49 protein-coding genes and 3 pseudogenes (1 of these 52 running past the window's edge) are annotated in these 57671 nt (G+C 63.4%); 26 read left to right on the forward strand and 26 right to left on the reverse strand.

Features of this window, described 5'->3' with window-relative positions; genetic code table 11:
• The 3 genes from F0Q45_RS01085 to F0Q45_RS01095 form a co-directional block, all read left to right on the forward strand.
• The coding region (locus F0Q45_RS01085; RefSeq protein WP_149652144.1) for an SDR family NAD(P)-dependent oxidoreductase at nt 1-2697 on the forward strand (2697 nt) is incomplete at its 5' end.
• Between the two features lie 42 nt (nt 2698-2739).
• Nucleotides 2740-3999 carry a glycosyltransferase gene (locus tag F0Q45_RS01090; RefSeq protein WP_149652145.1) on the forward strand — a complete coding sequence of 420 codons (1260 nt, stop codon included), beginning with the start codon at nt 2740-2742 and terminating at the stop codon, nt 3997-3999.
• Between the two features lie 115 nt (nt 4000-4114).
• The gene (locus F0Q45_RS01095; RefSeq protein WP_149652146.1) at nt 4115-7642 is read left to right on the forward strand and encodes an MMPL/RND family transporter; all 3528 of its coding nucleotides are present in this window, start codon (nt 4115-4117) and stop codon (nt 7640-7642) included.
• A gap of 99 nt (nt 7643-7741) precedes the next feature.
• Here the strand turns inward: F0Q45_RS01095 and F0Q45_RS01100 are convergent, their stop codons facing one another.
• Nucleotides 7742-9496, reverse strand: coding sequence for an AMP-binding protein (locus tag F0Q45_RS01100; protein WP_149652147.1), 1755 nt, complete (start codon nt 9494-9496; stop codon nt 7742-7744).
• A 421-nt stretch (nt 9497-9917) separates the two neighbouring features.
• The gene (locus F0Q45_RS01105; RefSeq protein ID WP_149652148.1) at nt 9918-10694 is read right to left on the reverse strand and encodes a GAP family protein; all 777 of its coding nucleotides are present in this window, start codon (nt 10692-10694) and stop codon (nt 9918-9920) included.
• A gap of 333 nt (nt 10695-11027) precedes the next feature.
• Between F0Q45_RS01105 and F0Q45_RS01110 the strand changes: the two genes are divergently transcribed.
• Nucleotides 11028-11990, forward strand: a complete 963-nt coding sequence (locus tag F0Q45_RS01110) for a glycosyltransferase family 2 protein (protein WP_149652149.1) — start codon at nt 11028-11030, stop codon at nt 11988-11990.
• Nucleotides 11991-12007: 17 nt separating this feature from the next.
• Here the strand turns inward: F0Q45_RS01110 and F0Q45_RS01115 are convergent, their stop codons facing one another.
• The 3 genes from F0Q45_RS01115 to F0Q45_RS01125 are packed head-to-tail and all read right to left on the reverse strand — an operon-like array spanning nt 12008 to nt 14963.
• Complete coding sequence (locus F0Q45_RS01115) at nt 12008-13066, reverse strand: rhamnan synthesis F family protein (protein ID WP_188112738.1); 1059 nt, start codon at nt 13064-13066, stop codon at nt 12008-12010.
• Between the two features lie 48 nt (nt 13067-13114).
• Entirely contained in the window at nt 13115-14128 is a 1014-nt protein-coding gene (locus tag F0Q45_RS01120) for a rhamnan synthesis F family protein (RefSeq protein WP_188112739.1), read from the reverse strand.
• A 25-nt stretch (nt 14129-14153) separates the two neighbouring features.
• Complete coding sequence (locus F0Q45_RS01125) at nt 14154-14963, reverse strand: methyltransferase domain-containing protein (RefSeq protein ID WP_149652152.1); 810 nt, start codon at nt 14961-14963, stop codon at nt 14154-14156.
• Nucleotides 14964-15564: 601 nt separating this feature from the next.
• On the opposite strand from F0Q45_RS01125, the gene F0Q45_RS01130 reads away from it, so the two are divergent.
• From F0Q45_RS01130 to F0Q45_RS01190, 14 genes are all read left to right on the forward strand, one after another.
• Nucleotides 15565-16368 (forward strand): TylF/MycF/NovP-related O-methyltransferase, encoded by an 804-nt coding sequence (locus F0Q45_RS01130; RefSeq protein ID WP_149652153.1) that lies wholly within the window; start codon nt 15565-15567, stop codon nt 16366-16368.
• A 115-nt stretch (nt 16369-16483) separates the two neighbouring features.
• A complete protein-coding gene (locus tag F0Q45_RS01135; RefSeq protein WP_149652154.1) occupies nt 16484-17446 on the forward strand; it encodes a hypothetical protein in 963 nt (320 codons plus the stop codon).
• Nucleotides 17447-17675: 229 nt separating this feature from the next.
• A complete protein-coding gene (locus F0Q45_RS01140) occupies nt 17676-19187 on the forward strand; it encodes a glycosyltransferase family 87 protein (protein WP_149652155.1) in 1512 nt (503 codons plus the stop codon).
• 302 nt (nt 19188-19489) lie between these two features.
• Entirely contained in the window at nt 19490-20431 is a 942-nt protein-coding gene (locus tag F0Q45_RS01145) for a glycosyltransferase family 2 protein (RefSeq protein ID WP_223163858.1), read from the forward strand.
• Between the two features lie 42 nt (nt 20432-20473).
• A complete protein-coding gene (locus F0Q45_RS01150; protein WP_149652157.1) occupies nt 20474-21355 on the forward strand; it encodes an NAD-dependent epimerase/dehydratase family protein in 882 nt (293 codons plus the stop codon).
• The gene (locus F0Q45_RS01155) at nt 21352-22302 is read left to right on the forward strand and encodes an ATP-grasp domain-containing protein (RefSeq protein ID WP_149652158.1); all 951 of its coding nucleotides are present in this window, start codon (nt 21352-21354) and stop codon (nt 22300-22302) included. Before F0Q45_RS01150 ends, F0Q45_RS01155 begins: the two co-directional genes overlap by 4 nt.
• Nucleotides 22296-23018 carry an HAD family hydrolase gene (locus tag F0Q45_RS01160; protein WP_149652159.1) on the forward strand — a complete coding sequence of 241 codons (723 nt, stop codon included), beginning with the start codon at nt 22296-22298 and terminating at the stop codon, nt 23016-23018. The genes F0Q45_RS01155 and F0Q45_RS01160 overlap by 7 nt, the downstream gene beginning before the upstream one ends.
• A 5-nt stretch (nt 23019-23023) precedes the next feature.
• Nucleotides 23024-23941, forward strand: coding sequence for a methyltransferase domain-containing protein (locus F0Q45_RS01165; RefSeq protein WP_188112740.1), 918 nt, complete (start codon nt 23024-23026; stop codon nt 23939-23941).
• Nucleotides 23938-25107 (forward strand): dTDP-4-amino-4,6-dideoxygalactose transaminase, encoded by a 1170-nt coding sequence (rffA, locus tag F0Q45_RS01170; RefSeq protein WP_223163859.1) that lies wholly within the window; start codon nt 23938-23940, stop codon nt 25105-25107. The genes F0Q45_RS01165 and rffA overlap by 4 nt, the downstream gene beginning before the upstream one ends.
• Nucleotides 25104-25934 (forward strand): class I SAM-dependent methyltransferase, encoded by an 831-nt coding sequence (locus F0Q45_RS01175; protein ID WP_149652161.1) that lies wholly within the window; start codon nt 25104-25106, stop codon nt 25932-25934. Before rffA ends, F0Q45_RS01175 begins: the two co-directional genes overlap by 4 nt.
• A gap of 3 nt (nt 25935-25937) precedes the next feature.
• Complete coding sequence (locus tag F0Q45_RS01180; protein ID WP_149652162.1) at nt 25938-26552, forward strand: class I SAM-dependent methyltransferase; 615 nt, start codon at nt 25938-25940, stop codon at nt 26550-26552.
• A gap of 68 nt (nt 26553-26620) precedes the next feature.
• Complete coding sequence (locus F0Q45_RS28920) at nt 26621-26908, forward strand: GDP-mannose 4,6-dehydratase (protein ID WP_262490821.1); 288 nt, start codon at nt 26621-26623, stop codon at nt 26906-26908.
• Nucleotides 26909-26925: 17 nt separating this feature from the next.
• Nucleotides 26926-27180 carry a hypothetical protein gene (locus F0Q45_RS28925; protein WP_262490822.1) on the forward strand — a complete coding sequence of 85 codons (255 nt, stop codon included), beginning with the start codon at nt 26926-26928 and terminating at the stop codon, nt 27178-27180.
• 170 nt (nt 27181-27350) lie between these two features.
• A complete protein-coding gene (locus tag F0Q45_RS01190) occupies nt 27351-27560 on the forward strand; it encodes a dodecin (protein WP_149652163.1) in 210 nt (69 codons plus the stop codon).
• On the opposite strand, the gene F0Q45_RS01195 is transcribed toward F0Q45_RS01190, so the two are convergent.
• From F0Q45_RS01195 to mutA, 7 genes and pseudogenes are all read right to left on the reverse strand, one after another.
• The gene (locus tag F0Q45_RS01195; RefSeq protein WP_149652164.1) at nt 27557-28141 is read right to left on the reverse strand and encodes a class I SAM-dependent methyltransferase; all 585 of its coding nucleotides are present in this window, start codon (nt 28139-28141) and stop codon (nt 27557-27559) included. The genes F0Q45_RS01190 and F0Q45_RS01195 overlap by 4 nt on opposite strands.
• 252 nt (nt 28142-28393) lie before the next feature.
• Nucleotides 28394-28696 carry a hypothetical protein gene (locus F0Q45_RS01200; protein ID WP_149652165.1) on the reverse strand — a complete coding sequence of 101 codons (303 nt, stop codon included), beginning with the start codon at nt 28694-28696 and terminating at the stop codon, nt 28394-28396.
• Between the two features lie 156 nt (nt 28697-28852).
• Entirely contained in the window at nt 28853-28945 is a 93-nt protein-coding gene (locus F0Q45_RS30065; protein ID WP_188112741.1) for a nucleotidyltransferase domain-containing protein, read from the reverse strand.
• A gap of 13 nt (nt 28946-28958) precedes the next feature.
• Nucleotides 28959-30245: a serine hydrolase domain-containing protein gene (locus F0Q45_RS01210; RefSeq protein ID WP_149652166.1), complete on the reverse strand. Its 1287-nt coding sequence runs from the start codon at nt 30243-30245 to the stop codon at nt 28959-28961.
• A 52-nt stretch (nt 30246-30297) separates the two neighbouring features.
• Nucleotides 30298-31280 (reverse strand): annotated as a pseudogene (meaB, locus tag F0Q45_RS01215) (methylmalonyl Co-A mutase-associated GTPase MeaB).
• Between the two features lie 100 nt (nt 31281-31380).
• Nucleotides 31381-33642 carry a methylmalonyl-CoA mutase gene (gene scpA, locus F0Q45_RS01220; RefSeq protein ID WP_149652168.1) on the reverse strand — a complete coding sequence of 754 codons (2262 nt, stop codon included), beginning with the start codon at nt 33640-33642 and terminating at the stop codon, nt 31381-31383.
• Nucleotides 33643-33647: 5 nt separating this feature from the next.
• A complete protein-coding gene (gene mutA / locus F0Q45_RS01225; protein WP_149652169.1) occupies nt 33648-35501 on the reverse strand; it encodes a methylmalonyl-CoA mutase small subunit in 1854 nt (617 codons plus the stop codon).
• A gap of 181 nt (nt 35502-35682) precedes the next feature.
• On the opposite strand from mutA, the gene F0Q45_RS01230 reads away from it, so the two are divergent.
• A complete protein-coding gene (locus F0Q45_RS01230; RefSeq protein ID WP_149652170.1) occupies nt 35683-36447 on the forward strand; it encodes a TVP38/TMEM64 family protein in 765 nt (254 codons plus the stop codon).
• Nucleotides 36448-36730: 283 nt separating this feature from the next.
• Nucleotides 36731-38158 (forward strand): PE family protein, encoded by a 1428-nt coding sequence (locus F0Q45_RS01235; RefSeq protein ID WP_149652171.1) that lies wholly within the window; start codon nt 36731-36733, stop codon nt 38156-38158.
• Nucleotides 38159-38520: 362 nt separating this feature from the next.
• Here the strand turns inward: F0Q45_RS01235 and F0Q45_RS01240 are convergent, their stop codons facing one another.
• Nucleotides 38521-38880, reverse strand: a complete 360-nt coding sequence (locus F0Q45_RS01240; protein WP_149652172.1) for an Rv2640c family ArsR-like transcriptional regulator — start codon at nt 38878-38880, stop codon at nt 38521-38523.
• A gap of 99 nt (nt 38881-38979) precedes the next feature.
• Between F0Q45_RS01240 and F0Q45_RS01245 the strand changes: the two genes are divergently transcribed.
• From F0Q45_RS01245 to arsB, 3 genes and pseudogenes are all read left to right on the forward strand, one after another.
• Nucleotides 38980-39450 carry an ArsI/CadI family heavy metal resistance metalloenzyme gene (locus F0Q45_RS01245; protein ID WP_149652173.1) on the forward strand — a complete coding sequence of 157 codons (471 nt, stop codon included), beginning with the start codon at nt 38980-38982 and terminating at the stop codon, nt 39448-39450.
• Between the two features lie 92 nt (nt 39451-39542).
• Nucleotides 39543-39932 carry an ArsR/SmtB family transcription factor gene (locus F0Q45_RS01250; RefSeq protein ID WP_149652174.1) on the forward strand — a complete coding sequence of 130 codons (390 nt, stop codon included), beginning with the start codon at nt 39543-39545 and terminating at the stop codon, nt 39930-39932.
• Nucleotides 39929-41436, forward strand: a pseudogene (gene arsB / locus F0Q45_RS01255) (ACR3 family arsenite efflux transporter). The gene F0Q45_RS01250 and the pseudogene arsB overlap by 4 nt, the downstream one beginning before the upstream one ends.
• A gap of 79 nt (nt 41437-41515) precedes the next feature.
• Here arsB and F0Q45_RS01265 read toward each other — a convergent pair.
• The 4 genes and pseudogenes from F0Q45_RS01265 to F0Q45_RS01280 all read right to left on the reverse strand — a co-directional run.
• Nucleotides 41516-42064 (reverse strand): annotated as a pseudogene (locus F0Q45_RS01265) (sensor histidine kinase); the annotation flags it as partial.
• A gap of 150 nt (nt 42065-42214) precedes the next feature.
• Nucleotides 42215-42571, reverse strand: a complete 357-nt coding sequence (locus tag F0Q45_RS01270) for a DoxX family protein (RefSeq protein WP_149652177.1) — start codon at nt 42569-42571, stop codon at nt 42215-42217.
• Nucleotides 42572-42579: 8 nt separating this feature from the next.
• Entirely contained in the window at nt 42580-43725 is a 1146-nt protein-coding gene (locus F0Q45_RS01275; RefSeq protein WP_149652178.1) for an SPFH domain-containing protein, read from the reverse strand.
• Nucleotides 43726-43746: 21 nt separating this feature from the next.
• Nucleotides 43747-44181: an NfeD family protein gene (locus F0Q45_RS01280; RefSeq protein WP_149652179.1), complete on the reverse strand. Its 435-nt coding sequence runs from the start codon at nt 44179-44181 to the stop codon at nt 43747-43749.
• 57 nt (nt 44182-44238) lie between these two features.
• Between F0Q45_RS01280 and F0Q45_RS01285 the strand changes: the two genes are divergently transcribed.
• Nucleotides 44239-45171, forward strand: a complete 933-nt coding sequence (locus F0Q45_RS01285; protein ID WP_149652180.1) for a hypothetical protein — start codon at nt 44239-44241, stop codon at nt 45169-45171.
• Here the strand turns inward: F0Q45_RS01285 and F0Q45_RS01290 are convergent.
• The 3 genes from F0Q45_RS01290 to fabG1 are packed head-to-tail and all read right to left on the reverse strand — an operon-like array spanning nt 45137 to nt 47762.
• Nucleotides 45137-46162: a ferrochelatase gene (locus F0Q45_RS01290; RefSeq protein WP_149652181.1), complete on the reverse strand. Its 1026-nt coding sequence runs from the start codon at nt 46160-46162 to the stop codon at nt 45137-45139. The genes F0Q45_RS01285 and F0Q45_RS01290 overlap by 35 nt on opposite strands.
• Nucleotides 46163-46168: 6 nt before the next feature.
• The gene (gene inhA, locus F0Q45_RS01295) at nt 46169-46978 is read right to left on the reverse strand and encodes an NADH-dependent enoyl-ACP reductase InhA (protein WP_149652182.1); all 810 of its coding nucleotides are present in this window, start codon (nt 46976-46978) and stop codon (nt 46169-46171) included.
• A 16-nt stretch (nt 46979-46994) separates the two neighbouring features.
• A complete protein-coding gene (gene fabG1 / locus F0Q45_RS01300) occupies nt 46995-47762 on the reverse strand; it encodes a 3-oxoacyl-ACP reductase FabG1 (protein WP_149652183.1) in 768 nt (255 codons plus the stop codon).
• A 141-nt stretch (nt 47763-47903) separates the two neighbouring features.
• On the opposite strand from fabG1, the gene F0Q45_RS01305 reads away from it, so the two are divergent.
• Nucleotides 47904-48746 carry a hypothetical protein gene (locus tag F0Q45_RS01305; protein ID WP_149652184.1) on the forward strand — a complete coding sequence of 281 codons (843 nt, stop codon included), beginning with the start codon at nt 47904-47906 and terminating at the stop codon, nt 48744-48746.
• Nucleotides 48747-48802: 56 nt separating this feature from the next.
• On the opposite strand, the gene F0Q45_RS01310 is transcribed toward F0Q45_RS01305, so the two are convergent.
• The 6 genes from F0Q45_RS01310 to F0Q45_RS01335 form a co-directional block, all read right to left on the reverse strand.
• Nucleotides 48803-49810, reverse strand: a complete 1008-nt coding sequence (locus tag F0Q45_RS01310; RefSeq protein WP_149652185.1) for a VWA domain-containing protein — start codon at nt 49808-49810, stop codon at nt 48803-48805.
• Between the two features lies 1 nt (nt 49811).
• The gene (locus F0Q45_RS01315) at nt 49812-50765 is read right to left on the reverse strand and encodes a DUF58 domain-containing protein (protein WP_149652186.1); all 954 of its coding nucleotides are present in this window, start codon (nt 50763-50765) and stop codon (nt 49812-49814) included.
• On the reverse strand, nt 50762-51877 hold the full coding sequence (moxR1, locus tag F0Q45_RS01320) for a chaperone MoxR1 (RefSeq protein ID WP_149652187.1): 1116 nt from the start codon (nt 51875-51877) through the stop codon (nt 50762-50764). Before moxR1 ends, F0Q45_RS01315 begins: the two co-directional genes overlap by 4 nt.
• Before the next feature lie 125 nt (nt 51878-52002).
• Nucleotides 52003-52725 carry an NlpC/P60 family peptidoglycan endopeptidase RipB gene (gene ripB, locus F0Q45_RS01325; protein WP_149652188.1) on the reverse strand — a complete coding sequence of 241 codons (723 nt, stop codon included), beginning with the start codon at nt 52723-52725 and terminating at the stop codon, nt 52003-52005.
• 9 nt (nt 52726-52734) lie between these two features.
• Nucleotides 52735-54153, reverse strand: a complete 1419-nt coding sequence (gene ripA / locus F0Q45_RS01330; protein ID WP_149652189.1) for an NlpC/P60 family peptidoglycan endopeptidase RipA — start codon at nt 54151-54153, stop codon at nt 52735-52737.
• 249 nt (nt 54154-54402) lie between these two features.
• Nucleotides 54403-54957 (reverse strand): Rv1476 family membrane protein, encoded by a 555-nt coding sequence (locus F0Q45_RS01335; protein ID WP_149652190.1) that lies wholly within the window; start codon nt 54955-54957, stop codon nt 54403-54405.
• A gap of 284 nt (nt 54958-55241) precedes the next feature.
• Between F0Q45_RS01335 and acnA the strand changes: the two genes are divergently transcribed.
• Nucleotides 55242-57671: the 5' portion of an aconitate hydratase AcnA gene (gene acnA / locus F0Q45_RS01340; protein ID WP_149652191.1), read on the forward strand. The gene runs 387 nt beyond the window's last position; the window shows 2430 of its 2817 coding nt (coding positions 1-2430); its start codon is at nt 55242-55244; its stop codon lies off the right edge, out of view.

Genomic DNA, 57671 nt, shown 5'->3' on the forward strand with positions numbered 1-57671 from the left:
GCCGACCTCGTGGCAACGAAGCTGACCGACGCGCTGAAGCTGCACGATGCGCAATGCACGACCACGTCTTGGTCCCAGCATGCCGACCACGTGGCCCAAGCCGAACGGCTGCTCGGTCAGCTTGAGGCCGACGGGTTCACCGGTTTGGTGGTGCTCACCGCGCCCCAGAACGGCAACCCCGACGACGAGTCCCCCGTCCGTGGCGCTGAATACGTCAAGCATGTGGCTCGCATCACCCGCGTGCTCCCGGAGTCCCTGGGGCAGATACCCCGACTGTATGTCGTGACCATAAACGCCCAAACAGTGCTGGCCGACGACCGCGCTAATCTCGAGCAGGGCGGATTGCGCGGCCTGCTGCGGGTGATCAGCGCCGAGCACCCGCCGCTGAAAGTCACACACATCGACGTCGACGAACAGACCGGCGCGGAGCAGCTGGCGCGCCAAATGTTGGTGGCTACCGAAGAAGACGAGACCGCCTGGCGCAACGATAACTGGTACACCGCGCGACTGAGCCTCACTCCGCTGCGCCCCGAAGAGCGCCAAACCACCGTAGTCGACCACCAACACCATGGAATGCGGCTGCAGATCCGTACGCCCGGTGACCTGCAAACCTTAGAATTCACGGCGTTCGACCGAGTCCCCCCGGGGCCGGGACAAATCGAGGTTGCCGTCAACGCATCCAGCGTCAACTTCGCCGATGTCCTCGTCGCGTTCGGCCGATACCCCAGCATCGATGGGGAGATGCCAAACATCGGTATGGATTTCGCCGGCGTGGTAACCGCGGTCGGACCCGGGGTCACCGCTCATCGAGTAGGTGACCATGTAGGTGGCTTTTCCAAGAATGGTTGTTGGGCCACTTTCGTCACCTGTGATGACCGCGTGGCGGTAACACTACCGCCGGGCTTAACTGACGACCAGGCGGCCGCGATAAGCACCGCCCACGCCGCCGCCTGGTATGGCCTGCATGACCAAGCCAGGATCACCGCCGGTGACCGGGTGTTGATCCACTCCGCCACCGGCGGCGTCGGACAGGCGGCGATCGCAATCGCCCGCGCCGGCGGAGCCGAGATCTTCGCCACGGCGGGCAGCGAGGAACGTCGACAATTGTTACGCGACATGGGCATTGAGCATGTCTATGACTCGCGTAGCGTCGAGTTCGCCGAGCAGATCCGTCGCGACACCGACGGCTACGGGGTCGACATCGTACTCAACTCTCTGACCGGTGCCGCACAGCGCGCCGGGCTAGAGCTGCTGGCCATCGGCGGACGCTTCGTCGAGCTTGGCAAGCAGGACGTCTACGCGAACGCCCGGCTGAGGCTGCTCCCGTTCCGGCGCAACCTCACGTTCCACTATGCCGACCTGGCGCTAATGGCAGAAAGCCACCCGCAGCGGATCGCCAACCTACTGGGCACGGTGTATCGGCTCGTCGCAGACGGTGAGTTGCCGCTACCGGTAACTACTCATTACCCGCTTCGCGATGCGGCCACAGCTATCCGCATGATGAGCGCAGCAGAGCACACGGGCAAACTCGTGCTCGACGTGGCGCACGAAGGGCAGAGCAATGTGGTGGTACCGCCCCACCTGGCCAACGCTTTCCGGAGCGACGGCTCCTACATCATCACCGGCGGCCTCGGCGGCCTGGGACTCTTCATTGCCGAAAAGATGGCCAGCGCCGGTGCCGGCCGCATCGTGCTCACCTCCCGCTCTCGGCCCAATGCAAAGACGCTGCAGACGATCGAGCTCATCCGGGCGATGGGTGCCGACATCGCAGTGGCGTGCGGCGACATCGCGCACGCCAGCACTGCGGAGCGTTTGGTGGCGGTGGCCACCACCACCGGGCTTCCATTGCGAGGCGTGGTGCACGCCGCTGCAGTGTTCGAGAACGCCATGCTGACTAACCTGACCGACCATATCCTCGAGCACAACTGGACTCCAAAGGTCTACGGTGCGTGGAACTTACACCAAGCCGCGGCCACTCAGCCGTTGGATTGGTTCTGCTCGTTCTCATCGGCGGTCGCCCTGCTGGGCTCACCCGGGCAGGCCGCCTACGCCGCGGCTAACAGCTGGCTCGACGCGTTCACCCATTGGCGCCGCGCCCAGGGCCTGCCCGCAACCTCGATTGCTTGGGCATTGTGGGCCGACGTCGGCCGCGCCGCCGCGATCCGGGCCGAGATCGGCCAGGACATGGCTCTTCAAGAAGCCGGCGAAGGCACCGCCTTCGCTCACTGGCGCGACACCGCTATCACTGCCGACGAGGGCGACTACGCGTTCCAGGCGCTGCTGCGCCACGACCGCGCATACGCTGGCTACGCCCCGATGAACCCATCACCGTGGTTGACTGCCTTTGCACAACGGAGCCCATTCGCGGAGAGGTTCCAATCCCTGAGTCAAAGCCGTTCGGACACAAGCAAGTTCCTCGCTGAGCTAAACCAGCTGCCACAACAAGAATGGCCAGCCCGGCTCCGGCGGCTGCTCTCCGAAGCAATCGGCCTGATTCTGCGCCGCACCATCGATGCCGATCGTCTGCTGACCGAGTATGGCCTTGACTCGCTGAGCAGCCAGGAACTGCGCGCCCGCATCGAAGCCGAAACCGGGATACGCATCACCGCCACCGACATCAACACCACCGTGCGGGGCCTGGCGGATCTGATGTACGAAAAGTTGGCCCCCCCAGGGGATGCGCCGGCACCCGTCTAACGTCAAAGTGTCTGCTGTACTCCTGGAGGCTCGGTTCCGCTAATGAAATTTGTCTTCGCAGTCCATGGAACTCGCGGTGACGTCGAACCCTGCGCCGCAGTAGGTATGGAGTTGCAGCGGCGGGGGCACGAAGTGCAGATGGCGGTCCCGCCCAACCTGATCGGATTTGTCGGGTCCGCGGGACTGACTGGGGTCGCCTACGGGCCGGATTCCGAGGAACAGATAAACGCGGTCGCGACTGTCGTTCATAGCCTCAGCAAGGCGCAGAATCCCCTCAACCTGGCCCGCGCCGGCAAGGAGCTGTTCATCGGGGGCTGGGTGGAAATGGGAAGGACGCTGGCTGCGCTGGCCGACGGGGCCGACCTGTTGATGACCGGCCAGACGTACCACGGCGTCGTCGCCAATGTCGCAGAGTATTACGACATCCCGGTGGCAGCGCTGCATCACTTCCCGATGCAGGTCAACGGTCAGCTCAGGGTTCCGTTGATACCGACGCCCCTGATGCGCCCCGCGGTGGTGCGGTCGACGATGAAGGCGATGTTTCGGCTGTACACCTACGTCAGCAAGGAGGTCGAACGCGCGCAGCGCCATGAACTGGGCCTACCACCGGCGGCTGGCCCGGCGGCGCGACGCATTGCCGAACGCGGAGCCCCAGAAATTCAGGCATACGACCCGGTCTTGTTTCCCGGACTTGCCGAAGAGTGGAACGGCCAGCGGCCCTTCGTCGGCGCCCTGACGATGCAGTTGCATGCCGAACCCAACGAGGAACTCGAATCGTGGATCGCCTCCGGTACACCGCCGATCTACTTTGGCTTCGGCAGCACACCAGTCCAATCCCCCACCGAGACGCTCGCCATGATCTCAGATGCCTGCGCGGAGCTGGGCGAACGAGCCCTGATCTACTCCCCCGCGCACGGCTCTGGCGACACCCCGCCTGCTGAGCACGTGAAACTTGTTGGCTTGATCGACTATTCGGTCATCCTTCCAACCTGCCGCGCGGTCGTCCACCACGGTGGTGCCGGCACCACCGCCGCGGGCCTGCGCGCCGGAATGCCCACGTTGATTCTCTGGGATGTGGCCGATCAGCCGCTGTGGGCGGGCGCGGTCCAGCGGCTGAAAGTGGGCTCCGCCAAACGCTTCACTAGCATCACCCGCAAGTCGCTGCTCAAGCAGCTGCGCACCATTCTTGCACCGGAGTACGCGCAGCGGGCCCGCAACATCTCCACTCAGATGAGACAACCGGGCCCCGCGGTCGCCGCGGCCGCCGATCTGTTGGAGGAATCAGTGCGGGTGCGCACCTGAGCTGTGTTCGCCCCGACCAGATCAGCACGCCCGTCCAAGGTTGTGGTCGTCGAGTTACCGGTTTGGATGGCGGCCCGGGCCACGCTTTAGATGCCCAAGAAAGCGCCTGAACTGCATGTTTGCTGCGGCGCGTATCGTTCGCAGCCGACGTAACGACCACATCACGGTTAATGAGGAATTTGTCATTCCCCCGCGCGAACTGTGGTCCGCTTGTACGGTTGTTGAGGTGTCGGGGCAGGCAAGATCACATGACGACGCCAAACCCGGGGGGATCTTCGACCGGGTAGGCGACTTTGTCGTCAAGTTCCCCTTGTTGGTTATCGGATCGTGGATCGCGGTTGTCGCAGTCCTGGTGCTGGGCTTTCCTCCCCTGCAGGCCCAGGCCGCCAAGCGCGAGCAGAAGCCACTGCCGGACGAAGCGCCGACCATGATCGCACAGCGAGACCTCAATAACGCGTTCCATGACAAGGGTGGCGGCTCCCTGCTGATGGTCATCCTGATCAACCCGAAGGGGTTGACCGCCGCCGACGAGGACACCTACCACAAGCTGATCGAAAACCTCAAGGCCGACACCGCAGACAAGATGTCGGTCCAGGACTTCCTGGGCACCAAGGAACTTCGCGAGATCTTCGAGAGCAAGGACCATAAGGCCTGGAACCTCGCGATCAACTTCCCCGGTGACGCACCGGCGCCCGAGACGCAAGCGGCGCTCAGAAACGTTAGCGCGATCGTCAAGAAGACGGTCGCGGGAACCTCGCTGACCGCCCACCTGAGCGGGCCGGTGGCCACCGTCTCCGACCTGCAGAAGCTCGGCGAGGAAGACGTGCGGATCATCGAGATCGGCACCATCGTCAGCGTGCTGCTCATCCTGATCATCGTTTACCGCAACCTGGTCACGATGATGATCCCGCTGGCCACCATCGGTGTGTCCATCGTGGGCGCGCAGGGCCTGCTCTCGGCGCTGACCGAGTTGGGCTTGGTCGTCAACATCCAGAGCATCGTCTTCATGACCGCGGTGATGATCGGTGCCGGGGTGGACTATGCCGTCTTCCTGATCAGCCGCTACCACGACTACGTGCGGCAAGGCGAAACGTCTGATGTTGCGGTCAAAAAGGCGTTGATGTCGATCGGAAAGGTCATTACCGCATCCGCGGCCACCGTGGCAGTCACGTTTCTCGCAATGATCTTCACCAAGCTGGAAGTGTTCTCTGCGGTAGGCCCGGCAATCACCTTCTCGATCATCGTGACGCTGCTGGCCGCGACGACCTTTTTGCCCGCGATCCTGGTGCTCATCGGACGACGCGGCTGGATCAAGCCGCGCCGGGACCTGACCACCCGCTTCTGGCGGATCACAGGTACCCGCATTGTGCGTCGCCCAGTAATCCACCTGATCGGCAGCCTGATCGTGCTGGCGATCCTGGCCAGCAGCGCGAGCCTGATCAGGTTCAACTATGACGACCTCAAGACCGTCCCGCAGGACGTGGACAGCGTGCAGGGCTATAACGCGCTGAACCGGCACTTCCCGATGAACTCGATGACGCCGATGGCCCTCTTCATCCAGTCACCGCGCGACCTACGGGAACCGGCCGCCCTGGCCGACCTCGAGATGATGTCGCGCCGTATTGCCGATCTGCCCGACATCGTGATGGTGCGCGGCCTCACCCGGCCCAACGGGGAACCGCTGAAAGAGACCAAGGTGTCGTTCCAGGCAGGCGAGGTCGGCGGCAAACTCGGTGAGGCGTCCAACGCGATAACCGAGCATGGCAGCGACCTGGACAACCTCGCCGGCGGCTCCCGCCAACTGGCGCAGGCTTTGGCCGAAGTGCGATCGCAAGTCAACGACGCCGTGACCAGCTCAGCCGGGCTTGTCCAAATGCTGCAAAACATGCTCAACCTGATGGGCGGCGACAAAACTATCCAACAGCTCGACAACGCGTCCCAGTACGTCGGGCGCATGCGGGCGCTCGGGAACAATCTGAGCGGGACCGTCCAGGATGCCGAACGAACCGCGGTCTGGGCCAGCCCGATGGTGACAGCCCTCAATTCCAGCCCGACGTGCAACGCCGACCCTGCCTGCGTGCGGTCTCGCTCGCAGCTGGCCGCGATCGTCGAATCCGGAAACAACGGACTACTGCGGTCGATCGCAGCGTTTGCGGTAACCCTCCAGCAGACAGAAGGGTTCCAGACGCTGGCACAAACAGTGGGCAAACTGGATGCGCAACTGAAGCAGATCGTCGCCACTCTCAAGGCGGTGAAAGGTCTCCCCAGCACGTTGTCGAACATGCAGGCGGGTGCCGGTGCTCTCGCTGATGGCAGTGCGGCCGTCGCCGATGGCGTGCAGGCACTGGTCGAACAGGTCAAGAAGATGGGCGGCGGACTCGACGAGGCCTCCGATTTCCTGCTGGGGATGAAGCGCGACGCGGAACGGCCGAACATGGCTGGCTTCAACATTCCGCCGCAAGTTCTGACGCGCGACGACTTCAAAAAGGGCGCGCTGCTGTTCCTCTCGCCCGATGGGCATGCGGCGCGCTACCTGGTGCAAAGCGCTCTCAGCGGGTTCAGCACCGAAGGCATGGATCAGGTCAACAAGATCCTGGAAACGGCCCGGTCGGCGCAACCAAATACGGAGTTGGCGGATGCCAAGGTGAGCTTGTTGGGCGTTCCGACCGGGCTGCGTGACACCCGCGACTACTACAACAACGACATCCTGTTCATCGTCATCGCGACCATCATCATTGTGTTCTTGATTCTGGTCGCGCTGCTGCGAGCCATCATCGCACCGCTCTACCTGATCGGCTCGGTACTGGTCTCCTTCTTGTCGGCGCTTGGCCTGGGCGTCATCGTTTTCCAATTGATCCTGGGTCAGGAAATCCACTGGAGCCTGCCCGGATTGTCGTTCATTCTGTTGGTCGCGGTCGGCGCCGACTACAACATGCTGTTGATCTCCCGAATACGAGACGAGTCCCCGCATGGTGTGCGGGTAGGCGTCATCCGCACGGTGGGCTCGACCGGTGGCGTGATCACCTCTGCCGGTCTGATCTTCGCCGCGTCGATGTTCGGTCTGATCGGTGCCAGCATCAATACGATGGCCCAGGCCGGTTTCACCATCGGCATCGGGATCGTGATCGACACCTTCCTGGTGCGTACGGTCACGGTTCCCGCCATGGCCGCCTTGATCGGCCAGAAGAACTGGTGGCCGTCCAAGCTGGGTCGGCAAGACGGAAAAGGCAAGCAGCGCAAGAAGTCCAAGTGGGAAGCGCAGACCGACGTGTGGCTCACCCGGGCCAAACACGTTGCCAGCGCCAAGGCGCCTGCTCCGGCGGCCCCGCCACCCAAACCGAAGGCTGTCCGCAAAGCGCCGGCGTTGTCCGCTGCCAGCACCATCGAGCTACTCCCCGGACACGCGCTGCCGCTGTTCGGTCGCACCACCATGCCGGCCTACGACCTGCCGAAGTGCGCGTCAAAAAACAAGCGCAAGTGCAACGACGCCGGCATCGGCAAAGAACCGGTTGACCGTCTCCTCAACCACTCGCTACCGCTCTTCGGACTCGCCGGTCTGCCGGGCTACCAGCAGTTGGAACGAGGGTCAAACGGGGACATCGACGCGCTGCGGCCGAAGCACGACACGCCGGTGATCACCTGACGCTACGGGGGCCGCCGCGGAAGCGCACCGCCACACTGACACCAGGCAGGCGACACGCCCACGCAGGGGTACGTGACTTCAATTTCGATGCAGTATTAGCTAGGCATCCAAACGGGCGAACTTGGCCTGGCGGTACAGTTCGACACACTGCGCACGCCGTACCTTGCCGCTGGTGGTCACCGGTATCGAACCTTGCGGCACCAACACAAGGTCCGCGACGCTCAGCCCGTGCGACTTCGAGATGGCCGACGTCACTTTACGTTTGACATAGCCGAGCCGTTCAGCCGCTTCCTCGGCGGATTCGTTTTTCTGCCTGAATTCGATAATGGTGACCAGCTTTTCGATTCCGTCCATGGGAACCGCAATCGCCGCACACCGGTCCGGACTGATCGCCTGGATCGTCGCTTCGATGTCGTCAGGCGAATGATTCTTCCCGTAGACGATCAACAAGTCTTTGAGGCGACCGACGATGTAAAGCTCACCGTCGGAGAGGAATCCAGAATCTCCCGTCCGCAGCCAGGGACTTTCTGGTGTGCCGTCCGAAGGATTGGCAATCGCTGCGCCAAACGTGCGCGCCGACACATCCGGCTTCTCCCAGTACCCTAGGGCGACGTTCTGGCCGTGCACCCATATTTCGCCTACGGTTCCCTCCGGGCACTGGATGCGGGTGTCGGGATCGACAATGCGAACTAGCTGTGTATCCACGGTGCCGTAGCTGACCAACGGTGCGGTGCAGTCATTTTCGGCTTCGACCGGTACCGCTTGCCCCTCGGGCAACCGCTGGGCATCGAAGTCGACAATCTTGGGCGGTTCGCCCGCTTTGCGGGTCGCCACAAACACCGTCGCCTCTGCCATTCCGTACGCTGGACGGATCACCTTCGGATCGAGACCGAACGGGACGAACCGATCGATGAAGCGCCTGACAGAGACCGGTTGAACCCGCTCGGCCCCGCTGACGATGCCGTGGATATCGCCAAGATCCAGACCCGCCAAATCTTCATCGTTGGTCTTGCGGGACGCCAAATCGTAGGCGAAATTCGGCGCGGCACTGAAGGCGAGCGGGTTACTGCCCAGCAGTTGCATCCATCGGGCAGGCCGCTGCAGGAAATGGATCGGGCTGGTCAGCTTGGCTGGAATACCACCCAGAATGGGAAGAATGATGCCAAGGATGAAGCCCAAGTCGTGATAGAACGGCAACCACGACACGACGGTCGATCCCACCGGGGCGACCTTCCCGTACTGCCCGTAGAAGCCGCTCATAATCTGCTCGAAATTGGCGAACATGTTCTCATTCGAGACCATGACGCCGGCCGGCGTACGGGTGGAGCCAGATGTGTACTGCAGATAGAGCGGGTTGGCTTGTTCATATTTGGCGCGAGCGGCCGGCCCCGGCCGTCCATCCAAGTCCAGCGTGTCGACTTGGATAATCGCGGTGGGGTCCTGCCCGGGCCGTGGTACGACATATTCCCTGACGTTGTCGACCACCGACGACGCCGTGAGGACGACCGCCGGCGACGTGTCGGCCATCACCGAAGTCGTGCGCTCATCGTGGGCGCCACCCTGCGGAACCGAAAGCGGTACAGCGACAAGACCGGCGTGCAGCGACGCGAGAAACCCGACGACGTAGTCGAGGCTCTGCGGTGCCAAGATCAAAGCCCGGTCCCCGGTCGATCCATGCTGCGCGAGCTGCGCGGCGAGATTGAGCATACGGCGGTACAACTGCGACCACGTCAGCGTAATTTCAACGCCGTCCGAGGATTGTTCGTAGTCGATAAATGTGAGCGCAATGTCGTTGGGCTGCAGACTTGCACGCTCGCGCACCACATTAGGAAGTGATGATTCAACCACGGCCATCAGACTACCTTCATAAAGGATATTGCATTCCAAGTACCGGAACTTGCCGATCGCCCGTAAGCAGGCGGACGTGCGCCTTCCCACCGCCAACTGAGCTCGCTGCTCGGCCTTCCCCCGACCCGAGCCCGATGACGGCTCAACCCCAGGAAGGTGTCATTCCGAGCGGGTGCTCCAACCTCGGTCAGCTGGATCCGGCCGTCAATCGCACGGACGGCAACGAGGCCGGCTCTCTAACGTACGGGCGAGTGACCGGGCCCGGCATCAGTAAGCGCAAGCGGTCTCCCGGGAAGGTTTTCGTCACCATCGTGGCATGCCGGCCGGGCAGCACAACTCCACAGCTGAGCTGTGGGAACTGGTGTCCAGTACGTACGCGGAGTCCGGCCTGAAGGCAAAAATCGACTGCGAGTCAGCTGGGGGCTGCTCAGAGACGGGTTATGCCCTGGTACAGGAATGTGACTCCGGTTATCAGCAGCATGGTGAGGATGATCTGACGGTGGTAGGTGGTCAACCACGCGTTGAGTCGATGCAGCAAAGCTTCGGTCTGACGGGGCTTCACCAGTAGAGCGACCAGTGGCACCTCGATAACCGTCAGCACCAACAGTATGAACACTACGAACGCGCTGACCTGCGTGCCAAGAGCCGCCCCCGACCCCATGATGACGGTCATCGCGGTCACGGTCTCGACCGGAGGGGCCGAGGAGGTAAGACCGACGACAAAAGCCGGCCAAACAAAGCCGGGGCGCGTGAGCATGTTCTGGCTCACTTCACCCAATCGGTAGATCATGCTCGCAATTCGGCCGTGTTGCACGGGCTCGAGGGCGGCCACACCGCCTGGAGCATCACCGCCGCCGACACCGGCCAGTACCCGTGCGCCGGCCCGCTGACGAGCCGCCATGTGGATCGCCCCCCCCAGCGCAATCAGGCCAAGTACTACCTGAAGACGGGGCCCTTCCAGGATGACGACCGCCGACCTGGCCTCATTGATCGCGGCAAGTGACCCGTTGATGGCCACCAGCGCGATATCGCGCAACACCACCAGTACCACGAAGGCAAGACCGAAGGCCGCTACCATGCCACCCAGCCAAAAGGCGAACAGGTTCAGCAGCGGGCGGCGCCGTGTAACACAGACGAGGGCGAGGCCAAGCCGAATGGGGTCGGTCGCCATGACCAAGCCGATGAATATGACTGTGTTCCACATCAAGGGGGACGTTACTGGGCTGGGCTGTATCTCGTGGCGTTACTGGCGAATTGGCTCAAATTCGCCCTCGGCACCGGATCGGCAACCGGTCACCCCCTCATTGCAGAACAGATCGCCCCGATCCCGCGACATGTGACCGGCATCACCGCCGCCCAGCGCCCTGAGCAGGCGGCCACACCCGCGCGGCCTCAGCAGCTACCAGTTTGTCGCGCGCAGGCACACCATGGGCCCTGGGCACTGGCGGCCATCCGGAGTTGCCGCAGGCCGCTATGCTGGGGCGGCTTTGCCTGATAGGCCGGCTGTGCTGCACGTCGACGAAGGGGCTCGCACGCCATGCGTTCCAATGATGTTGACGATTCGCCCGCGCCCCCCAGGGTGTCGGTGTGCGTACCGATGTACAACAACAGCGTGTCAATCGCGCGTTGTCTGCAGAGCATCGTGGATCAGCAGGGAATCGAGTTCGAGATCGTAGTCGTCGACGACGCTTCCCCAGACGGGTGTGCCGCCATCGCCGCGACGATGCTCAGAAGCGGCGACCGCCTGGTAAGTAACGGAACTCGGCTCGGGCTTAACGGCAACCACAACAAGTGCATCGAGCTCGCGCACGGCGATCTCATCCAATTCGTACACGGCGACGACTGGTTGCTGCCCGGGGCACTACAGACACTCGCGGCATGTTTCGACGACCCCGGCGTCGGGCTTGCTTTCGCACCCCGACGTGTGTTGAACGCCGACATCCCATGGTGGCTACGGACGCTCAGCAAGCCACACGTTTTCTTTGTGAAGTTACGCGCATACAATCGGGGAACCTCGTTAGTCACTCAGATGATGCTGATGGGTGCGGGCAGCAACTGGATCGGCGAACCGACCTCGGTGATGTTCCGGCGCCAGCTGGCGCTGGATGTGGGATGTCTTCGCGACGACATCTATCAGCTCGTCGACCTGGATTTCTGGCTACGCCTGATGCTGCGATCGGCAGTCTGTTTTGTGCCGCAACAACTGTCGGTGCGCAACCAATCGGCAGCCACGGAATCTGCACGTAACACCAGGACCCAGCGCAGCTGGCTTGATCAGCTTCGCATCCTCACCTGGCTGATCGTGGATCCCGCGTCCACCAATGCGATTCGGATCAGCGCTACGGGGTGGTGGGCAGTCATCTGGCTGCTGCAGTTCCTGATGATCGCCGTGTTCGGACCGGATCGCGGCCTACGCCTTAGAAGCCTTACCCGGGCACCGGTTCAAGAGTTCGCGCGCGCCCGGCGGCTACGCGACCGTGTATCGAGTTTGCCGACCTGAGGTCAGGGCGCTTGCAGTCAGCGCGAACGGCGGCGCAGGTCTTCCTTGAAGTTCAGGATTTCATCGATGATCTTGTCCTGCAGAACGGTCTTGCGCGAAGGCGTTACCCAGGCCGGCTCGCCACAGCCGAGCCGGTCGACGTTCGACTCGATGAGTTCGTAGGGATAGTCGGTGTGCTGCTCGATGAAATCTTGCAGATATGGCATGGAGTGATGCCAGGGCGTGTTGTAGCGCGGCAGGATCGTCTTGAGAAACGGAAACCGCAAGTGCTCGATCAAGCCGTCCCAGAAGTAGATGGTGTTGTTCAGGGGTGGGCCGGTGAACCTGATCGCCCATTGGTGCTCGGGCGCAAGCCCGTAAGTCTGTTTGATGGTGGCGGCCGAGACGTATGGCTTGAGCCGCAGCCCGGCATTGCGGGCGCGCCTGGATATGCCAATCTCGTAACGCAAGATCAGGATCCGCTTGTCGACGACATATTGGAAGCGACTCCAGAAATCGTTCAAAAAGGGGCGGGTGCGCGCATTGAGATCCCATGCCAGGAAAAATGACTGCAGGTGGGAGCCCAGCTGCTCCTTGCTTTCGATGGCGCCGTACATGTCGGCGCCGTGAAACGTGTTCCACATCTCTTCGAGGGGAAACAATGGACCATACACGCTGTCGTTGGCGACGACGAAACGGTCGAATTGGTCGAGCGACCAGCCGTACTCTCGCATGATGCACCATGCCAGGTGCCACGAGCCGAAGTCCAGGGACAATGTCTCCCGGGTATAGATGCCGGTACAGAATTGGCGGACCGGAGCCAGCGAATCCGTTGTGAGGCTGGGTGACCCGGAAACGAAAATTATCGTTGCACCCAGGTCATACAGCGCTTCCAAGTAGTAGCTGACGTAGGGGTCGACGATTCCCTGAGGATCAAAGTGCGCGAACAGGATCAGCGTGCGCCGACCGGACGGTGGCTGCGCGGGAAGTTCTTGGTGGGTTTCACAGATGAAGCCCAATGCGCCGCCATTCCGACGGTAGCGCCGCGCGGCTCTCGCGCGCGCGGAGTGAGAGCTCAGCGCGTCGACGAGTTTCACAAATTCTCCACGGTATTGCCCTCGGGACCGAGTCCGACGCTGCAATCATCACACGCTGTGGGCCTCAAGCCATGACCGGATTCGTAATATGGTGTCGCTCGGCCTGACCCAGCTCGCGGCTCCGAGGCCGAGCCTGTCGACGTTCGATTGAATGAGGCCGTACGGGTAGTCAGTGTGCTGCTCGATGAAATCACGCAATTCCGCTATCGAGTCCTGCCAGGGCGTGTTGTGCCGGGGCAGGCTGGCTTTGAGAAAAGGGAAGCGCAGGTGCTCGATCAAGCCATCCCAGTAGTAGATGGTGTTGTTGATGCCACGCTTGCGGGAGAGGATCTTGGACCGTGGATGCCCTTGTCGCGCATAGGTTTCCTTGACCGCAGCGGCAGAGGCAAAGGGCTTGAGGCTGAGGCCGGAGTCGCGGGCGCGAGCGGAAATACCGACCTCGTACTGCCGAATAAGCAATAGCTTGTCGACGACGTACTGGAAATCATCCCAGAAGTCGTTGAGGAAGGGGCGGGTGCGCCGGTTGAGGTCCCAGGCCAAGAAGTAGGACTGCAGGTGCGGCTGCTGTTGGGTACTTTCGCTGGCACCGTACATGTCGGCACCACGAAAGGTACCCCACATCTCTCCCAGGGGGAACAGCGGACCGAACACGCTGTCGTTGGCGATGACGAAACGGTCGAACTGATTAAGCGACCAGCCGTGCTGCCGCATGATGCACCACGCGAGGTGCCATGACCCGAAGTCAAGTGACAAGGTCTCACGTGTATAGATGCCGGCACAGTAGTCGCGGATCGCATCGACCGAGCCGGGAGTGAGGTTGGGTGCACCGGACACGAACACGATCGTGGCGCCCAGGCCGTGCAACGCCTTCAAGTAGTAGACAACGTACGGGTCGACAATTCCCTGTGCATCGAAGTGTGCGAACAGAATCAGGGTTCGCGGCCCCGACGGAGGCTGTGCGGGAAGCTCCAGGTGGGTTTCGCAGATGAAGCCGATCGCGTCGCCGTCTTCGCGGTACCGCTCGGCAATCCGATAGGCGGCGCGCTCGGTTTCGTTGCGCATCCGGTTGAGGAATGCTCGAGTGATTTCAGACGCGTGGTGCGTCATCATTCGCAAGCGATGCCGTTCTCGGGATTTTTTTGGCAAGCGCGAAGAAATCCGTCTTAGTGGTCGTGATATCCACGATCTCAAACCTAAGGTGGTCCAGCATCCGCTCGATCAACGGGACATCAAACACATGGTGATGAAGGGTCCGGTTTTCAAAGTTCTTCAGGCTTCGTTGCCTAAAATGCTCCAAGTTACCGGCAGGCGGGTCCATTGATAAGTCGTGAAGTGCCAAAATCTCCTCTAAATGGGTGAGATCGTCCTCTCCGACGTCGTGATTGAAGTCATCCAACAAATGCTCGAACTTGGTTACCGGCCGACGATGATCGAAGTTACTTTCTTTCTTGGGAAGAACGAGTATAAGTGCTCCACCGGGCTTGATCACCCTCTTCCACTCGGTGAGGGCTTTGATGCCGTTGGCCACGTGTTCCAGGCAGTTCGACGACAACAGAAAATCGTAACGGTTGGTGGGGATCTCGCTCAGGTTGACGGCTTCGGAGATGAACTGGCGACCAGACTTTCCGGCGTAATAGTTGAAATCATTGCCGGCGCTGATGCTGCCTTCCCACACTGTGTCGGTAGCAAAGTTGACCCCGTCCAGTCCCCCAATGAACGGATATAGCGGCAGTATTGTGCTGAACAGCGCGCTCGGACCACCGATCTCGATCCCGTATTTGCTCTCCACAAATGGCACGTATTTCTGACGAACCGGCAACTGCCATCTCGCGTATTTCAAAACATAGTAGAGGTCTGCCGGTGATCTCGGTGCGAATTCTTTGACTGCTCGCCGCATCTTCTTCCTTTTCGATCACAAAGATCTGATCAGAGCGCTTGATTCGGATATCGCCACGAGGCCGTGCGATGCATGCCGACGCCGGGCGGCGTGGTCGCAACTCGTAGCACATTGAGCGCTAGTTTCATCAACATACTCCCCCAATTCTCGACGACAGGGCGCCGAACCCTCTGCCCCCAACGTCTTCCCGTCGCAGGAAGTTTCGCAGATTTACCGGTCGTTGTGGCGAGAATTCCGCGATTAGCCGGTTGACCACGGTATCCGCGCCGGTGCCGCATCACCCGGCAGGCAACGAGCCGGCGGAGCCACACGCTGCGCCGGTGGTTCGGGAGGCACGAGCAGCGCCACGCAGGATTGCTCATAGCCAAGTCTCAGGGAACCGGGGAAGTCGAAGTGAGCCAGACTGCAACCGTCTAGCATGACCGTAACCTCACCGGGGAGGCAGATGAACATAACTGTTTGGCATTCCATAGGGAGAACAAATGTTGCTCGGTGACATTCCTGTTCGCGGGCGATGCGAGGATTCACTCCACGTATGCGCAGATACTGTTTCATGGCTTGCCATGAAACAGAGCCGGCTTGGCGTACATCAAGTAGCGTCATGAATTTTCGTGAAGTCCAGCAAGCGATCGGCTGGAAACGCGCGAAACTTAGGCTCGGATTGCATGCGGTGTTGTCGCGAACTTACGCACAAGACGGTCTGGTCAGCGTGCATACGCACGCATTTATGCAGGACCCGGCGTTCGTTAGGGCTTACGCTCGGGGGGTCAAGGCGATCGGAGGCACCGACGACTATCGGATCCATTGGCGTGCCCATATCGCGCTGTGGGTCGCCTCGATAGCGTCGCGACTGGACGGCGATTTTGTCGAATGCGGTGTCAACAAAGGGTTTATGAGCAGCGCTATCATGGAATATTTGGATTGGAATGCGCTCGACCGTGACTTTTACTTGTTAGACACCTTTGCTGGGATGGATGAGCGATTCGTGGCCGCCGACGAACGTGACGTTGCGCTGCAACACAATACGGACAACCTGGAAACCGGTTTCTACGTCAAGGGAGCAGATTCGGTGCGGGCGAATTTTGCGGAATGGCCTCGCGCGCACATCGTGGAGGGTGTCGTTCCGGAAACCCTTGCACAAGTACCGTCGCGCCACGTCGCCTATCTGCACCTCGACATGAACTGCGCTCCCCCGGAGATCGCGGCGCTCGAGTACTTCTGGGACCGCCTTGTCCCGGGCGCAACGGTCCTGCTCGACGACTATGCCTACCGCGGCTATGAGCCCCAAGGGGTCGCAACCGACGAGTTCGCCCGGGCGCATAACGTGACAGTGTGCGCACTACCCACCGGCCAGGGTTTGCTCATCAAACCGCCCTCGCGGGTGCACTCCCCCGGCCAGCCGTAAGATCGCCCGCCATCGGCGTGCCGCATCATGCCAATGCGGACGTGTGCCGCCTGGGCAGGGTCTGTGATAATCGGCGCAGGACTTGTGGCGGGCCAACGAGAGGGGAGGTCGTCTTTTGGATATTATCCCCAGCTACCCGTTTCGGATTCTTGTCGCGATTACGTTCCATTTTCGTGAATCGCGACTTCCAAATCTCTTTCAGATCATTCGGGCGCTGTCGGAATTTCCGGTGAAAGATCTCGATATTGTCGTGACCAGCAATGTGGATGACCAGGATTCCCTCGGTAAGGTGAACAGCCTCGCCGAACCACTGCTCAAGGATTATCCCTTAAGGTCCGGATCGCGGAAGACGTTGTCAATCGCCAGCTTTACCGATCTCGCCGATCCCTGGCTACTACCATGGACTCACAAAGGGCTTATTGCGGACAGATTTCTCGCCAAGGGGTCCGACTACACTCACTTCATTTATCTCGAAGAAGATATCCTGTTCTCATTCGATAATTTCTGCTATTTTGTGCATTATCGCGAAAAACTCAGGGCGGCGAGGCTGATCCCATCCTTCCAACGCATCGAGTACAATGACCAGGATAATCATCTTTATCTGTTGGACCAGGTTGGTCTCAGCGATTTCGATGCTCGTAAGCATGTCGACGTCGACGGCTACTCTTTCGTGAATTTGGACTACCCCTACGATGCGATGTTCGTCTTGGATCGTGAACTCGCCGAGGAGTACGTGCAGACACGATCTTTTGATATCAAGGGCAGCAAAGAGGTCAGCCCGGAATGGGGTGTTGCCGAGCGGGCCGCGATGGGTTTGTGCTTTGAAAGCCCTCCGCAAGGCTTCTCGGTTCGTTATGCGTCACCGGTCGATCCCGTCACCCGCACGACGCCACGCTGGTCCTGGGTCTACCACGTCGCGAACAACTACGCGACGGATCGACTGCTGCCATTCGCAAAGACGCGAACCGAGAACTTGTTTGCGGTCGGCGAAGACATCGCCGTTTGGCAGCCATCGTGGCGAACCTACTGGCGCGACTTGCGGAGACGCAGAAAACAGTCGAATCAACTACGCCTATGAATTTATGCGTCAGCTGCATGCAATCGCCCCCGTTGGCGTCATGAAGGAAATCGGTGCCGTCGCCGACCCGCTGTGGTTGGATCAAACGCTATGCTGCCCGCGGACGCCGGTCGTCGTACTGACCGCCTCATGCGCCGCGCATCCTAGGGGGCTCGGCCATGATCATCCCGGTGGCTGAGCCGGGTCTCCTGCTCCGTAACCCCATCGCGCAGAACCGAGGAGGATGCAGATGACCCGATCCTTCGAGGGGATTAGGGGTGAGCGCGAGGCGATCCGGAAGCGCCCCCGGGCGGTCACTTCGCAATCCGAGCGCACCATCCTGCTCGGCGCCATTCTGCTCGCGTCAGCGGTCTCGGCGGCGACAGCCTACGCACTTACCCAGTGCAACTCGGTCGACGTGCTTTCCTCTCTGCTCTATCCTCCCCAGGACTGCTGGCTCGATTGGGGCATGAATGTCGGTCGGCACTGCTTCAGTGACTACGCCATGGTCGTGTCCGCTGGGTTGCAACCCAACCCATGGGACTATCCGATCGCCCTGCCACCCAGTTATCAGCCGATAACGGTCGGGTACCCGGCGGCCGGGTGGTTACCGCACTTGTCGTTCGCGCTCCCCGCGCATTGGCTGGGCGTCCCGCGCCTGGGGCTGATCGGTTATCTGATCGCACTGACCTTCGCGGTCCTATCTCCCGCCGTCTGGGCGGCCCGGGGGACGCATGGTCTTGAGCGGGTGGTGGTCTTTGTGGCGCTGGGCGCCGCGGCCATTCCGGTGTGGGCGGTCGTTGACCGGGGGAATTCGGCGGGGTTCGTGGCTCCAATCGCGCTGGTTTTCTTCGTGGCGTTGCGCCGACAGCGGTGGGGCCTCGTCGCGGTCATGGTGGTTCTGGCCGCACTGGTGAAGCCACAGTTTGCCGTCCTCGCGCTCGTGTTCTTTGCGGCACGACAATGGCGGTGGGGCGGCCTGGCCATTGGCGGCATCGCGATTTCGAACGTTGCCGCCTTTTTGTTGTGGCCTCGGGACTTTCCACAGACCGTCACCCAGTCGATGCACAACATCATCAAGTTCAGCAGTTCGTTCGGTGGGCTGGCCGACACGCGCAACGTGTCGTTCGGCAGGGCGCTCCTGCTGATCCCGGACAGCATCAAGAGCGCCCAGACGGGCAAAATCCCAGAGGGCTTCCTCGCCATGCCACGATCGTTGCTCGGGTATGTCGTCCTGCTCCTCGTCGTTTGCTCCGTGCTGGCCCTGGGACGACGCATCCCGCCCGTGATGGCGGGCATCGTGTTGCTCGCCACCGCAGCCCTCTTTCCCTCCTATACCAGCTTCTACTACCTCGTGTTCGTTTTGCCGGTCGCTGCGCTTGTTGTCCGAGACCCCGACGGGCCGCCCGGTGCGGGGATATTCGACCAGCTAGCGGCCCACGGGGACCGCCGTCGTGCGGTCGGTGTATGTGTGGGTTTGGCCGCGGCGGTCAGCATTGCCCAGATCGCCCTTCCGGGCCCGCCGGTCCCCGTATCGATCTTTGGACAGATGGGAGCCAGGGGCGAAATCGGTAGCACGTCGGTTGTTGCCACCACGGTGACTTACGCGCCGGTGTTCTGGCTGATCGCGTGCGCGGTGATCATCGCCTCCTACGCACGGAGACCGGCCAACTCACCCGGCGGTGAACCAGAACCGACCGAGACGGGAGAGCAGGTCGTGCAGTCATCAGCACAAGCGCCTGTGTCATCTGCTGAAACTTGATGGTATACCGGGGTTTTCGTCGCCAGACCCGCTTCGATCGTGGAATCGCCGCACAAGCAGCCGAATTCGGGACGTATCGGTGGGCGCGTTTCGCTACAGCCCCCAGTCGGTCCGAGACTACCTGCCGGTTCGCCCGCACTGGTCTGGGGTTGACGGCTGAGCGCAGGGCGTCCGCATAGGGCCAGGCATTGCCAGAGCTCGGCACCTTTCCGGCCCTTTACCCGACATGCACCCGTTCTTCCGATATGCAGGCATCTGCTGTGGGAGCTATGACAGACTGCAAGCTGCGATCGGGAGGCGCCGTGCACACATTGAGTGTTGTCATACCTGTTTATCGCGCAGCACCGACGTTGCGCGAGTTGTACGGCCAGTTGACCATCGCGATGCAGAAAATCGCTCCGACGTTCGAAATCATCTTCGTGGAGGATTGCGGCGACGACGAGTCATGGTCCATCATCGCGGAACTGGCTGCAGCGGACGAGCGCGTACACGGTGTCAGAATGAGCCGCAATTACGGCCAGCACAATGCCTTGCTCTGCGGCATTCGCGCCGCCCGCCATGACGTCATAGTCACGATGGATGACGACCTGCAGCATCCGGTGAGTGAGATCGCGCCGTTGCTTGCCGCACTTGGGCCGGATGTCGATGTCGTCTACGGCGCTCCGCAAACTGAGCAGCATGGGCTGTTGCGCAACGCCGCCTCGCGCCTGACGAAGTTGGCGTTGGCTAGCGCCATGGGCGCTGAGACAGCGCGCAACGTGAGCGCCTTCCGCGCATTCCGGACCCGGTTGCGGGACGGCTTCTGCGACTATCGCAGCCCAACCGTGTCAATCGATGTGCTGCTTACCTGGACGACGACTCGATTCACCGCCATCAAGGTGCGGCACGCGCCGCGCGCGGCTGGCGTCAGCGGGTACAAGGTCACCCGTCTCATCCGCTACGCGATTGACTTGATGACTGGGTTCAGTACGCTGCCGCTCCAGATCTCCAGCTTAATCGGGTTCGCGCTGGTCTTATTCGGCGTCGCTATCTTCGTCTGGGTCGGCGCCAATTACCTAATCAACGGCAGTGAGGTTCCCGGTTTCGCGTTCCTAGCCTCGATCATCGCGATCTTCTCTGGGGCGCAGCTTTTCGCGCTCGGAATCATCGGCGAGTACCTCGCTCGTATGCACTTTCGCAGCATGGACCGGCCCACCTACGTGGTGAGAGAGACCGTGACGCACGATAGCGCTGACGGCCGGTGACGGCAGCATGATTCAGAGCACAGGGCTTAACCGTTGTCTCGCATGTCCGGCATGATCGAGTCGATCCTGGTGACGGGCGCTGCCGGTCTGGTCGGAAGGCACGTGACAGAGCGGCTTCGGTCCCGTGGCGTGCATGTTGTGGCGCATGCGCGGCGCGCGGGGCCAGGCATTGATTGGGCCGTCGATCTGACCGATCCGCGAGCGCTTCACGATCCGATGCGCTTTGACGTTGCTGCGGTAGTCCACTGCGCGGCGGCAATTCCGGCACGCTCCGACAACTTTGATCGCGACAACACTATCGCCAGTGCAACGCTTGCCGCGGCGCTATCCGCGGCCAAGTCGCTGCGGCGGATCGTCCATCTTTCGAGCGTTTCCGTTTACCAGCAGCCAGCCACCGATCGATGGTTGATCGATGAAGACGCCCCCACCGTGGACGGCGATGTGAGCGACGGCTCATACGCAGCCAGCAAGCGGGCCGCCGAACGCAGCCTCGATTTCGTCAGACAAGACAAGCCGGACGTCGCGGTGACGCACCTGCGCGCCTCCTCGATCTACGGCCCCGGAATGGTGGGAACGACCCTTCTTCCCATCTTGGTCGCGAGGGCACAACGAAACGAGCCGTTGGTGATGCGGGGGCCGCGACCCTACCGTCAGAACTTCATTCACGTGGCCGATGTCGCAGAACTGGCGGTGGCATTGGTGCAAGAGAACCGCAGTCCCGCTGTCGTCAACGCCTTTTCGGACGATACACACGAGATCGCAGCGCTCGCGGAGCTTGTTCGCACTAGATTGGGCAGTTGCAGCCGGATAGTCGATGAGAGCTATGCCGGACGGGGACCCGAGCCGGTGTTCGTAAACCGGATCGCCAAGCGGCTACATCCATTTTTTCGCAGCCTGGCCGACCACCTGTCTGACGCGTCATGACACTGCGGGTGGCGATTACCGGAGTCAGCGGCGATGTCGGGCGTGGCGCCATCCGTGGCCTGCGCTGCAATCCACCTGGCGCCGAGCCCATCTGGATTCTCGGACTCGATGCCGGCGCATCTCCGGAACCTGACCCGGACGACCGCATGCGGCTTCCGCTGGTCAGGGAGCCCGCGTACCCGGAAGCCTTGAAAGCCGCACTGAGCCGCCACGAAATCGAAGTCCTGCTGCCATGCATCGACTCGGAGACCGCTGTCCTGTCGGACGCCCGTGAGATGCTCGCCCAAACCGGCTGCAAGGTGGTGCTGGCACCGCCCGAATTGGTCGAAGCGGCCGAGGACAAGCTGTTGACTTCCCAGTTTCTGTCAGACCACGGCATAGCCGCACCAAGCACATTCGGGACGGCCACGGTCGGCGAGCTGGTATTCCCAGTCCTGGCCAAACCACGAAATGGTCACGCCAGCCAAGGCATCAAGATTCTGTCGGATCGCGCTGCAGCGAAGGAATTCATCGCGGCGTCGCCGCGGAACTACTGCTTTCAGCGATATGTCGAGGGTCCCGAGTTCACTGTCGGGTTCCTCTACGATGCGCACGGTGTGATGCAGGATGCGATCTCCATGGAGCGATCGCTCGAGGAAGGCCGTACCGTGCGTGCCCGCGTTGTCGACAATCCTGACATGCAGCAATTCATCTCGGCGTTCGGCGAGCGCGTTCCCGGCATCGGGGCCATCAACGCACAACTTCGTTGGCATGACGACGACGGACCACTGGTGTTCGAAATCAATGCGCGCTTATCCGGATCGACCGAGATGCGCATCGCCATCGGTGTCAATGATCCGCTTCGGCTGGTGCGGCACTTTGGCCGCGGCGACGCGATCGCCCCCGCCTGCCCACAGCTGGCCACTGTCTACCGGCAAGGCAGCGAACTGCAGGTAGATCCGTGCTGACCGCGGCTGCCACCATCGCCAATTGCCGTGCCGTAGTATTCGATTGCGCGGGCACACTATTGCGTCTGGACCCGTCACCTGAGCAGATCTTTCAAGATGCGGCCGGCGAACTGGGACTCGACATCGCCTTGCTGGAAATCACCCGCGCCTATGAGGTCGTCAATTTCGCCATGCAGATGAAGAGTAGTGAACTGACCAGCAAAGCCAAGAAGGACGCGTATTACGCAGCGTTCAATCGGGCATTGTGCACAGTGCTGGGAATAGACAGATCGTTCGACCGCCTGCATCCTCTGCTGCTGTCGCGATTTACGGCACGACGCCGGTGGGTAGCCTTCGACGATGCCGCCCCTGCTCTGACCGCAGTCGGAGCGCATGTCGACGTGCATGCCTTGGCCAACTGGGACAAGCACCTCGAGGATGTGCTGGTGCGCGCGGGGCTGCGCCATCTGGTCGGCGACGCCGCCTCCTCGGAGCTGCTCGGCGCGGAAAAGCCGGCGCGGGCCTGTTTCGACGCATTTCTCGACCGCAATGGGCTCGATGCCGATCAGGTCGTGTACGTGGGTAACGAGTATGTCGCCGACGTGGTCGGTGCCAGAGAGGCCGGGCTGAAGCCGATTCTGGTCGATCGCGACGATCGGTTGCCGTACGCTGACTGTCTGCGAGTGCAAAACTTGCTGGATCTCACGCCGCCAGACGACGCCCGGCTGCGAGGATGAACTCTATGGTCCAAGCGACAGGGTTTCATCGCGGCAAGCGGCTCGGCGCCCCAGGCGTCGAAGACGCAACTGAAATGTGCCCTGTCTGCCACTCGTCGCGCCCCCGCCGCCCGATATTTCGCGTGCAAAGCGATCCGGACATCGACATGCTGGAATGTGCCACCTGCGGGGCGGCCTCCGCCTCCCACATGCCGAAACCCGACGTTCTGGAAAGCTACTACGCCGAGTATTACTCTCACGGCCCCTTGCGGCATACGCTTCACAATCCGGGGCGCTTCGCACGCCACGTGTTGCGTGCGATGCCGAACCTGAGACGATCGGCGCCGCTACGCATTCTCGATTACGGCGGGGGTGACGGTTCGCTCTCTATCGCAATCGCAAAAGTGCTGCATCGTGATCGAAAATCGGCGCCGATCACGATCGATGTTGTGGACTTCAGCGAACCACGGGATCCAGAAGACCCTGACGTCAGCATGGATGCGCATCGCGACCTGACAACTGTGGAAGCCGGGCACGACCTGATCCTCGCCAGTGCGATCTTCGAACATATACCCGACGCTTACACCGCGATTAATCAGGTCATCGCCTGTGCAGGCAGCGGCACCTACATGTATGCGCGCACGCCGTTCGTGCTGCCCTTGGCGCGAATCATCCGGTCGATCGACATCACCTATCCGGGTCATGTCCACGACATGGGGAGCGTCTTCTGGGGCAAGTTCATCAAGACTTTCGGGATCAACGGCGGGCTGCTCTCGTCGCGGCCGTCGCTGGTGGAGACGACGTTCGCACACGCCCCAGCGCGCACTGTCCTGGCCCACACCCTTAAGGCGCCGGCCGTGCTGGAACAGGCCTTACGCCGTCACAACCGTCCGCCCCGCTGGAATCTTGTCGGCGGATGGGAGGCCGTCATGCGGTTCGAATGACGACTATCCGCATCCCGTTTAACAAACCGGCCGTCGTCGGGTCCGAGCTAACCTATGTCAGCGAAGCGGTCGCGGGTGGGCACGCTAGTGGCGACGGTCCCTTTACCAAGCGCGCCCAGGCCATGCTGGAAAACTGCTTCAACGCCAGCCGAGTGTTGTTGACGACATCCTGCACTTCCGCGCTGGAACTGGCCGCCCTACTATGCGATCTGCGGCCCGGTGACGAGGTGATCGTCCCGTCGTATACCTTCGTCTCTACGGCGAACGCATTCGTGCTCCGCGGCGCCAGGCCGGTGTTCGTGGACATCAGGCCAGATACGCTCAACATCGATGAGCAACTGATCGAGCGGGCAATCACGCCGCGAACACGGGCGATCGTCCCCGTCCATTATGCGGGCGTGGCCTGCGAGATGGACCTGATCATGGATATTGCCGACCGCCATGAATTACTGGTCGTCGAGGACGCAGCGCAAGGCGTGTTCGCCCGGTACAAAGATCGATGGCTGGGCACGATCGGTCACCTCGGTTGCTACAGCTTTCACGAAACGAAGAACATTTCCTGCGGCGAGGGCGGCGCACTGCTGATCAACGATCCAACCATGGAGCGCCGAGCCGAGATCCTGCGGGAAAAGGGAACCAATCGTAGCCAATTCCTCCGCGGCCAGGCTGACAAATACACCTGGGTGGACGTGGGCTCCTCTTACCTTCCCTCCGATATGCTCGCGGCATTCCTGGTGGGCCAGATCGAAAACATGGAAAAAATCACCAGACGGAGGGGTGAAGTATTCGACCGCTATGCCAAGATTCTCGCGCCATTGGTGCAGCAGGGCGTGATTCGAATCCCGGTGGTGCCGATGGATTGCACCACCAACTACCATATGTTCTACGTCTTGACTGCCGACATCGAGGAGCGCACAGCGCTCATCGCGCATCTGCGTACAGCTGGCGTCCTCGCCGTATTTCACTATGTGCCACTGCATTCCTCGCCGTTCGCGCACTCGCTCGGCATGCCGCAACGCAATTTGCCCAGGACCGACGAACTCAGCGCCCGGTTGGTAAGGCTGCCAATGTATTTCGACCTTTCCGACCAGGACGTAGAGGAGGTAGCTAGTATCGTGCTGGACTTCTATCAGACCCGACCAACCCCCGTGATACACCGCGCATGACATTTGACCTTGCCAAGGTGGCCCCGGGCCTGGAGCTCCGCGTTGACGGTATCTGGTTTGCACGTCAGCACGCATCCGTGTCCTATCCTGAACACGGAAATGCGGCCTGCCTGGAGGTGGAGGACCGCTCGTTCTGGTTCCGCCACCGGAACCGCTGCATCGCGAGCGTAGTACGGCGCTTTGCGCCGCAGGATGCGCTGCTCGATATCGGTGGGGGCAACGGTTATGTCGCCAAAGGCCTACTGGCGGCAGGACTTGCGTGCGCACTGCTGGAACCGGGCATTGACGGTGCTCTCGCGGCGCGGGCGCGCGGCGTTGACCCAGTCATCTGTGCCCGGTTGGAGGACGTCGGCATGGCGCCAGGCAGCGTCGGCGCTGCCGGCATGTTCGACGTGCTCGAGCATATCGAGGACGAGGCCGGTGCCTTGCGCCAGGTTCGTTCGCTGCTGCGGCCTGGTGGTCTGCTGTTCCTGACTGTGCCGGCCTACACCTTCCTGTTCTCGGCCGATGACGTTGTGGCGGGGCACTTTCGCAGGTACACGCTGCGAAGCCTGAGACGCGCCGTGATCGGCAGCGGGTTCACGCAGCTGTATGCCACGTATATATTCGCTCCACTGCCGCCAGCTGTACTTCTGCTCAGGACACTGCCTACTCGGGTGGGTCTGCGACAACCCGCCGATGCTGAGCTACAAACCTCGGAGCATGTCCGCGAAGGCATTTCAGCTCGTATCATCGACCGACTACTCGACAAAGAAGCGCAGCGTATCGAGGCGGGGGGCACTATTCCATTCGGCACCAGCTGCCTTGCAGTCTGCAGTAAGGATTGAGCATTGGCATCTGAACGCAAACACGGCCTATACGCAGCACTCCGCAATCCGAAACTGTACGAAACCGTGCAGCGTCGGATGGGAGCGGACAAGCTGCGGCGAGGCTTCGCGCAGAATTTCGTCCGTGCCCAACCGGGAGATCGCGTCCTGGACATCGGCTGCGGACCCGCGCATCTGCTCGCGCACCTGCCGGACGTGGAGTACATCGGCTGGGAGCCCAATGCCGCCTACGTGGAGAAGGCGCGCAAGACCTACGGCGACCGCGGAACCTTCAACACTGGCCTTTTCGGATCCAAACAGGCGCGCGCGCTGGCTCCGGTTGATATCGCGATCGTCTCGGCGGTGCTGCACCATATGGACGATGCGCAGGTGAGCGAATTGTTCGCGCTGCTACGACAGGTTCTCAAACCCGGTGGGCGGGTGATCACGGTCGACAACGTCTTTATTGAGCGGCAGAACCGGATCGCTAGATTGCTGATCAGTCTCGATCGCGGTCGGCATGTGCGCTCACCGGACGGTTACGAAGCATTGGCGCGCAGTGCGTTCGCAACTGTGAACGGCACGGTGGTTACGCAGGCATTTCCGCCATACACCTACTTCTACATGACGGCGCAATAGCAGCGATTTCTCAAGGTGGCCGTCAGCCCCAAGGAGATCAGGCTCCTGCTAAAACCGAGCCGATAGCCGTGCACTATCTGGTCACCGGTCATACCGGGTTCAAAGGACCGCAGCTCACGTTGCTCTTGCTCAGCCGAGGGCAACAGGTGTCCGGTTTGGCTCTCGACCCAGAAAACGGCAGCCTTTCCGAGCGCGCCCGACTCGCCGAGCAGCTGGTATCGGAACTGCGTGTAGACATCCGCGACGCCGAGGCCACAGCGGCGGCAGTGCAGCGCCGGCCCCGGACGTCGTGGTACAACATGGCGGCCCAGTCGTTGGTCCGCGAGTCGCATAGCGAGCCGCGCTACATCTACTAGACCAACGCCATGGGGCGGTGCCGCCCCGGCAGCACGTGCTCGACTGCCTTAACGGCTACCTCGCTCTCGTCGACGCGCTGTTGGCCAACTCCGGTCTGGGCGAATGGACCTTTGGGCCGGGACGGGACAGCTTCGTCGAGGTCGACCAGGTGGCGACGCTGGCCGCCGAACTGTGGGGCGGCGGCGCACATTGGGATCGCCAACCCGGTGAGCATCCGCGGGAGTCGAACCTGCTGGCTGGGGTAACCGGCTGGGTTTCCGCGACACCGTGACTGAGACGATCAATTCGGTACGACGGGTACGACGGCGCCGACCCGCTCGCGGTTTACAGAGGAGCAGATCTCCGAATTCGAAAGCCTCGGATAGGTCTTCCGGGGGGTGTCGCAGCTACCCCGTCCGTCACCCCCTATAAGGTCGCACCAAACGAAGCTAAGGGGACGCGATGAGCAATCACACCTACCGCGTAATCGAGATTGTCGGCACTTCACCCGATGGAATCGATGCGGCCATTCGCAGCGGTCTGGCACGAGCATCGCAAACCATGCGCAAACTGGACTGGTTTGAGGTGGAATCGGTTCGCGGCCACCTGGTGGACGGCGACGTTGCGCACTACCAAGTCACCCTGAAAGTTGGCTTCCGGCTGGAAGATTAGGCGTCCGACACGGCCCGCCACTTGAAGTCCGCCGGCGGATGACTCACCTTCTTTACCAGAATCGTGCTGTTGAGATAGCTGGGTGCCGCTGCTCGGCGCAGCCGGCCGGGAGCGTTCGACATTATCGGCGCCCGATAGTTATGAGCGCTCTCGATGCACTCCAAACCGATCTGCGGGCTGAACAGGGTCTCGAGCCCTTCCTTGCTGAATCGGTAATAGTCGTGCGGGTGGGCGTGGAGGGGAAACGTCTGGTGCGTCATGACAAACATGAATCCGCCGACCTTGAGCGTTCGCGACATTTCGACAGCAGCAACCCATGGGTACTGGATGTGCTCCAGCACCGAACACGAAATGATGGCGTCGAAGCTCTGCTCCCCGAAGACCGTGGATAGCTCACATACATCGGCGACAACGTCCACGTCTTGGCCGCTGGCGAAGTCGGACCCGATGTATTTGGCGGCGTGTGGTACCCAGTCTCGATGGACAGTTGAGGGCGTTCGGGCGACCCGCCTGGTGCCGATTTCGAGCACGACCGGGCAGTCGAATTGCTTGATCAGTTCTTTGAATTTGTCGGCAGACACAACGTCACATTCTAAGCGACGTGCGAGATCTTCATCTCAAGTCAAAAAAATCGCCCCGTCCGTCGCTACCCGATAGCCTGCACTGCTGCTCACTACCGAGCACTTCGAAACCAGGCTTCCCGCTGCAGGATTCGTCGCCCTAACTCAGCCTGCCACCAGCCCCGGCTCCGAATACGGCACCAGGAATCCATCATTGGACGATCCGCTAGCCGGTCCGGCCCGCAACCAGCCGCCGCCAGCAGCAGGACCCGATCAAGCGGCCGTCGCCGACACTTCACCAAACAAGGCGGTGCAGCCGTACAGGTGGTAGGCGTAGGCACGGGCGCGCAGATAGTGGTCGATGCTGAGTTCGCCGCCGTCGAAGGTGAGAGACGCACTGCATCGTTCGTTTCGTTGTGCCATCGACACAGCAGGTGGCGTCAGCGTCAGTTGAATAGCGCCGAGCACACACTCGAAGCGCGCCGCACTGCCAGCGTGGGCGTGCACTTCGTCGTCGCTGAGCTCGAGGTGCGCCCGGATCCGTTGCAGCGGTAGGTCATAACCTGCTCGAACCACGCCTTGCCGTCCGGCTGGTCGTCGTCGCGTTGCTAGGCGGCCGTGAGTGTTCCATGGCGCCCAAGGACTTTCATGGCGTCGCCGTTGTCAGCCGGCGGACCCCAACCCTGCGCCGAGCAGATGCGCTGGGCGATATCGACACACTCCTCGATGACATCACAAAGGTATGGGCTGTCCGTCGAAATAGACCGCAAAGTCGGCATCGGAATTTGGGCCGGCAGTGCCCGAGACTCGACTGCCATCTTGCAACAGATTCTAGACCTCAGCCCGCGACGGCCCCCGGCTCGCAATACAACGCCCCGAACCCATGCACCGGCTGGTAACCGTGCTTGCGCGCCCTTTCGGCCGCCTGCCGAATTAGGGCGTACATAGCGACGAAACCGGCGTGGTCGGTGGCCACCAGCGGGGTCAACAGCCGGTTGTGCACCAGCGCGAACGCCACTCCGGTCTCGGGGTCGTTCCACCCGATCGAGCCGCCCATGCCGATATGTCCGAACCCTGGCATGACGTTGCCGATGGGCAGACTGTGGTAGCCCAAGTGGAAGGCCAGCGGCACGATGAGGTTGCGATCTGGCCGAAGTCGCCGCTCACCGGTCAGGCCCGCGACCAGCTCCCGGGACAGGAATCGGGTGCCGTCGATCTCGCCGCCGTTGGCAATCGCTCCATACATGCGCGCCAGCGCGCGAGCGGTCACTACCCCATTGGCGGCGGGTATCTCAGCGTCGAGCATGGGAGTATCGCCCTGAACGGTCGCCAGGATCCCCGGGAAATACATCGAGCGGAATCCCCCGGAGAACTGGTTGGCGATCTTGTGCACCGCGCAGGTCAGTAACTTGTTGGCGGCGATGTCTTGCGGCATGACGATTTGGGCGGCTTTCGTGGGCGATCCGGCCGGTGGTCGACCCAGATGGAAGCCGTCAGTGCCCAGCGGCTCGGCAAGCTCCTCGCGGAACAGGGTGCGCATGCTCTTCCCGGTGACCGCCCTGGCGAGCCCCGACATCAGCCAGCCGAACGTCAGTGCGTGGTATGCCGATTGGCCCAGCAGCCGCCCGGGCGCCGCGGCCGCTAGTCGCTCTTCCATCAGGACGTGATCGAACAGGTCTGCCAGGCTGGCGCCGCGCAGGCCCGACAAGCCGGCCGTGTGTCTCATCACGTCACGGACGGTGAGCTTATCCTTGCCGTTGGCCGCAAACTCTGGCCAATACCAGGCAACTGGCGCCTCGTAGTCGATCAACCCGCGGTCGGCCAGCCGGTGGATCACCGTAGCGGCCATGCCCTTGGTCGCCGAGAACACCATGGGAGCCGTATCTGCCGTCCACGGCACCTGGCCGTCTCGGTCAGCCCAGCCCTTCCATACGTCAACTACCGGTTGGCCGTCGAGATACACCGCCAGCGCCCCGCCGCCGAATCGGCGGGCGGGGAACATGCTGGAAAAGAAACGTACGACGCACGAAAATTTGGAGTCCGCTGCGCCGGACACACGATGGCCTGCGTCACGGGCATCGTGGGGATGGACCTCGCGGCGATCGACTCCGGTGTCTACCGTCACAGCTTCGAATTTACTTGGATTTCACAGACCCCAATATCAAACCCGGATTAATTTACCGATCCGTTAGACCGAGGCAGCCTTGAGTATTTGCTGGGCTGCCAGGGCCGGCGTCAGTTCCCCGGCCCGGACCCGGCGCTCCAAGTCCGAACGGATCTCGCGCACCTCCGGACTCGACAGCACCCGGTCCAGCACCGCGTCACGCACCAGCTGCCAGGTCCAGTCGACTTGCTGGTCTCGTCGACGCGCTTCGAATTGCCCGGCTGCGGTCAGAACGGAGCGATGGCGCTCGACGGCATCCCACAGCTCTTCGAGATTGGAACCCGCCATTGCGCTCATGGTGAGAACAGGTGGACGCCAAAGCGTTTCGTGTGAGTGGATCAAATTGATCGCCGCCGACAGCTCGCGAGCGGCAATGCGGGCTTCGCGCAGATGTTCTCCGTCAGCCTTGTTCACCACCACGATGTCTGCCAGCTCCAGCACTCCCTTCTTGATGCCTTGCAATTGGTCGCCACTGCGCGCGAGAGTCAACAGAACGAAGGTGTCGACCATATTGGCTACCGCGACCTCCGACTGGCCGACCCCGACGGTTTCGACCAGGATCACATCGAAGCCGGCAGCTTCCAGCAGGACTATCGTTTCGCGGGTGGCCTTTGCGACTCCGCCCAAGGTGCCCGACGTGGGCGAGGGCCGGATGTAGGCGTCCGGGTGCATCGCCAGCCGCGCCATCCGGGTCTTGTCGCCCAGGATAGAGCCGCCCGTGCGCGTCGAAGACGGGTCTACGGCCAGCACGGCCACCTTGTGGCCTTGCTCGATCAGGTACATGCCGAGAGCCTCGATGGTGGTGGACTTGCCTACCCCGGGCACACCGGTGATGCCGACGCGGTGGGCGTTCCCGGAATCCGGCAGCAACGCTAGCAGCAGCTGTTGTGCCTGCGCTCGATGGTCTTTGCGGGTGGACTCAAGCAGCGTGATGGCCCGCGGCAGCGCGGCCCGGTCACCGTTGCGGATGGCCTCGGCCAGGTGTTGCGCAGTCACCGTGCCAGCTTCGTCGAGCGCAACGAGCGTACTGCCACGGCGAGAAGATGAGCCGAATCTGGCCGTGGCGGCAGGCTGGCGGAAAGCAGTTGGCCGGACACTAATCGAGCTGGTATCCCAGCCGCTCGGCGAGCTTTTGCAGCAAGCCGATGGCGGCGTCGGCGATCACCGTTCCGGGCGGGTAGATGGCGGTGGCCCCGGCGGCGTACAACTCGTCGAAGTCACCTGGAGGAATGACACCGCCGACCACGATCATGATGTCGGGCCGACCTACCGTGGCCAGCGCGTCGCGTAGTGAAGGCACCAGCGTCAGATGCCCGGCGGCCAGTGAGGACACACCGACGACGTGGACGTCGTTGTCGGCGGCCTCGCGGGCTACCTCCTCGGGTGTGGAAAATAGCGACCCCACGTCGACGTCGAAGCCGATGTCGGCAAATGCCGTCGCGATCACTTTCTGACCCCGGTCGTGACCGTCCTGGCCCATCTTTGCCACCAGGATGCGCGGCCGGCGGCCGTCGGCCTCGGCGAACTTCTCCACGAGTTGGCTGGCTTTGGAAAGCGGGGTGATGTTGCCGCCTCCTTGCACTTCATCACGGTAGACGCCGGAAATAGTACGGATTTCGGCCCGGTGCCGCCCGTACACCTTTTCCAGCGCATCGGATATCTCGCCCACCGTGGCCTTGGCGCGAGCGGCGTTGATGGCCAACGCCAGTAGGTTGTTGCCTAAACCCTCTTCGCCGGTACGGTCTCGGGCCGCCGCGGCGCGGGTCAGCTCAGCCAGGGCGGCCGCGATCTCGCCTGGGTCGCGGCTGGTCCGCAGGTCCCGCAGTTTGGCCAGTTGCTCAGCGCGCACCCGGCTATTGTCGACCTTGAGCACCTCGATCTGTTGATCTTCGTCGACCCGGTACTTATTCACCCCAATCACCGGCTGCTGGCCAGAGTCGATGCGGGCTTGGGTACGTGCGGCGGCCTCCTCGATGCGCAGTTTGGGAATGCCGTCGCTGATCGCTTGTGCCATGCCGCCGTGCTCGGCCACCTCGTCGATGTGGGCACGCGCGCGCTGAGCGAGCTGATGGGTCAACCACTCCACGTAATAGGAGCCGCCCCAGGGGTCGATAGGCCTAGTCGTGCCGGATTCCTGCTGTAGCAGCAGCTGAGTGTTACGGGCGATGCGGGCCGAGAAGTCGGTGGGCAGCGCCAGCGCCTCGTCGAGCGCGTTGGTGTGCAACGACTGCGTGTGGCCTTGGGTGGCGGCCATCGCCTCGATGCAGGTGCGGGCGACGTTGTTGAAGACATCCTGCGCCGTCAGCGACCAGCCTGACGTCTGCGAATGGGTGCGCAGCGAGAGCGATTTGGGGTTCTGCGCGCCGAACCCGGCGACGAGCTCACTCCACAGCAGCCGACCCGCACGCAATTTGGCGACTTCCATGAAGAAGTTCATGCCGATGCCCCAGAAAAAGGACAGCCGGGGCACAAACGTGTCGATGTCCAGGCCCGCGTCCAGCCCGGCCTTGATGTAGTCGACGCCGTCGGCCAAGGTGTACGCCAGTTCCAAATCCGCTGTCGCTCCGGCTTCCTGGATGTGATAGCCGGAAATAGAGATGGAGTTGAACTTCGGCATCTTGGCGCTGGTGTAAGCGAAGATATCGGAGATGATCCGCATGGAGGGCTTGGGCGGATAAATGTAGGTGTTGCGGACCATAAATTCTTTGAGGATATCGTTCTGGATGGTGCCGGCGAGTTTTTCCGGGGGTACCCCCTGCTCCTCGGCCGCGACCACATACAACGCCAGGATCGGCAGCACCGCCCCGTTCATCGTCATCGACACACTCACCGCCGACAGGTCGATGCCGTCGAACAACTGCCGCATGTCAAGAATGGAATCAATTGCCACACCAGCCATTCCGACGTCGCCCTGCACGCGGGGATGGTCGGAGTCGTAGCCCCGGTGGGTGGCCAGGTCGAAAGCGACCGACAGGCCCTTCTGACCGGCGGCCAGATTCCGGCGGTAGAACGCGTTGGAATCGGCAGCGGTGGAGAAGCCGGCGTACTGCCGAATGGTCCACGGCTGGTTGACATACATCGTCGGATACGGACCGCGTACAAACGGCGGCTCGCCGGGGAAGCTATGCAGCGGGTAACCGTCGGCTGCGGCGGCGCGCCCGTCGGCGGCGATGTAAACAGGTTTGACGTCAATGCCTTCCGGCGTATGCCAGTGCAACTGGTCTGGCGTGTAGGAGTGCGCTGCCGCAGCCGCGGCGACAAACTTTTCCACCGCTTGTTCGGTGGCCGGCTGCACGGCGCGCCCGCCGTGCAGCGGGACGTCGGCGAAACTGGCAATCGCAGGTGCGGTGGTTGTCATCGTGACTAGGCTCCCAACCGGGTAAGCAGATTCGAAAGTGCTTCGACTGCATCAATTTTGGCGGTCAAGAACCCGTCGGGCCGATGCTCGGCCTCCCCCAACGCCTGCTCGGGCCCGGCCAGGTACACCCGCTCTATCCCGGCATTTCTCGCAGCCGCCACTACGCCGGCCGCCTCGTCGAGGTAGCGCTGGTCGGTACCGCACACGACGGCCACCTTGGGTGAGCCCGCATCGCAAACCGCCTTCTCGACACCGGCGGCGTCGACCGTCCCCGGGTTAAGCTCCTCGATGCCACCAGATGCTAACAAGTTCGCCGCGAAGGTCATCCGGATGTTGTGCTCGGCCAGCGGGCCCAACGGCAACAACAACACCCGCGGGCGGGAACCGGTGCGGGCCAAATGGTGATCCGAACGATCGCGCAAGGCTTCGAATTCGGCCGCGTAACGCCGCACCCTGGAAACCGAAGCACCTTGCGGCAGGGCAGGTTCGGCGAGGTTGGGAAATTCGTTGACGCCAGTGATCGCGATACGCCGATGCGCGATGTCGTCGGAGCGGCGGGCGGCAAGCTCGGCGAGCTGGTCAGCAAGATAGTCACGGGCATCGGCGAACCCGCCACGCGCCTCAATGGACTGGAAATGTTGCCAGGCCTGCTGGGCCAGCCGTTCGGTGAGGTCCTCGACGAACCAAGACCCGCCCGCCGGGTCCAGCACCCGACCGACATGTGACTCTTCCAAAAGCAGTAGTTGAATATTGCGAGCAATCCGGCGTGCGAAGCTGTGAGGCGTACCGGGCAGGCCGCCGGGAATCGCCACGTCGAACGGATATACCAGGACAGTGTCAGCGCCGCCCACCCCAGCCCCGAAAGCGGCCAGCGTGCATCGCAGCATGTTCACCCACGGGTCGCGCTGAGTCATCATCGGCAGCGACGTCTCCGCGTGCAGCGTGACTGCGCCGCCGGATGGATCACCAGCAACCTCGGCTACCCGTGCCCACAGCTGGCGCACAGCCCGCATTTTGGCCAGTGTCATGAATTGGTCGTCATCGGCGGCAAGCCGCAGGCTGATGCTGCGCAGCGCGTCGCCAACCGAGAGCCCGGATTGGGTAAGTAGACGCAGGTAGGCCACTGCGGCGGCCAGGACCCCGGCGAGTTCCCAGGCCGCGGTGGCGCCCAGGTTGTGAAACGCCGGTCCGTCGACGGTGATCGCCCGCACACCTGGGACACCCGCAACCCGCGCGGCGATCGTAACGACGTCTTCGATCACCGGAGCAGGGCGATCACCAAACGACGCCGTTAGTGGGTCAGCACCCAAGTCGATCGACAAGGTGGCGCGCTCTGCTGGCTCCAGCTCCTCGACCAGCGCCAGGAGCGCATCGCAAGCCGCCGGGTAGTCGGCACCCGCACCGAGGATCACTGGTGCCAGATTCAGGTACACACCGGCCAGCAGCCCCGTGAGCTGATCCGGCGTCACCCCAGCCTGCCCCACCCGGATCAGCAGTGCGCTGACGCCCTCATCGAGCGCGGACAGCAGCGCCGCGTTGGCGTCTTGGGTCGCGGCCGCCTGCGAGGTCGGAAACGACTCGGCGACCTTCCAGCCGGAGTTGACGTCACGCAGCGGGTTGCCGCCGCGCACGTAGGGCCACTGGCCCGGCAGCGGCGGCTCCGGCAGCTCGTCGAAGGCGGTATAGAGGCCCTGGATCGCGAACCCGTCATGGGTGGGGGTATCCAGCAACCGTTCGGGATGTTCTCCCAACTCGGCGGGGTCACGACGGGTGGTCTTGGACAGCACGCCGGCAACCGCACTGCGCCAACGCTCGCGAACCTGTTCTAGGTCGGCGAGCTCGGGTACCTCAATGGACACCGATTGCTCCTGTTTCCGCAGCAATTGCCGGGATTGATTCGAGACTGCCACCTAACTAACAAGGCTAATTGATGCCGCTCGTCACAGGCATGACAAGGCGCGCCGGCAAGGCTGCGGTGCGACACGAAACGCCAGTCTGTGGAAACGCGATATTCACCTGAGCACCGTAGGCTTAAAAGCCGTGACGGCTGCCGCCATAGGTAAAACCACCGATACACTGCGCGGTTTCGTTGTCGCGCTCGGCGCGGCGGCGCGGCAGGTGTCGCTGCGACGGATGGTCGCTACAGTGGCAGGAATCACAGTCTTGGGTGCGGTGGCATTGCTGGTTCCGCTGCCCACAGCAATCCAGTGGCGCGACTGGGCGATGTCGGTGGGTCCCTGGTTCCCGTTGGCATTTCTGCTGGCGCACATTGTGGTCACGGTGCCGCCGTTCCCCCGCACTGTGTTCACCCTTGCCGCCGGGCTGCTCTTCGGACCGCTCGTGGGCGTGCTGATTGCGGTGATCGCCAGCACCACGAGCGCCGTAATCGCCATGCTGCTGATGCGCGCGACCGGATGGCGGCTGAACCGCTTGGCGCGCCAGCGAGTGGTTGATCGGCTGGACGAGCGGCTGCGAGAGCGAGGTTGGGTGTCGGTTTTTTCATTGCGCTTGATTCCCGCCGTACCGTTTGCTGCGATCAACTATGCCGCCGGTGCCTCAGCGGTGCGGGTATCGCCGTTCATGTGGGCCACGCTGGCCGGTCTGCTCCCCGGCACCGCCGCGGTGGTGGTCCTGGGTAACGCGCTCGCCGGTCACGGCAACCCCTTGCTGATTCTGGTGTCGGTGTGCACAGGCACTTTGGGCATGGCTGGCTTGCTTTTCGAAATCCGTCAGTATCGGCGTCACCATCACCGGGGCCCCGCCCACTACGACGAGCCCGCCCGCAAACCGGCCGTTACTCACTGAGCGCGGAGCAGGTTGCTTTCCTACTGGCTACTGCCCGGATTTGCCTTCTCATCGGCGTCGCTATAACACCCTGACCATCGCATTTCATCCCTGCAACATCTTCTCGGAATACCCTCTGCCTACGGTTGGTGGCGTCAACGAGATCGCGGACCTAGTCGCCGCATGCTCTGCAAAGCAGGAATCACATGGACGCAAAGCTACGGGTGGCACTGTGACAACGTGGACCGCCCCGGTAGTCGACGACCCGGTTCAGCCTCGATCGAGTGCATGGAGATAGCTCCGGATGTCATTCGTGATCACGACACCAGAAATTCTGTTAGCGGCAAGCACACAACTGGCGGGCATAGGCTCAGCGATCAGCGAAGCCAACGAGGCGGCTAGGGCGCCGATCACGGAAGTGCTGGCCGCAGGCGCTGATGAGGTTTCGGAGGCCGTCGCATCGATGTTCACCGCCTACGGTCAGGCATATCAAGCAATCAGTGCTCAGGCGGGGGCATTGCACGACCAGCTGGTGCGCACCATGGCGGCTAATGCGATTGCATATGCCAACACCGAGGTCGCAGATGTCGAGCAGCTATTGCTGAACGCGGCGAACGCGCCATCAAAGGCCCTCACGGGGCGCGCCTTGATCGGCAACGGCGTCAACGCGACGACGCCAGGCCAGGCCGGCGGGTCCGGCGGGTGGCTTTGGGGCAACGGAGGCGACGGGGCGACGGGTGCGCCCGGCCAAGCTGGCGGTCGCGGCGGCGATGCCGGGCTGTTCGGCAACGGCGGAAACGGCGGCGCCGGAGGAACGGGGCTTGTTGGTGGGTCCGGCGGCGCGGGCGGGTCGGGCGGCTTGCTCGCGGGCAATGGCGGTCACGGTGGGCCCGGCGGCGTGGGGGTCAACGGCGGAAATGGCGGCCACGGCGGCGCCGGCGGCGCCGCCGTCGGGCTGTTCGGCCGAGGCGGCGACGGCGGAGCCGGTGGCATCGGCGGCACAGGAGCCGCGGGGATCAATCCGTGGAGTAGCGCGGCCCAACACGGGTTCGCCGGTCTCCAAGGCCAGCCCTTCGCAACCCCCGGCGGGTCCGGCAGCGATGGCACCACCCTCGGGCAAGCCGGCGGCGGCGGCGGCAGGGGCGGAGATGGCGGCGGAGTATCAGATGGCAATCCACCCCCTCGCGAACAGATCATTGGGCTGCCCGGCGCGAATGGTGGCGCCGGAGGTGATGGCGCCATGGGCGCGCCTGGCGGCATCGGCGCAACGGGCGGCAACGGCGGTGCCGGCGGCCGCGGCGGATGGCTGATCGGCAACGGAGGCTTCGGCGGGCCAGGAGGCGCCGGCGGCATCGGTGGCACGGGCGCTGGCGGCGGAAATGGGGGCGCTGGCGGCAATGGCGGCGCCGGCGCCCAGTTCGACATCGCAGGAGCGAACGGTGCCGGCGGTGACGGCGGTGACGGCGGTCAAGGCGGTGTCGGGGGCACTGGCGGCAACGGCGGAAACGGTGGTGCTGGTGGCGCGGGCGGACTGTTCGGCCGCTTCGGCGGTGCTGGCGAAGCCGGCTCCGGTGGCGCCGGCGGCACCGGGGGTGCCGGCGGGGCCGCCGGCACCGGCGGTGCGGGAGGTCATAGCGGCAACGGGATCCTCGACGGCCAGGCGGGCAAAGACGGCGCAGGCGGCGGCTTCGGCCCCAACGGCACCGCCGGTCAACCCGGACAGCCCCGCTAATGCCGGGCACGGGCGGGATAGCCGCGCAGGGCACGGGAAGCGCCGGTCGGCGGATCGCTTTCAGGTGACGGGTGGTGACGGCAGAAGTGGCGGCGCCGGGTCCAACAGCGTCGCTGTCGCAGCGCTGGCCAGCCCGACCAGCCAGGGCAACAAGGAATGGTCCGGCTAATGGGTGTCAATCCCCCGCCGGCCCTGATCAATGGCTGAGCCCGTCCGGGCGGCGACGATTGGGGACGTGGCAGCATTCCATTCTGATATGCAGCCGGCCTGCGCCAGGTCCCGACAGTTAGGGTGCTGCCTTCGCGAAGCAGAGGTTGAGCGTCTCGGCAGACTCGATGACCCTCAATGACCTCAGCCGGACGTCAGCGACAGCACCGCGGATCCAGGACTGCGCACAGTGCTTGCAAGCCCTGCGGGTGTACGCGGTGGAAGACATGCATACCGCGACGATCGGAAATGACCAGGCCCGCTTTGCGCAACTGGGCAAGGTGATGGCTGACCGTGCCATCCGAAAGGTCGAGGACCGCGGCCAGCTCACCGCTGGTTTCCTCGCCCGCGCTGGAGCTGAATAGATACGACATGATCTTGACCCGGGCGGGATCGGCCAGGGCCTTGAGGCGTAGCGCCACCGCCAGAGCGTCGTCGTCGCTCATGGGCCCGGAGGCCACCGGGGCACAGCACACCGGTTGGGAGATGTCGATCATGGGCAATGCTTTGGGCATAACTCCACCATGCCAGATACCTTGACATATATCAAAAAGGTGGCATTCTGATGTTGGCACTAGTTCGATATATGTCTAACCAACAGGAGGTTGCCTACCATGTCCCGCGTCCAACTCGCCCTCAACGTCGATGACCTGCAGAGCGCAATTGCCTTCTACTCCACGCTGTTTGACGCTCAGCCGGCCAAGGTCAAACCGGGCTATGCCAACTTCGCAATCGCCGATCCGCCACTGAAGCTGGTGCTGCTGGAAAACCCCGGCTCCGGTGGCAGCCTCAACCATCTCGGTGTCGAGGTCAACTCCAGTGCCACGGTGCACTCCGAAATCACCCGCCTGACCGATGCCGGCATGTTCACCGCGGAGGAGATGGGCACCACCTGCTGCTTCGCCACCCAGGACAAGGCCTGGGTCACCGGCCCCGGCGGAGAGCAGTGGGAGATCTACACCGTGCTCGCCGACTCCGAAACCTTCGGCGCGGGCCCTGCCCACGCCGACCCGGCTGACGGGCAGGCCACGTGCTGCGGCGCCCCGGCCGAGGCCGACGCGCCTGCGACGACAGCCTGCTGTTGACCGCATGCGGTGGGCATCCGCCACCGAATGCCCACCGCCGACAGCGCCTGTGTTGAGTTGCCTCCTGGTTCGATAACTGTCAATATCAATGCATGTCGAAGCAGTTTGATCGCGTGGACGTCGACGAGCCGTCTTGCGAGATCAGCCCGCTGGTCACCGAACCGTTGAGTGTCCCGGCCGCGGCAGTGCTGGCGGCCCGATTCAAGGCTCTGTCCGATCCGGTACGGCTACGGCTGCTCTCGGCGGTCGCCAGCCGGTCCGGCGGGCAGGCCTGCGTATGCGACATCACGGCCGATCTCGGCGCGCTCGGGGTCGGTCAGCCCACCATCTCCCATCACCTTAAGGTGCTGCGCGAAGCCGGGTTGTTGACATCGCAGCGCCGCGGTACCTGGGTGTACTACGCCGTGGTGTCCGAGGTGCTCACGGAGCTCTCCGTGCTACTGGCCGGAGTCCCCGCGGCCACCGCCGGGGCAGTCCAGTGACCGGCACGGCCACCGAATCTTCCGCAGTGGAGCGGCTTCCCAGGCTAGACCGGTTCCTGCCGGTGTGGATCGCCCTGGCGATGGCCGCTGGGTTGACGCTGGGCCGATTGATCCCTGACCTGGGCAGGTTGATCAGTGCTGTGCAGGTCGACGGGATTTCGCTGCCCATTGCGACCGGGCTGCTGATCATGATGTATCCGGTGCTGGCCAAGGTCCGCTACGACCAGCTCGACACCGTGACCGCCGACCGCCGCCTGATGGTCGGCTCGCTCCTGCTCAACTGGGTGCTCGGCCCAGCGGTCATGTTCGCCCTGGCCTGGCTGCTGCTGCCGGAGCTGCCCCACTACCGCACCGGGGTGATCATCGTCGGGCTGGCCCGCTGCATCGCCATGGTCATCGTCTGGAACGATCTGGCATGCGGCGACCGTGAAGCCGCAGCCGTCCTGGTCGCGCTGAACTCGCTGTTCCAAGTCGCCATGTTCGCCGTTTTGGGCTGGTTCTACCTTTCGGTGTTGCCCGGCTGGTTAGGGCTGCCGCAAACCGGCATCGATGTCTCGGCGTGGCAGATCGCCAAATCCGTGCTCATTTTCCTCGGCATCCCGTTGGCCGCCGGATACCTTACCCGCCGCTTCGGAGAAGGCGTTAGGGGCCGGCCCTGGTATGAGACCCGGTTGCTGCCACGGCTCGGGCCCTGGGCTCTCTACGGCCTGCTATTCACGATCGTGATGCTGTTTGCGCTGCAAGGCGATCAGATCACCAGCCGGCCATGGGACGTCGCCCGCATCGCGCTACCGCTACTGGCCTACTTCGCCGTCATGTGGGCCGGCGGCTACGCATTGGGACTGGTGCTGCGACTCGGGTATGCCCGCACCACCACACTGGCGTTTACCGCCGCCGGCAACAACTTCGAACTCGCTATCGCCGTCGCGATCGCCACCTACGGCGCCACGTCCGGAGAGGTGCTGGCCGGTGTTGTTGGACCGCTGATTGAAGTGCCCGTGCTCGTCGCCCTGGTCTATGTCTCATTGGCGCTGCGGCCTCGGCTCTTCTCATTAGCACAGGCTCAACCGGTGACAAGCCAGCCCGCATGACCGATACCCCCAACGTCTTGTTCGTCTGCGTGCACAACGCGGGCCGCTCTCAGATGGCCGCCGCCCTGCTGACCCATTTGTCCCAGGGCCGCATCGAAGTCCGTTCGGCCGGAACCGAACCCGCCGACCAGATCAACCCGGTCGCCGTGGCCGCAATGGCCGAGCTGGGCATCGACCTGACCTCAGCGGCCCCAAGAGTGCTCACCGCTGAGGCGGTGCAGAGCAGCGACGTGGTGATAACCATGGGCTGCGGCGACACCTGTCCCTATTTTCCCGGGGTGTCTTACCGTGACTGGAACCTCGCCGATCCCGCCGGTCAGCCCCTCCGCGTCGTGCGAGCCATCCGCGACAACATCATCAAGCATGTCCGCGCGCTGATCGCTGAACTGCTTCCAGCAGCCGACACCGCATAGCGGAGCAGCAATCGTCGCGGGTGCACCCCGGCTCCGTCAGTGGGGTTGATCCTCATTTGCGCCAGCGGCTGCAGACCAGCCCCCCGCGGTCGCGGGCGCCGCCCGCATCCAGGCGCGCCAACCGTTCGAAGCTGCGGTAGCGCTCGTGGTGCCGGGATGCCCGGTCCGGTGGTGGTGACCGTGACCTCGGCTACTTCCCGACCGGAGTTCAAATCGAGGGTGATCGATCCACCGGCTGGGGTGTACCGGTGCGTGTTATCGAGGAGATTCGACAGGATCTGCGCTACCCGCGTCGCATCCACTGACACGGTCAACGTCTCAGTCCGGTTCTCTACACCGTGACTTAGGGCGCCAGCAGGGAGGCCCCGGTGGGCTTCGGCGTCGACGATGCGCTCACGTCGGTCACGTGCCGAGCCAACACAACCCCAGCGTCGATACGGCTCAGATCCAGCATGTCGGCGACGAGCCGTCCGGCGCGGCGGGCATCGGACAACGGCAGGCTGGCACGGCAGTACTGGGCGTGTGCAGCAGGATCGTCTTCGTGCTGGCATGCGCTGGTGGCGAGTTGTTCGGCGGCGGCCTGGATTCCGGCGATCGGGGTGCACAGCTCATGCGCGGCGTCGGCAATCGGGATCAGCCGCAAACCGTCAGGCAACCGACAGCAGCCACCACCGCCGACCCCGACACCACGACCCTGCGCAGCGACTTCACGACGCGGCGCAGCTTTGCTGAGCTGGCACAACAGCTTGACGCGCGGGCGATCGGTCGGCGTCCCGGATCACGTTCGCTCTGGCCCTCTGGCGGTCATCACCGCGAATAAAGCCAGAAACGCCGCCGCCGGGATCGCCCTGACACTGAAATCTCGGGCGCGCATGTGCGCCCCCAGCGCCAGGACGAAATATAGGGTCAGCATTGCCGTGGTCAACCGGGCCAGGGCGGGGAATCGGGTGACCGAGAGCAGACCGACGGCTGAGGCGGCCTTCGCCACTGGAAGTACCGGACGAACGGTTTCTGGGACCCCCAGATCGTCCAGCAGCTCTTTGATGGGCCTGAGCGGTATCGTGCAAGCCACCGCATCGCCGACCTGAAAAGCCGCTAGTGCCACATAGGTTTTCGGTGACGTCACCACGCTCATCGGTTCTCCTATCGGGCTAGCCCCGGTGGCGCCCCCGGCGGGCCGTCCACCGGCTTACGGGCGATCGCCTCGGCTTTGGCCACCGCCTGGGCGATGGTCGGGTCAGTGTCGGTGGAGAACCAGTCGGCAACCTCGGCATCGTCGGTGTCGGTGGCATGCTTGGGCAGGTCCTCAACCGGGGACGGCTCGAACCGGAACACCCCGTCCTGCCCCGGTGTGCCCAAAAGCCTGGTGAAGCCCTGCAGTGCGGCGCTGAAATCGCTGGGCACCACCCAAACTTTGTTGGCGTCGCCGCGCGCCATCTCCGGCAGCGTCTGCAGGTACTGGTAGGCCAGCATCTCCGGGGTGGGTCGGCCAGCTTTGATCGCGGCGAATGTCTTCTCAATGGCCTTGGCCTCACCCTGGGCCCGCAGATAGGCCGCGGCGCGTTCGCCCTGAGCGCGCAGCACCCGGGACTGGCGATCGGCTTCGGCGGACAGGATCGCGGCCTGCTTGGCTCCCTCGGCGGCCAGGATCTGGGACGCCTTCTGGCCCTCTGCCTGCATGATGGCTGCTTGCCGGGTGCCTTCAGCGGTGAGGATCATCGCGCGCTTTTCGCGGTCGGCCTTCATCTGCTTTTCCATCGACGCCTGAATTGACGGCGGTGGATCGATGCTGCGCAGTTCAACGCGCGCGACACGCAGACCCCAGCGGCCGGTCGCTTCGTCGAGCACACCGCGCAACTGGGCATTGATCTGGTCACGCGAGGTCAGCGTCTGCTCCAACGTCATACCGCCGACGACGTTGCGCAGCGTGGTCGTGGTGAGCTGCTCGACACCGACGATGTAATTGCTGATCTCGTAGACCGCCGCTTGTGGAACCGTGACCTGGAAGTACACCACGGTGTCGATGTTGAGGGTCAGGTTGTCCTCGGTGATGACGGGTTGCGGCGGGAACGACACCACTCGCTCCCGCAGGTCCACCCTGGCTCGGATGCGGTCGATGAACGGCACCAACAAGGTCAGCTGCCCGCTGACCGTGCGGCTGTAGCGACCCAGCCGTTCGATCACGGCGGCCTCCGCCTGCGGGATCAGCGCAACAGACTTAGCCACCACGACGATCGCAAAAATCACTAGAACGGCCAACAACACCAGGCCGGCAACCGCACCTTGCACCGGGATTCCTTTCTCGAGTCGTTACTCACCTTTGAAGACGACCGCGGTGGCACCCGCGATGTGCACCACCGTCACCGAATCGCCAGGTTCGAACACGTCACCGTCGTTGAGTGGGCGCGCCGACCACACCTCGCCGTCGATTTTGACCTGGCCGGCGTCGCGGACCACCCGATCCAGCACCAGGGCCTTCTTGCCCTCCAGTGCTTTGATGCCCATCGGCAAGCTTTTGGCGGGGTTGATCCGCCGCCGCAGTGCGGGCCGAACGAGCACCAGCAACAGCACCGAGACGATGAGGAACACTACGCCGTCGGCCCACACCGGCCAATCCATCAGCCAGCTGCTTCCCGACGCCGCCAGGGCGCCGCCACCGAGCATCAGCAAGAACATGTCGCCGGTCAACGCCTCCGCGCTGGCCAGCACCAACGCTGCGACTAGCCAGATCAGGGCGACGGGCATGCGCACAGGATACGCGCGATCCGCCTCAGCCGGGGCGAACAACTACACTGCGAGACCATGTGGTGTCCCAGTGTTTCGCTGTCGATGTGGGCCAACGCCTGGCTCGCCAGCAAGGCCGCGCCAGACGATGTCCTGGACGCGTTATCACTTTGGGCGCCAACGCAATCAGTCACCGCTTACGATGCTGTCGCGGCCGGCCACACCGGACTGCCATGGCCCGACGTGCACGATTTTGGCACGGTGTCGCTCTTGCAAACACTGCGTGCCACCGCGGGCCGCTCGACAATGTCCGCTGCCGGGACGCCATCTCGGTTACGCGGGACGATCAATCTGGTATTGCCGGTGCCAGGTGATGTGCGCGGGCTTTCCGCCGGAACCCAATTCGAGCACGACGCGCTAGCCGCGGGCGAAGCCGTTATCGTCACCAGTCCCGACGAGCCCGGCACTGCCTTCGGACTGGTCCCCGAGTTCTCCTACGGCGACGCCGAAGAGCCCGCGGACGACGCAGCGGTCCCCGAACTGTGTGCCTTGTCGTGGATGGTGTATTCGCTACCGAGTGCCCCGGTGTTCGACCACCAGGAGCTGGGCGACGCCGAATACGCGTTGCGTTCCGCGGTACGCTCGGCCGCGGACGCGCTGGGCACGATGGGTCTGGGATCCGCCGGTAGCGATATCGCCAATCCTCGCGGCTTGGTCGAGCAGTTGCTGGAATCCACACGCCAACACCGGATTCCCGACCACGCGCCGTCGCGGGCGCTGCGGGTGCTGGAGAATGCTGCGCACGTCGACGCCATCATCGCGGTCAGTGCCGGGCTGAGTCGCATGCCCGATTCCGCCACCGACCGGTTGGCCCAGCGCATGGTGGCCGGCCCGCAATCGTCGTCTGAAGTTGAAATTGCCTGCGACGCGTTACGCCCGCTCACCACTGTGGTGCGTTCGGCGCGGATCGCGGCGGTCAGCGCGATCCTGCAGTCGGCCTGGACGGACTAACGCAGTGCGGCGGACCACACGGCTGGCCGTTGACGCTGGCCAGGCAGCCCCGCACTGGATCAGGACCAGCTAGCCGGGCCGGCTCACGGCCGTAACGAAGTTCGTCAATCAAGCCGCTAGCCAGGCGAGCGAACCGGCGATCGGCGTTGGGAGTGCTGGCCCGCGCGAACGCCATTCCTAATGCCTGTGCCTGTAACCGCAACTCGTGGTCAAGGTCCCAAACCACCTCAATGTGGTCCGCGACAAACCCAATGGGACAGACGATCACGGCTTCGGCACCGGATTTCGCCAATGCGGTGAGGTGATCGGCCACGTCGGGCTCCAGCCACGGAACCTGCGGCGGGCCAGATCGCGACTGCCAAACCAGGTCGTAGTCGGCGTATCCGGCGGCGGTCGCCACCAGCCTTGCGGCATAAGCGACTTGGCGACTGTAGAGGCGTGGGCCCAAGCGTTGATCAGCGGCCACCGGGATCGAATGCGCGGTGAACACCAGTCTAGCGTTGTCCGGCACCGTGTTGGCTGCTGCGGCAATGGCATCGGAGAACATTTCGACGAAGAGCGGATGGTCGAAGTAGGCCCGCAGTTTGACCAGTTCGGGCGCATCCGGGCCGGCTACCTTGCGTGCCCGGGCGATATCCTCGACATACTGCGTACAGCTGGAATAACCGCTCCAGGCTGATGTGGTGAACACTGCCGCCCGCTGGATCCCGTTGTCGCGCATGGCTACCACCGCATCTTCGACGTATGGCTCCCAGTTACGGTTGCCGAAGTAAATGGGCAGGTCTTGCTCGGCTTGGAGCTGGGTGATCAGCGCTCGATTGATGCCGTTGATCGGTGACACACCCCCGAAATGCAGATAGTGCTGCGCTACCGCGTCCAGGCGTTCGGGCGGCACGCCGCGGCCCCGGGTGACGTTCTCCAAGAACGGCCGCACCTGCTCGGGCCCCTCCGGACCGCCGAAGGACAGCAGCAGGAGGGCATCAAATTCCATTGCGCGCTAGAGCAATTGGGTGTGGGCGCCGCCGTCGGCGTAGATGATGTCGCCGGTGGTGGCCGGAAGCCATTCGGAGAGCAGCGCGCAGACCGTCTTCGCGACCGGGGTTGGGTCCTTCATGTTCCAGCCGACGGGGGCGCGCTGGTCCCAGCCCTCCTCGAGCAGCTGGATCTGCGCGCCAGCTTCTTCGCCGAGCGCGCCGCCGACGATCGCGGCCATGGCCAACGTCCGGATCGGCCCAGCGGCAACCAGATTGGAGCGCACTCCGTATTTGCCGGCCTCGCGCGCGACGAAACGGTTCACCGATTCGAGCGCACTCTTGGCGACGGTCATCCAGTTGTAGGCCGGCATCGCCCGGCTCGGGTCGAAGTCCATGCCGACGATGGAACCGCCGCGGTTCATGATCGGCAACAACGCCTTGGCCAGCGCGGCATACGAATACGCGGAGATGTGGATGCCCTTGGACACATCTTCGTAGGGTGCGTCGAAGAACGGGTTGATGCCCATCCCGCTTTGCGGCATGAAGCCGATCGAGTGGACCACGCCGTCGAGCTTGTTTCCCGCGCCGATCACGTCGCCAACGCGGTCGCCGAGGGTGGCCAGGTGCTCGTCGTTTTGCACGTCGAGTTCCAGCAGCGGGGCCTTTTCCGGCAGCCGGTCCACAATCCGCTGGATCAGTCGCATCCGGTCGAACCCGGTCAACACCAGCTGAGCGCCCTGCTCCTGAGCTACCCGGGCGATGTGGAACGCGATCGAGGAGTCGGTGATGATCCCGCTGACGAGGATCCGTTTTCCGTCCAGCAGTCCTGTCATCTCTGTCCTTGTTCTGTCAGTGGCCCATGCCGGCGCCGCCGTCGACCGGGATCACCGCGCCCGAAATGTATGCGGCGTCCTCCGAGGCGAGGAAGCTGACGACTCCAGCGACCTCCTCGGGTTTGCCGATGCGGCCTAACGGAATCGCCTGCTGCGCCATTTCCTGGTACTTGGGGTCCATGGCCTGGGTCATCTCGGTGTCGATGAAGCCCGGTGCCACGACATTGGCCGTGATGGACCGCGATCCCAGCTCCCGGGTCAGCGACCGGGCCATCCCGACCAGTCCAGCCTTGGAGGCAGCATAGTTCGCCTGCCCCGGCAGCCCGGTCAGGCCGACAACGGAACCCATGAAGATGAAGCGCCCGAACCGTTTCTTGATCATGTTGCGCGACGCCCGCTTGGCGACTCGGAAAACGCCGGTCAGGTTGGCGTCGATGACCTTTTGGAACTGTTCCTCACTCATCCGCATGATCAACATGTCGGAGGTGACGCCGGCATTGGCGACCAAAACCTCCACCGGGCCCTGACGCTCCTCGACTCTGGTGAAGGCGGCGTCGACGGCGTCGTTGTCGGTGACGTCGCACTCGACGCCGAACAATCCCTCCGGCGCGCCGGACGAGCGGTGGGTCACCGCAACCTGGTGCCCATCGGCAGCCAGGCGGCGCGCGACGGCCAAGCCGATTCCCCGGTTCCCTCCGGTGACCAGCACGGAACGGGACACGAACGTGGGCCGGCCCGCGCCGGGAGTGCTGTCGGTAGCAGTGTCAGTGGCTGTGTCAGTCACCCCGTCAACCTAGCGCCTCGCCTCAGCCGCAACGAAATCGGATGCGTCCGCGAGCGTCACCTGGCTGCGATTTCCGGCGCGGATTTTCGCAGCCGGGTTACACTCGCGACGTTTGTCAGTGTGACGCGCCACACTTCGGCCATGACCGACCCATTTCGGGGCAGCGAAGCCCTAGCTGCGGGCGCGTTGACGCCCTACGAGTTGCGCAGTCGGCATGTCGCGCTGCACAAAGACGTGTACGTGTCGCGGGATGCAGAGCTGACTGCGCAATTACGCGCAAGAGCGCTGTGGCTTCGCTCGCGCCGCCGCGGCGTGCTAGCCGGCTACTCGGCTTCGGCCCTGCATGGCGCCAAGTGGATCGACGCGGACCTGCCCGCCGCGATCATCGACACCAACCGCCGTCCCGTCCCGGGAGCGCAGGTTTGGGAAGAACGCATTGAGTCCGACGAGATCTGCGTCATCGACGGCATGCGCGTCACCACACCGCAGCGAACGGCGCTTGACCTGACCAGGCGATTCCCCCTGGACCCCGCCGTCGCGGCAGTCGACGCCCTGATGCAGGCAACCGAGTTGAAAGCGGCCGATATCGAGCTGTTGGTCGAGCGCTATCGGGGCCGCCGCGGCATGAAAGCCGCCCGAGCCGCTCTCGACCTCGTCGATGGCGGCGCTCAGTCGCCCAAGGAAACCTGGTTGCGCTTGTTGTTGATCCGCGCCGGGTTTCCGCGTCCACAAACGCAGATCGTGCTGCGCAACCAATGGGGTTGGAGCGACGCGGTTTTGGATATGGGTTGGATCGACGTTAAGGTTGCCGCGGAGTACGACGGCGGGCACCACCAAGCCAACCGCTACCACTACGTCAGGGACATCCGCCGTCTTGAGAAAGTGGAGCGCCGCCACGGTTGGATCGTGGTCCGGGTCGTCGCCGAGGACCACCCTGCGGACATCATTCGCCGAGTGGCCGAGGCGAGAGCGTCGCGAACGTGACCACACTGCGAAAACCCGAGCCCGAAATCGCAGCCAGGTTACGCACCCACGCAGGCCTACGTCGGTAACCGGCGATTGATCAACAACGCGGCCAGTCCGGCCAACGCCAAGACCAGCGCGCCCAGCCGCAGCCAGCCGGTGCTGGCGTCACCCTTAATGGTCTCGTACCCGATTTGCTGTTGTAGCGATGCGTACACCGCCTTCAGCTCGGACACCGTCGCGGCGTTGTAGGCGTTTCCGCCAGAAAGTTGGGCTACCTTCTTGAGCGTCTCATCATCGACCGGTACCGGCTGGCGTTGGTCGTTGATCTCCACGAAGCCGTACGGAGTGCCGAACGAAATCGTGGAGATCGGCACGCCCTGGTCCTTGGCGGTGCGGGCGGCGGTATATGCCCCTTTGGGGTTGTCCGGGTTGGTCGGCATCGTCTCCTTGCCATCGGAGAACAGCACGATGCGCGCCGGCGGTGGTGTGTCACCGCCACCGATTACCGCGCCGACGGTGGCGATGGCCTGCAGCGCGGTGAAAATGGCCTCCCCAGTCGCGGTGCGGTCGGCGAACTGCAGCTTGTCCAGCGCGTTCTTGGTCGCCTCCCGGTTGGTCGTCGGCGACACCAACACCGTCGCGGTACCCGCGTAAGCGATCAGACCCAGATTGATGCCGGGCGTCAGCTCGTCGGCGAACTGTTTGGCAGCTTCCTGGGCCGCCACCATGCGGTTGGGTTCGACGTCGGTCGCGCGCATCGACTGAGACACATCGATCACCAGCATCACGACCGCGCGGTTACGCGGAATCCGGACATCCTGGGTCGGCCCGGCCATCGCCACGGTAAATAGCACCAGTGCCAGGGCCAGCAGGATCGCCGGGATGTGCCGCCAGCGCGAAGGTCGCTTGGGGGCCACGCTTTCCAGCAACTCCATATTGGCGAACCGCAGCATCCGCTTCTGGCGCGCCAGCTGCAGCACAACATACAGCGCGATCAATCCGGCAACCACAAACAGGAAGAGGAAGAACCAGGAGTGGTCGAAGCCGGATAGCGTCATGGGCCCCAGCAACGGCAACGTCATGTCACTGGGCCCCCGCCATGGCCCCACGTCGGCGGGAAGCGACAAACCGGACGATGTCGGCGAGCCAGTCGCGGTCGGTGCGAAGTGTCAGCATCGGGGCCCCACAGCCGCGCAGGGTCCGCGCCACATCGCCGCGGTGTGCCGCGGCGGCCCTGGCGAAGTCGTCACGCAGCTGCGTGTCGATGGTGAACTCACGCGTGACACCGGTTTCCGCATCCTGCAGGATCACGTCGCCGATGTCGGGCAGTTCGACATCGCGCGGATCGAGTACCTCGATAGCCAGCACCTCATGGCGGGCGGCGATCGCCCGCAGCGGACGCATCCAGTTGATCGGGCCCAGGAAATCGCTGATGATCACTGCCATCCCCCGACGACGTTCCGGCCGGCGCAGCGCGTCAATGGCCACCGCCAGGTCGCCGCGCACCCCGGCCGGAGCTTTGGGCATGGTCGCGATGGTGCGCAACATCGTGTGCTGATGCTGGCGCCCGGTGCGAGCCGGAACCCGAGTCATCGCGGCGCCATTGGCGATCAGCGCGCCGATTCGGTTGCCGCCGCCGCTGTTGAGGAACGTGATGGCCGCCGCGGCCGCCACCGCGAGGTCGCGTTTCTCACACACGGCGGTACCGAAGTCCAGGCTGGCCGACAAGTCCACCACCAGCCACGTCTCCAGTTCCCGGTCGGCGATCATCTGCCGAACATGCGGGTGAGTGGTTCGGGCGGTGACCGCCCAGTCCATTCGGCGCACGTCGTCGCCGGGCTGGTAAAGACGCGACTCGCCGGGCTCCGAGCCTGGCCCTGGGATCAAACCGAGGTGATCGCCGTGCAGGACGCCGTCCAGCTTGTGCTTGACGGTCAGCTCCAGCGTGCGCAGCGCCGCCGACAGCTTGGGGTCGTCGATGTCGCCGCGCAGCAACGACGGCGGCGAGACGACCGCCGGCGCCTTGGATTCGGTCACCGGCCGCTAGCCGCAGCCGCCGCCTGCATTACCGGCGGAACCGAATGGCCTTGCTGCGGAACGGCATTCACTTGCGGCAGGGCAACCGTCTGCAGCACCCGGTTGATAATGACCTCCGGTGTGATCTCATCGGCGAGCGCGTCGTAGGTGAGCACCAACCGGTGGCGCAACACGTCCGGGATGACTTCGATGACATCCTGCGGAATCACATAGTCGCGTCCTCGCACCAACGCCAGCGAGCGGGCTGCGGCGATAATGCCCAGCGAGGCGCGCGGGGATGCGCCAAACGCGATCCAGCTCTTGACGTCGTTCATGCCGAGTTGCTCGGGTACGCGGGTGGCAAAGACGACTCGGACTACATAGTCGACCAGCGCGTGATGCACGAAGTTGTTGGCGGCGATCCCTTGTAGCCGCACCAGGTCGCCGGTGTTCAGGATCTGCTTGGGCTGGGGAGGGCTAATGCCCATCCGGTAGATGATCTCGCGCTCTTCTTCCGCGGTCGGGTAGCCGACGTTGATTTTGAACAGGAATCGGTCGCGTTGCGCCTCGGGCAACGGGTAAACGCCCTCGTGCTCGATCGGGTTCTGCGTCGCCATCACCAGGAACGGGTTGGGTAGCGGGAAAGTCTTGCCGCCGATGGAGACGTGGCGTTCCTGCATCACCTCCAACAGCGCCGACTGCACCTTGGCCGGGGCCCGGTTGATCTCGTCGGCGAGCAGGAAGTTGACCACTACCGGCCCAAGTTCGGTGTCGAACTCCTCCTTACCCTGCCGATAGATGCGGGTGCCGACGATGTCGGTAGGCACCAGGTCAGGCGTGAACTGGATCCGCGCGAATGTCCCGCCGACCACGCGGGCGAACGTCTCCACCGCCAGCGTCTTGGCCACACCGGGCACGCCTTCGAGCAATACGTGGCCTTTGGATAGCAGACCGACCAGCATCCGCTCCACGAGCTGGTCCTGGCCGACGATGATCCGCTTGACCTCGAAGATGGCCCGCTCCAGGGTGTGCACCTCGGCGGCTAGCCCGTCCGCACCGCCTGAAGGCGCCTCATGGGCCGGCGGGCCCGCATGCCCACCCGGACCCGGGTAACCGCCACCTGCTGATGTCATCAACTACCCTCCACCGCTCGATCAGACGGGGCAGCGACGTGCCCGCGTTCAACTATTCCAGGCGTCCTGGATTCCGTCGACGCCACAGTTCCCGCTCGAACCGTCACGCTGGCAGCGCTCCTGGCTCAGTACTCGATGATCCTAGTCACAAACGGCGTCATGCCGGCCTTCCGTACCGGGCTCACCGTGACTTTGCCTGCGCTTCCGGACGCCTCCAACATCTGGCCATTACCCAGATACATGGTGACGTGCTGGCTGCCGCCCGGCCCGTAGAAGATGAGGTCGCCGCGCCTGGCCTCGTTGGGCGGGATGTGGCGACCGGCGTTGTACTGGTCGCCGGAGAACCGCGGGATCAGCACGCCCACGCCGGCGAACGCGTAGCGCATCAGACCCGAGCAATCAAAGCCGACGGTGCCGGCTCCGGAGTCCACTCCCTTGCTCGGGCCCTCCAGCGTGCCGCCGCCCCACGAATACGGGACCCCCAGCTGCGACCCGCCGCGCCGGATTACGTACTCGATTGCCTGCCGGCCGTTGGCCCGCGGAATCCGGCTCGGGCTGGTGTTGGCGGCCGCACCAGGAGCACTGTTCCCGCCCAGATTGATGCCCAGCCCGCCCAGGAACTGCCGCCCCAGGTCGAGCGTGGTCTGGGTGGCCTGGGCGGTGGCTTGCAGCGAGGCGTTAGCCACGGCCAGCGGATCACCGGGGGCACCGGCACTGATGGTCGCCGGTAAGGTCGGATCCCACTGGCCGGGATCAGCGTCTGCCGGCCCGGCCACAGCCACCAACAGCCCGGTCACCAAGGCGGTGATCCAGGCTGGGGTCGTTAACCGAAACCGCTTGCGGCGCATAGAACCTCGTTAATACTCGATGTAGCGGACCACGAAGGGCGTCATGCCGCTGGTCCGCACCGGCGCGACGCGGACCTTGAGACCGATGTCGGGCGCCTCGAGCATTTGACCGTCACCCAGATAGATGGTCACGTGCTGACTGCCACCGGGGCCGTAGAAGATGACATCTCCGCGGCGCATTTGGGAGGTCGGGATCTTACGGCCCAGGTTGTACTGCGAACCCGAATAGTGCGGCAACTTGATGCCCACCCCGGCGAACGAGTACAGGACCAGCCCGGAACAGTCGAAGCCGGTGATGCCGGCGCCCGAGTCGATACCTTTGCTCGGACCCGCAGCATTGCCGCCGCCCCAGGAATACGGCACGCCGATCTGCGACATGCCGCGGCGGATCGCATACTCGGACGCCTGCCGTCCGTACACCCGCGGGATCCGGCCTTGGTACGAACCCCTCGGGGCATTGGTGATGCCAGTGTCGGTGGGCTTAAGAATGCCTAGCTGCTGCAGGAAGTTTCGTCCCATCTGGGCGGTGACCTGCGCCGAAGTCGCCGAGTAGCCCAACACCTGGTTCACCACCGCGATGGGGTCGCCGGGGATATTGGCGCTGGGAATCTGCGGCAGTGTGGGGTCCCAGCCGTCCCAGCGGCGGCCGCCGCCGGGTGTCGATCCGGGATCCCACATCGCATCCGAGGCCTGCGCACCTGGACCGCCGGCTGACGACCAGGCGACCAGCCTAGCCGCTTGGAGCTTGGCTTCGGCCGCCTCGCGCTCGGCCGCCAGCCGATTGACCTCCTCCCGCTGCTGGTCGAACTTGCGTTGAGTGTCGGTGAGCGCCGCGACCGCTGCGTCCTGGCTGGCATTCGCATCGGCGGCGGCCTTATCGGCCTTCTGCTTGGCCTGCCGCGCTGCCGATTCGTTATTTACTTGGAGCGTCCGGGCTCGCTGCAGGTTGGCAAGCACCGTCTGGGCGCTGGCTGCCATGGTCTTGGTGGCGGTGGCGGCGGCGATGATGTCCTCGGGACTGCTCGCGGTCAGGTAGCTGTCCGAGGGACCGTTCATGTAGGTCGCCGCAGCAAAGGTGTTGAACCGGTGCTGCGCCGCGGCGATCGCCGCATTGGCGTCCTTGACGGCCTGCTGGCTGATTTCGAGCTCATGTGCGGCAGCGGCGGCCTCGTCCCGTGCGGTCTCCACGGCGACCATGGCTTTGTTGACGCTCTCCTGCTCCAGCTCGACGGCGGCGCTGAGGTCCTCCAGCCGCTGGTTGGCCTTGGCTACCTCAGCAATCAGCGTGGCTATGGTGTCGCTGCCGGGATCGGCGGTCGCCAGTCCCGGAGTCGATATCAGCAGAACCACGCTGAGGACCGACGGAAGTGCCGGCCGCACCAACCGTGCGCCCGATCGCCAGCTAGAGCCCGCTCTGGTCCGTCTCATTACGACTCAGGTCTCCTATGGCTCATGTCGGCCGGACGGCTGCTAGCGCTGCTAACACGGAAAGCGCCAGTGGCATCACAATCATCATTCGCACCGTACGTCACAGCTGACGCTAAAGAAACTTATGTCACAAAGTGCACCCTGGACGTGCAACTAATGTGACCGCACGGTGATCTAGTTTGTTTGCCACACTGCGCAGCTGGGCCGGTGCATCAAGGCCGGGACATCCTCACGAACTGGTTAGACGCCCTATTCGGCCCGCTCATCCGTCGCGTCGACGCCATCCATCGACGTTGCTAAGCGGCTACTCCGCAGCTGTATGAATCGGGTGCCAACGGCCGCTGCGAACACTGCGATCAGCAAGAAAATTGTCAAACCAGTCCAGGGGAATTCTGGCGTGCTCAGCTCGTGCACAAAGTTCTGCGCCGACTGCACGGGATTGCCGGTCTTGGAATGATCTTCCCCCGCCTCCAGCGTGACGCGCGGGTAGTGCGTGCTGTAGCTGCCGACGTAGTTGGGGCTTAGCACCAACACCGTGGCATCGTTGTAATCGGCGCCGACGACGGTCGCGATGTCCCGCAACGGAGTGTCATTGGGCGGGTTGTGGTCCAGCAACACGATCTTCAGATCGATGCCTTCGGCGTGCGCGTGGTTGACCACCCCGACCAGTCCGGGCGCGGCCGCCGGTGGTGCACTGACGCCGGTCGCTGCGACCTGGGCCTTGACCGCAGTCATATCCACGTCTTGTGGAATATAGGTTGGCAGCAACGGAATCGTCTGGCGCATCATGTCGTGCCCGGTCATGGTGTCGCTCCTCTCACACCTCCCGCAGTGCTACAGGCACCGTACGCGTCGAGTGTGCGTTGGCGGCATTCGGTGTGCCGGTAGGGCGCGATTCTCGCGCTGCACCCGCCCTCACGACACACTCGCATCGGGCAAGGAGCTTTCAATGCACGGCCGGCACAACAAGACTGACGACTACGAGTGCCCATCGCAAGCCGGACAAGCGTACTGTTAAAGTGGCGTGAGCATTCGAAGCACCGTCGACACGGCCCGTCGGCGGAAGAACTTGATCCTCGGGAGTTGATGTGACTAGCAAAGATTCTGTGAACTCGTTTGGAGCCCGCGACACCCTCCAGGTCGGCGCGAAGAGCTACCAGATCTACCGTCTCGACGCCGTCCCCAACACCAAGAAACTTCCCTACAGCCTCAAGGTTCTCGCGGAGAACCTGCTGCGCAACGAGGACGGCAGCAACATCACCAAGGATCACATCGAGGCCATCGCGAATTGGGATCCCGGGGCCCAGCCCAGCATCGAAATCCAGTACACGCCCGCCCGTGTGGTGATGCAGGACTTCACCGGCGTGCCCTGCATCGTGGACTTGGCCACCATGCGGGAGGCCATCGCCGATTTGGGCGGCGCCCCGGAGAAGGTGAACCCGCTGGCGCCGGCGGATCTGGTGATCGACCACTCGGTGATCGCCGACTTGTTCGGCCGGGCCGACGCATTCGAGCGCAACGTCGAGATTGAGTACCAGCGCAACGGCGAGCGCTATCAGTTCCTGCGCTGGGGTCAGGGCGCATTCCGCGACTTCAAAGTGGTGCCGCCAGGCACCGGCATCGTGCACCAGGTGAACATCGAATACCTGGCCCCGGTGGTGATGGAGCGTGATGGGGTGGCGTACCCCGACACCTGTGTGGGCACCGACTCGCATACCACGATGGTCAACGGCCTGGGCGTGCTCGGCTGGGGTGTGGGCGGCATCGAAGCCGAGGCGGCCATGCTGGGGCAGCCCGTCTCGATGCTGATCCCGCGAGTCGTCGGCTTCAAACTCACCGGCGAGATTCAGCCCGGGGTCACGGCCACCGACGTGGTGCTCACCGTCACCGAGATGCTGCGCAGGCACGGCGTCGTCGGCAAGTTCGTCGAGTTCTATGGCCAGGGGGTGGCCGAGGTGCCGTTGGCCAACCGCGCCACCCTGGGCAACATGAGCCCCGAATTCGGTTCTACCGCAGCGATTTTCCCAATCGACGCAGAGACCATCAACTACTTGAAGGTCACTGGTCGCAAGCCCGAGCAACTTGCGCTGGTCGAGGCATACGCCAAAGCACAGGGCATGTGGCACGACCCCGCGCACGAGCCGGCCTTCTCGGAATACCTCGAGCTCAACTTGTCCGACGTGGTTCCGTCGATCGCAGGACCCAAGCGTCCGCAGGATCGAATCCCGTTGTCGCAGGCCAAAACCACGTTCCGCGATCAGATTCCCAGCTACGTTGGCGGCGGCTCCCCGCCCGACCTGCACTCCAAGCTGGACGAGGTGATCGAGGAGACGTTCCCGGCCAGCGATCCGGGTCAAGTGTCCAACGGCCATGCAGATGACGTCGTCGTGCATTCGGCTGCCGTGCACGCCAGCGGCCGCCCGAGCAACCCGGTGACCGTGAAGTCCGACGAACTCGGCGAGTTCGTGCTCGACCACGGCGCGGTGGTCATCGCCGCGGTCACGTCATGCACCAATACCTCCAACCCCGAGGTGATGCTGGGCGCGGCGCTGTTGGCACGCAACGCCGTCGAGAAGGGGCTGACCGCCAAACCATGGGTGAAGACCACCATGGCGCCGGGCTCCCAAGTAGTCAGCGACTACTACGACAAGGCCGGGCTGTGGCCGTATCTGGAGAAGCTCGGCTTTTATCTGGTCGGCTATGGGTGCACTACCTGCATCGGAAACTCCGGCCCGCTGCCCGAAGAGGTTTCCAAGGCGATCAACGACAACGACCTTTCGGTTGCGGCCGTGCTGTCGGGCAACCGGAACTTCGAGGGGCGCATCAACCCCGACGTGAAGATGAATTACCTGGCCTCGCCGCCACTGGTGATCGCCTACGCGCTGGCCGGGACCATGGACTTCGATTTCGACTCCCAGCCGCTGGGCAAAGACACTGAAGGCAAAAAAGTCTTCCTCAAAGACATCTGGCCGTCGCAGCAGGACGTCGCCGACACTATTGCGTCGGCGATTAATCAGGACATGTTCACCAAGAACTACGCCGATGTGTTCAAGGGTGACCAGCGCTGGCGCAACTTGCCCACTCCGAGCGGCAATACCTTTGACTGGGATCAGGATTCAACCTACGTGCGTAAGCCACCTTACTTCGACGGGATGTCCGCCGAACCCGAGCCGGTTGGTGACATCACCGGTGCTCGGGTACTGGCGCTGCTGGGTGACTCGGTGACCACCGACCACATCTCGCCTGCCGGTGCCATCAAGCCCGGCACCCCGGCCGCCCGCTACCTCGACGAGCACGGCGTGGACCGCAAGGACTACAACTCTTTTGGTTCGCGGCGCGGGAACCACGAGGTGATGATCCGAGGCACGTTCGCCAATATCCGGCTGCGGAATATGTTGCTTGACGATGTGTCCGGCGGGTATACCCGCGACTTCACCCAGCAGGGCGGGCCGCAGGCTTTCATTTACGACGCCGCGCAAAACTATGCAGCACAACGCATTCCGCTCGTGGTGCTGGGT

Origin of the sequence: Mycobacterium simiae (genome assembly GCF_008370645.1) — a bacterium.
GTDB classification, from domain to species: Bacteria; Actinomycetota; Actinomycetes; order Mycobacteriales; family Mycobacteriaceae; genus Mycobacterium; species Mycobacterium simiae_A.

Coding starts and splice junctions, on each gene's coding strand:
- F0Q45_RS01305 (WP_149652184.1), top strand. CDS start 47,904: ATGACCGACCCATTTCGGGGCAGCGAAGCCCTAGCTGCGGGCGCGTTG.
- F0Q45_RS01120 (WP_188112739.1), bottom strand. CDS start 14,128: ATGCGCAACGAAACCGAGCGCGCCGCCTATCGGATTGCCGAGCGGTAC.
- F0Q45_RS01125 (WP_149652152.1), bottom strand. CDS start 14,963: ATGCGGCGAGCAGTCAAAGAATTCGCACCGAGATCACCGGCAGACCTC.
- F0Q45_RS01105 (WP_149652148.1), bottom strand. CDS start 10,694: ATGTGGAACACAGTCATATTCATCGGCTTGGTCATGGCGACCGACCCC.
- F0Q45_RS01285 (WP_149652180.1), top strand. CDS start 44,239: ATGTGGTGTCCCAGTGTTTCGCTGTCGATGTGGGCCAACGCCTGGCTC.
- F0Q45_RS01150 (WP_149652157.1), top strand. CDS start 20,474: ATGTCCGGCATGATCGAGTCGATCCTGGTGACGGGCGCTGCCGGTCTG.
- F0Q45_RS01095 (WP_149652146.1), top strand. CDS start 4,115: ATGTTTGCTGCGGCGCGTATCGTTCGCAGCCGACGTAACGACCACATC.
- F0Q45_RS01245 (WP_149652173.1), top strand. CDS start 38,980: ATGTCCCGCGTCCAACTCGCCCTCAACGTCGATGACCTGCAGAGCGCA.
- F0Q45_RS01155 (WP_149652158.1), top strand. CDS start 21,352: ATGACACTGCGGGTGGCGATTACCGGAGTCAGCGGCGATGTCGGGCGT.
- F0Q45_RS01090 (WP_149652145.1), top strand. CDS start 2,740: ATGAAATTTGTCTTCGCAGTCCATGGAACTCGCGGTGACGTCGAACCC.
- F0Q45_RS01235 (WP_149652171.1), top strand. CDS start 36,731: ATGTCATTCGTGATCACGACACCAGAAATTCTGTTAGCGGCAAGCACA.
- scpA (WP_149652168.1), bottom strand. CDS start 33,642: ATGACAACCACCGCACCTGCGATTGCCAGTTTCGCCGACGTCCCGCTG.
- inhA (WP_149652182.1), bottom strand. CDS start 46,978: ATGACAGGACTGCTGGACGGAAAACGGATCCTCGTCAGCGGGATCATC.
- F0Q45_RS01110 (WP_149652149.1), top strand. CDS start 11,028: ATGCGTTCCAATGATGTTGACGATTCGCCCGCGCCCCCCAGGGTGTCG.
- ripA (WP_149652189.1), bottom strand. CDS start 54,153: ATGAGACGGACCAGAGCGGGCTCTAGCTGGCGATCGGGCGCACGGTTG.
- rffA (WP_223163859.1), top strand. CDS start 23,938: ATGACGACTATCCGCATCCCGTTTAACAAACCGGCCGTCGTCGGGTCC.
- F0Q45_RS01290 (WP_149652181.1), bottom strand. CDS start 46,162: ATGGAATTTGATGCCCTCCTGCTGCTGTCCTTCGGCGGTCCGGAGGGG.
- F0Q45_RS01240 (WP_149652172.1), bottom strand. CDS start 38,880: ATGCCCAAAGCATTGCCCATGATCGACATCTCCCAACCGGTGTGCTGT.
- F0Q45_RS01165 (WP_188112740.1), top strand. CDS start 23,024: ATGGTCCAAGCGACAGGGTTTCATCGCGGCAAGCGGCTCGGCGCCCCA.
- F0Q45_RS01280 (WP_149652179.1), bottom strand. CDS start 44,181: ATGCCCGTCGCCCTGATCTGGCTAGTCGCAGCGTTGGTGCTGGCCAGC.
- F0Q45_RS01270 (WP_149652177.1), bottom strand. CDS start 42,571: ATGAGCGTGGTGACGTCACCGAAAACCTATGTGGCACTAGCGGCTTTT.
- moxR1 (WP_149652187.1), bottom strand. CDS start 51,877: ATGACATCAGCAGGTGGCGGTTACCCGGGTCCGGGTGGGCATGCGGGC.
- F0Q45_RS01100 (WP_149652147.1), bottom strand. CDS start 9,496: ATGGCCGTGGTTGAATCATCACTTCCTAATGTGGTGCGCGAGCGTGCA.
- F0Q45_RS01140 (WP_149652155.1), top strand. CDS start 17,676: ATGACCCGATCCTTCGAGGGGATTAGGGGTGAGCGCGAGGCGATCCGG.
- ripB (WP_149652188.1), bottom strand. CDS start 52,725: ATGCGCCGCAAGCGGTTTCGGTTAACGACCCCAGCCTGGATCACCGCC.
- F0Q45_RS01130 (WP_149652153.1), top strand. CDS start 15,565: ATGAATTTTCGTGAAGTCCAGCAAGCGATCGGCTGGAAACGCGCGAAA.
- F0Q45_RS01250 (WP_149652174.1), top strand. CDS start 39,543: ATGTCGAAGCAGTTTGATCGCGTGGACGTCGACGAGCCGTCTTGCGAG.
- F0Q45_RS01175 (WP_149652161.1), top strand. CDS start 25,104: ATGACATTTGACCTTGCCAAGGTGGCCCCGGGCCTGGAGCTCCGCGTT.
- F0Q45_RS01310 (WP_149652185.1), bottom strand. CDS start 49,810: ATGACGTTGCCGTTGCTGGGGCCCATGACGCTATCCGGCTTCGACCAC.
- F0Q45_RS01335 (WP_149652190.1), bottom strand. CDS start 54,957: ATGACCGGGCACGACATGATGCGCCAGACGATTCCGTTGCTGCCAACC.
- F0Q45_RS01190 (WP_149652163.1), top strand. CDS start 27,351: ATGAGCAATCACACCTACCGCGTAATCGAGATTGTCGGCACTTCACCC.